The following is a 56,448-nucleotide window of genomic DNA, read 5'->3' as shown; positions in this document are numbered from 1 at the left end:
ACGCTACAAACATTCTCAAACCCTATAAGCATCTACTCAAGATTTGCTAATGATATGATGTTATTTACAATGGCAGAATTTGATTACTTTAGTCTAAGCAACTCATATACGACAGGGTCATCAATTATGCCTCAAAAACGTAATTATGATTTATTTGAAATCATGAGAGGCAATGCAAAACTGTATCAAGGTTACCTCCAACAACTCACGTCTATAATTGATAGTGTCCCTAGTGGTTATAATCGTGACTACCAACTAACAAAACTACCATTCTTTGAAGCTATAACTCTAATCGAAGATACCGCTTTATTATTTAACTCAACAATCAAGGATTTGAATGTTCATATAGATAAGCTAGAGCAAGCAATGACCCCTGACTTGTATGCTACCGAAGAAGTATATAAATTAGTAGAACAAGGCCTGTCTTTCCGTGATGCTTATGTAGCTATCAAACTTAAACTAAATAAATAATTCTAGTATTTTTGCAAAAAATAGGTATATTCTTCTGAAAAGCTTATAATTTCGATATCTCAATATCGTTAAAATAACGAAGGCTGAAATAAGACAGTGGTTAGTTTATATAAGGGAAATTTATGGATAAATCTGATATTTATAACGATCTAAGACAGCTCATTCTTAGCAAAGAATTTTCTTCTCAGAACGATATCTGTGATACTTTGGAGCGCCTAGGCTATAGTGCTAGCCAGTCAAAAGTTAATAGAATGCTCAAAAAAATCGGTGCCGTTAAAGTCAAAAATGAGAAAAGTACTCTAGTATATAAAATACCCAATGAGCCAGCTCCTCCAATAATGACTGATAATATTTCATCTTTAGTTATCAAGATTGATGCAAATGAAGCTATTGTTATAATCGATACTGCACCAGGTGCTGCACAATTAGTAGCAAGGACTTTAGACTATAATAAAAATAGCTTTGAAATAATTGGTATAGTAGCCGGTGATGACACAATTTTTGTTGCTCCATCATCAATCAAAAATATTAAAAAATTAAAAACGAACATAGAAAACTTTTTATTTTCAAAGATTTAGATTTTTTATTATACTCACAGCTTCTAAAATAGTTTCTTCGCCTATAGTCAATGGTGGTAGAAGTCGAATAGTATTATTTCTAGTTTTTACAGCAAGTATTCCTAGATTTAAAAGTTCTTGATAAAAACTCTCAAAATATTGCGGATATATTTGCAAAGCAATAAATAAACCTTTTGCTCTTATTTCTTGGATATATTTAGAATTTATTTTTTTTAACTGATCTACAAATAAGCTTCCTAAAGCTTCAGCTCTCTCAGCTAAAGATTCTTCATCCAAAATACTAAGAGCCTTATACGCTATAGCAGAAGCCAATGGATTTCCTCCAAAAGTACTACCATGATCACCAGGGTGTAACACTTCCATAAGATCTTCTTTGCCTAGAAACAGTGAAATAGGTAATACTCCTCCTCCCAAAGATTTCCCCAATGTCATCCCATCAGGATCTAAACCATAATGCTCTTTAGCAAAATTTTTGCCAGTACGTCCCATACCTGTTTGTATCTCATCTAGAATAAACAACACATTATTCTTTTTGCAAATTTCTTGGCACTTATACAAATACTCCTCATTTGGAATAATCACTCCCCCCTCACCTTGGATAGGCTCAATAATTATTGCTGCTGTATTTTTTGTAATAGCTTTTTCAAGAGCATCTAAATCATTATAAGGTATTGAGATAAAACCTTGAGGCATAGGACCAAACTTATCTTTATAAGCATGATTCGATGATGTACCTATTGCCGTTATTGTTCTACCATGAAAGCTATTATCAAAAGTTATTATCTCTACCAAACCATCTGGAATCTGCTTTTTTACATATCCCCACTTTCTTGCTACTTTTATTGCCGTTTCTATAGCTTCAGCACCACTATTCATAACTATAGCCTTATCCATATTTGTTAGCTCACAAGCTTTCTTTAATAAATTTGCCAAAGGCTCATTGTGAAAAAGTCTTGGCACAACTGAAATTTTATTCACTTGCTCAAACAGAGCTGACAAAATTTTAGGGTTATTATGTCCAAAATTTACAGATGAAATACCTGTTGCCATATCAATATATTTTTTACCCAAACCATCATATATGTAAGCATTTTCCCCTTTGACTATATTTATAGGCATGACTGCTACTATATTTGCACCATACTGCTTTGTAATATCAACAACTGTTTCCATAACTTTCTCCCTCACATCAAATGAATAAATAAACACAAACTAATCTTTATTTTAGATTTTTATTCTTTTTTGGTAAATAATTATTCACAGCAAGTTTTTAAAATGTTACAGTGTTCATCAAGTATTATGAGTTGTGAGCAAATAATGATTTCGAAAATATGCATAGCTGGAATAAATGGTTACACAGGCCAGCTTCTTAAAGAATTAATAAGTAAACACCCAAGTTTTGAATTAGCTGGGAGCTTAGGAATATCTAAGCAAGAAAATAAAGAATACACATATTCTTTGGATGAATTAAGTGCTGAAAACTTCGACGTGGATTTTTTATTATTAGCTACACCAGCAGAGATTTCTATAAAGATACTACAAAAACTCTATGAGAAGAATATAAAAACAAAGGTCTTAGACTTAAGTGGCGCTTTTAGACTAGATAAAGGTTTATTAGCATCTTGGTATGGATTATCTCACTCTATTGAAGGCATAGAACAAGGTGCCAAATATGGACTTTCTCCATATGTTAAATTTACTCAGCAAGATACGATAATAGCGAACCCTGGATGCTATGCCACATGCGCATTATTATCACTACTTCCCCTACTAAAGCATAATCTAATAAAATCCAACAATATAATTATAGATGCCAAATCAGGAGTCTCTGGAGCAGGAAAAAAACCAAGGCAAGATTTAATGTTCTCAGAGATGCTTAACAACTTTTTTCCATATAAGATTGGTAAACATCAACATATTCCTGAGATTCTAAAAGCTTTAGCAGAGTTTGATATTAAAGAAGATGAGCTTTATTTCAACACAAGTATGTTACCGGTTCATTCTGGAATTGCGATGACAATTTATGCTGATTTAAATTTAGAAACTACAACTTCAGAAGAGAATATTAGAGGTTTAGTTAGCGATGCTTATAACAAAGAATATGCTGACTATCCTTTATTTAAATTCATTGATATAGCAGCAGAGACAGATAGTACAGAAGTATCATCATTTCTGTCAATTAAAAGTATCGTTGGAACACCTAACACTCATTTAGGATTTTCGATTAAAAATAATAAAATCATAATTTTTTCTTTTATCGATAACTTACTAAAAGGCGCTGTTACTCAAGCGATTGAGAATTTAAACAGCTATTACGGGCTTCCTATAACCACAGGATTATAAAAAAGGAGATAGACATGGAGAGCTTATTTAGAACAAAATTACCAAAAGGATTTTTAGCAGGTGGTGTAAACTGTGGTGTTAGGCTCTATCGTCCAGATCTAGGAGTTATAATTTCAGAAGAAAACTGTAAAGCTGTAGGAGTTTTTACGAAAAACAAATACAAAGCTGCACCAGTTAAATATTGCATGAATTTATTACCTGCAGACAATATCAAAACAATTATTACAAATAGTGGTCAAGCTAATGCTGCTACAGGAGAAATAGACGATAAACACAACCAGCAGGTAGTTGATAGTTTAGCAACAGAATTAAACTGCTCATCAGAGCAAGTTTTGATCGCCTCTACGGGTGTTATTGGTCAGCAAATGTCTATTGATAAAATAACATCTGCGATACCAAAATTAGTAAATAGCGTATCAAATATTGCCGATAAATTTGCGATCTCAATACTAACTACAGATTTACTACCTAAATCAGTTTATAAAAAAATACAGCTATCCACAGGAGAAATAACAATTACTGGGATTTGCAAAGGTTCTGGAATGATAAATCCAAATATGGCGACAATGCTTGGATATTTTCTAACAGATGCTGATATAGATATTCATTTAGCTCAAGAAATCCTTAAAGAGTCAAGCAACAACAGTTTCAATATGATTTCCGTAGATGGTGATATGTCTACAAATGATTGTGTATTTATGCTGGCAAATGGTGCAAGTGATGTAAAAGTTTCTTCTGATGAAGACGTAAATATATTCAAAGAAGCATTACATGAAATAGCTGTGATTTTAGCTAAAAGCATTGCTCGTGATGGCGAAGGGGCAACCAAGCTTATCGAAGCAAAAGTTACTGGTCTAAATGATATAGCCCTTTCCAAAGAGTTAGCAAAGAAAATAATATCTAGCTCTTTAGTTAAAACAGCGATATATGGAGAATCTCCTAACTGGGGAAGAGTTTTAGCAAAAATTGGTGAAGTTGATATAGATGAGCAGACTCTAGAAAGTTGCCAAATATTTATGCAAGGACAAAAGATCTTCACTAATGGTTTACCTGTTTTAGATGATTTAACAAGTCTTAAAAATGCCATGAAAGAAGATACTGTAACTATTGATGTTACATTTTCTCAAGGAAACGAACAGGCAATAGCATGGGGCTGTGACCTAACTCAGCAATATGTAAATATAAATGCGGATTATTTATCATGAAAGAATTAGCAAATAAAAGAATCTTAATAAAACTAGGTGGCTCAGTACTTGAAGATGAAAAAGTGATGAAAAACCTATGTATTGATATAAAAAACCTAAAAGAAGCTGGGGCAGAAATAATCATTGTCCACGGTGGTGGTAAATTTATAACCAAGTGTCTAGAAAAGCACAATGTTCAAACAAAATTTCTAGATGGTTTAAGAGTTACTCCAAAAGAACATATGGAGATAATTCAAATGGCTCTATACAGAGTTAACAAAAAGCTCTCGCAAGTGTTTAGTAGTATCAATTTAGATGGTATTAGCATATCTGGTGAGGATAGTAACTTAATTACTTGTAGCCTAATCGATAAAGATAAATATGGTTATGTTGGTTTAGTCAAAGATGTTGATCCTACAGTTATTCTAAAATCTCTACCTCAAGGGGTAATACCTATAGTTGCAACGATTTGTCTTACTGATAAATTTGAGTCAGTAAATGTCAATGCAGATAATGTTGCATCAGAGCTTGCTATTATTTGTGATGTCGATGAGCTTATCTATATAACTGATCAAAATGGTGTACTTGATAATAATGGTAATTTAATCAAAAGTCTTTCAGTGAAAGATATTTCAAAACTAATTGAAAGTAAAACAGCTATTGGTGGAATGAGTATCAAGCTTGACTCAATAAAAAACTTTTTAAATTGCTCAAAAAAAACCATAAGCATACTAAATGGTAATCAAGAAAAAATTTTAACAAAAAAAATATTATTTAATGCAGAAGAACTAGGAACAACTTGTGTATTTGGAGGAGGAATATGAAAAACTTATCTTTTAATCATCTACTTTCTGGGGCAGAAATAACAACTAAGGATTTTGAAAATATAATGCAAATAGCCCAGGATATGAAAATTAATCCTCAAAAATATAACAATGCCTTAAAAGATAAGATAATTGCGCTGATTTTTGATAAACCATCTCTTAGAACTCGTTTTAGTTTTTCTGCTGCTATTATCGAAATGGGTGGTAATCTAATCGAGAGCGTCTCTGCCTCTAGAAAAAATGAACAACCCAAAGATTTTATTAGAGTGATACAAAACTATTGTTCTGCTGTTGTGATTAGAACTTTCGCAGATAGCGATGTTGAAGAAATGGTTTCTTACTCTAAAGTTCCAATTATAAATGCTTTGACAGATTTATATCATCCTTGTCAAACATTAGCAGACTTACTAACATTAAAAGAAGTTTTTGGTAGTTTAGACTCCCTAAAAATAGCTTATATAGGTGATTCTAACAATATCTTATACAGTTTGTTATTATTAGCTAATACTATCGGCTTAGAGGTAAATTATGCATGTCCAGAAGGTCATAAACCAAATCAAAAGATTTTAGATCAACTTCAAGATCTAAGTATCGTTAAAGGTTTTGATGACCCTAAAGAAGCTGTCAGAGGATGTGACGCTGTATATACTGATGTCTGGTGTAGCATGGGTTTTGAACCAACAGCAGAAGATTCTTTTGCAGGATTCCAGGTAAATAAAGAACTAATGTCATATGCAAATGATAATGCTATCTTTATGCACTGTATGCCTATGGAAAGAGGCAAAGAAGTTAGCGAAGATCTCCCGGATGACAAATGTTCGGTTATTTTCCAACAAAGTTTAAATAGAAAATTTGTGCAAAAAGCTCTTTTATACATTTTGATGGGAGATTTAAAAACAAATTAAAGAATATATTTCTAGATAAGATAATTAAGAAAAAAGAATAGAATAAAAAGAAAAACTATTTGATATATTTGTTCACAAGCTTAACAAAGGCCATTGGATCTTCTATCTTAGCACCTTCAACAAACATTGCCTGAAGAAGTAAAAGCTCTGATAAGTCTCCAAATACTTCAGTATCAGCTTCATCTTTTAATTTTTGTACTAAATTATGTTCTGCATTAAGCTCAAGAATAGGCTTCATACCCATACCAGGCATAAATCCTTGACCAGCTTCTTCCATCATCTTCTGCATGTGTAGACTCATACCATAGTCATTTACAACCACACAGCTTGGAGAATCTGTCAAACGCTTAGACAAGCGTACATCTTCAACTTTATCTTTTAGAACTTCTTTAATTTCTTTTAAAACACTTTCAAAGTCTTTCGCTTCTTTCTCAAATTTCTCTTTGTTCTCTGGAGTCTCAAACTTATCAAGATCGATATCACCCTTGATAATAGACTTCATATGCTTACCATCAAACTCAGTCAAAGTAGACATCATCCACTCATCGATTCTATCTGTCATCAAGATAACTTCGATACCTTTCTTCTTGAATGCTTCAAGTTGTGGGTTATTTGCAGCAGCCTTATAACTATCAGATGTAATATAGTAGATAGTATCTTGACCATCTTTCATACGTGAGATGTAGTCAGCTAAAGAAACTGTTTGCTTGGCATCACCACTTTCTGTAGTTGCGAATCTCATTAAACCAGCAATTTTCTCTTTATTTGAGTGATCATCAGAAACACCTTCTTTAAGAACTTGACCAAAGTTATCCCAGAATTTTTGATATTTCTCAGCATCTTTATTTGCAAGCTTTTTAAGCTCTCCTAATATCTTAGATGCAGTAGCTTTTCTGATTTTATCAATAACCTTGTTATGCTGTAAAATCTCACGCGATACATTAAGTGGTAAATCAGCAGAGTCAATAACACCTTTAACAAATCTTAAATATGGAGGTAATAGTTCTTTATTCTCCATAATAAATACTCTACGCACATATAAAGATAAACCATAATCTTTATCTCTATTCCAAAAATCAAAAGGCTTATTCTCTGGAATATATAGCAAGCTGTTGTACTCAAGATTACCCTCTACTTTATTATGAGACCACATCAAAGCATTAGCAAAATCATGAGATATATACTTATAAAACTCTTGGTACTCTTCATCACTTATTTCATCTTTTGATCTTAACCAAATAGCTTTAGTATTATTTACAGTCTCATACTCATCTTTGATTGTTTGCTCACCCTTATCATTAGTTTCAACTTTTTTCATTTGAATCGGTGTATTAATACAATCAGAATATTTATTAACTAAACCTTTTAATAAGTGATACTCGAGCAGATCTAATTGATCTTCTTTAATATGAAGAGTTATTTCTGTACCACGCTTGTCTTTAGTAATAGTCTCGACTGTAAAGCCATTTTTTGCATCAGAAATCCATTTAGTTGCCTGAGCTTTATCTTGGCCTGCTTTTCTTGTTCTAACTGTAACCTTATCAGCAACGATAAATGAAGAGTAGAAACCAACACCAAACTGACCAATTAACTCATTATCTTTACTCTTGTCGCCAGTTAAGCTTTCTAAGAATTTTTTAGTTCCAGACTTTGCAATTGTACCAAGATTTTCAATAACCTCTTCTTCAGTCATACCAATACCATTATCACTAACAGTAATTGTTTTTGCATCTTTATCAAAATCAATTCTAATAGCATAATCAGTATCATCCTCATTCAAAGCTGCATTAGAGATACTTTCATATCTTAGCTTCTCGATAGCATCAGAACTATTAGATACAAGCTCTCTTAAGAATATCTCACGGTTTGAATATAGTGAATGGATCACAAGATGAAGTAATTTATCAACTTCTGTTTCAAATGTATATTTTTTCTCTGACATTTATATAACCCTCTTTTGTTATACTTTTTTCAAATAACTTAATCACAAGTATCTATATGAGAGTCATTGCTATTTTTTCAAGATTTTTTAGTATATAAAAAATGTCTTTTTAGATAATTATTCTACTTTTTGTTTATTTTTGGCAGCCAGCTCTCTTTCTTGACGGATTTCGTCAATAAAAGCACCTCCAATCAAACCACTTGGAATAGCAAAAACACCAATTCCCAACATAGAAACTATAGCTGCTATTAATCTACCCAAGAGTGTAATTGGATACATATCTCCATAACCTACCGTTGTTAGAGTAATAACACCCCACCACAAAGTATTGGATATAGATGAAAAAACCTGAGGTTGGGCTTCATGCTCAGCATAAAACATCAAGATACAAGATATTATCAATATCACAAAAATTAAGCAGTATGATACTAACAGTTCGAGATAGATTTTTTTAAATACATTAATCAATCTATTCATTATCGCTGTATTTTGGAAAATTTTGAATACTCTTAGTAACCTCAAGGCTATTAATTCATGAGAGTTAATACCAAACAATGATAATATTAATGGTAAAAATATCGCTATAAAATCAATAACATTATAAAAACCAAAAACAAAAACAAACTTTCTCCGTGCTAAAAAAAATCTGATAATGTATTCTATAGAAAAAATAGCTGAAAAAGCTATATTTATATAATTCAAATAATTAATATCGCCATAATCGATCTGAGCAATTAAAGTAAATGAATTTATAATAACAAGAACAACTATTATACTCTGATAAATTTTTTGTAGCATATAATAAGATAATATTTTTCAAAACTCTATTATTAAGAGTTTAGCAAAATTTATAAGAGTAAGTTAAATTTAAAATAGATATATTTGTTTGAGATAAATATAGAATATAGAAAAAAGATTATTATTCTTCGTCAGCAGCTTCTTCTACCTGAGGTCTATCAACCAGTTCGATGAAAGCCATAGGAGCTTTATCACCAAATCTATAACCACACTTAAGAATTCTAGTATAACCACCAGCTCTTTCTGCGTAACGAGCACCAAACTCTTCAAAAAGCTTAGTAACAGCAGCTTTATTTCTTAAGAAATCAAAAGCTTGTCTTCTAAGAGCAACAGATTGTGCTTTAAACTCATTAGAGTTAACATCTAATTCATTTCTTAGCTTATGTTCTCTTTTAGCTAAAGTTACTAAAGGCTCAACTATAGTTCTTAACTCTTTTGCTTTAGGTAAAGTAGTTTTAATAAGCTCATGATTGATCAAAGATGCTGACATATTCTTAAACATAGCTTTTCTATGACTACTAGTTCTTCCGAACTTACTTCCTTTTTTACGATGTCTCATAGTAATTACTCCTTTATAGTTAATATTATATGATTACTATATATTTATTTTCCTTCAACTAGTTCTCTAAAGTTATCAATTTGAACACCTAAAGATAAACTATTGTCTATTAATATTTGCTTGATCTCATTTAGAGATTTTTTACCTAAATTAGGTATCTTCATAAGCTGCGACTCTGAATATTGTACTAAGTCACCTAAATACTTAATATTCTCTGCTCTTAAGCAGTTAGATGACCTAACGGTTAACTCTAGGTCATCAATTGGTTTAAGTAATATAGGATCAATATTAGAATCTAATAGTGCATCTCCAGTCTTACCATTACTTGGTACTCTAAGAGATACAAATACAGATATTTGTTCACAGAAATACTCTAGTGCTTTTGTAACAGCTGCTAGTGGTTCAATAGTACCATTTGTTTTCACAAACACTTCTAATGTCTCACTATTTCCATTATCAAAAATTTCAAAAGCAACTCTTTTTATAGGATTGAAATCCGCATCAACAGCGATGTCTCCAACATTTTCTAGCTCAGTTGGTAGTGCCGAAAGAATTCCGACATTTCTACCCACACTAACAGTAGCTGTCAGACTAAACTCTCTTTCGTTAGTTAGAGTAGCAATAGGCTGATCTTTGTTGATAATTTCTATGCCTTGAGTTGTTTTAAAATCTCCTGCAGTTACAACACCAGATTTAGTTACTGATAGTTCTAATTCTACTTTTGCTACACTTTTATCAAGCTTTATTGCAACTTTTTTTAGATTAGAAACAATCTCAACAACATCTTCTTTAACATCTTCTAAAGTCGAATATTCGTGTAATACACCATCTATATTGACTTTGATAATAGAAGCACCTGATAATGAAGATAACAAAAATCTTCTAATAGAGTTACCAAGGATATGAGCCATACCTTTTTCTACAGGAGAAACTTGAATTTTATATCCAAAAGCCCCTAACTCTTCTTTAAGCTGTATATTAGGTACAAATTCCTGATTTGAATTATTATTACTCACTAAAAAAATCTCCTTGAAATAAGGCTATATACGAGTCTTTAAAAAATAATAAAATTATTACTTAGAGTAAAGCTCGATGATTAATTGTTCATTTATATCTGCAGATAATTCTGATCTATCCGGTGAAGACTTCATAGTACCTTCTAGTGAATCAGTATTTACATCAATCCAAGAAAGATCTTTTCTGTGCTTAGCAAGCTCAACAGCATTTTGAATTCTTAACTGCTTTTTAGCTTTCTCTCTAACTGCAACTATATCACCAGATTTAACTTGCGCTGAAGGAACATTACAAGTATGTCCATTAAGCATAATACCTTTGTGTACAACAAGTTGTCTAGCTTCTGCACGCGTAGCAGCAAAACCCATTCTATAAACAACATTGTCTAGTCTTGACTCTAATATCTCTAATAAAGTAGCACCTGTGTTACCTTTTCTTCTATTAGCTTCAAGATAGTATTTTTTGAATTGACCTTCTAAAACACCATACATACGACGAACTTTTTGCTTTTCTCTTAACTGTAAACCATAGTCAGATAGGCGCGCTCTTCTTGCTCCATGTTGACCCGGTGCAGTATTCATTTTACATTTTTCGTCGTTAGCTTTTACACCACTTTTTAAAAATAAGTCAGTACCTTCTCTTCTAGAAAGCTTACATTTTGGTCCTAGATATCTAGCCATTATTAATTTCCCTTTAAAATATTAAACACGACGTTTCTTAGGAGGACGACAACCATTATGCGGTAATGGAGTCACATCTGTTATGCTTGTAACTTTTAAATTTTTAGCATTTAAAGCTCTAACAGCAGAGTCTCTACCTGAACCTGGTCCCTTTACTAAAACATCTACGTTTTTAACACCATATTCAAGAGCCATATCAGCGGCTCTTTCAGCAGCTACTTGAGCAGCAAAAGGTGTACTTTTTCTCGAACCTCTAAAGCCACTACCACCAGAAGTAGCCCAAGATAAAGCATTACCTTGTCTATCTGTGATAGTTACTATAGTGTTATTAAAAGATGAGTAAATATGAGCAACTGCATCAGTCACTACTCTTTTTACTTTTTTCTTTGATGATCTAACAGACTTAGCCATATAATCTACCCTTTAATCTTTATAGTTATAATTGTATTTTACGCCTTGATTGGCTTTCTTGGACCTTTACGAGTACGTGCATTAGTCTTCGTTCTTTGTCCTCTTACAGGAAGGCTACGACGATGTCTTCTACCTCTGAAACAACCTAAGTCCATAAGTCTTTTTATGTCCATAGAAACTTCACGGCGTAAATCACCTTCTACCGTAAATTTAGCAACTTCTGTTCTCAAAATTTCAATCTGTTCTTCAGATAAATCTTTAATTTTAACAGTTGGATCTACTTTGCAAGATTGGCAAATTTGTTGCGCTCTTGTTTTACCTATTCCATAAATTGAAGTTAATCCTATCACTGTATGTTTATGAACAGGAATATTAACACCAGCTATACGAGCCATCTAATTCACTCCTAATAATTATTCTTAATTTAGTTACTATCTATCGCATTTTGTAACTTGCTAGGATAGCTTTTTAAAAACAAATAATCAAGCTTTATTTAATTTGCTTGATTGTTTAACCTTGTCTTTGCTTATGTCTAGGGTCTGTACATATCACACGAACTACTCTATTACGTTTGATAACTTTACAGTTTCTACACATTTTCTTAACTGAAGCTCTAACTTTCATTTTAATTTCTCCAATAATATTTCTCTATTTTCTCTTACCACTAAGATTTGCTTTCTTTAGTAAAGAATCATATTGTGTTGACATCATATGAGATCTAACTTGAGCCATAAAGTCCATCATCACAACTACTACAATTAGCAAAGATGTACCACCAAATGTAAATGAAAGTCCTTGAGCGAAGAACTTAACCACAAAAATTGGTAATAAACATATAGCTGTAATATAAAGTGAACCTACTAAAGTTAGTCTAGTCATAACTGCATCAATATACTTAGCTGTCTGCTCACCAGGTCTTACACCAGAAATGTAAGCTCCAGATTTTTTCAGATTATCTGCTGTTTCTTTTGGATTAAACACCAATGAAGTATAGAAGAAACAAAAGAAAATAATTGTCGCAGCAAATACTACAGTATAGACAATACTTCCAGGTTGCAACATTTCTGCAACATCTGCAAACCAACCAAGTGAATTATAGTTAGATAACCAACCAAGCAAAACACCGGGCACCATAAGTATTGATGATGCAAAGATTGCTGGAATCACACCTGCCATATTTAACTTTAATGGTAGATGGCTAGTCTGGGCAGCAAACATTTTTCTACCCTGCTGCCTTTTAGCATAGTTTACTGTAATTTTTCTTTGAGCACTCTCCATGAATACCACAAAAGCAATAACAAGCAAAAGAAGTATCAATAGAACCCAAACAGATAAGTAAGATATTACATGTTGATTAGCTTGAGATAGCGTATTAGAAATTTCAAATGGTAGATTAGCAACGATACCAGAGAAGATTAGTAGTGATATACCGTTACCTACACCTCTTTCTGTAATTTGCTCACCCAACCACATTAAAAACATACTACCAGTAGTAACAGAAACAATTGTAGTTAAATAAAATAACCCCATATTGCTTGTAGTCACTAAGCCATCTTGATGCAATACAAATGCAACAATACCAAATGATTGTACCATAGCCAAAGCAAGTGTCAAATATCTTGTATATTGGGTTATCTTCTTTTGACCAGATTCACCTTCTTTTTTAAGCTCTATAAATTTAGGGTATACAGCTGAAAGCATCTGAAAAATAATAGATGCCGAGATATATGGCATCACACCCAATGCAAAGATACTCATTTGAGTAAGAGCGCCACCAGAGAACATATTAAACATACTCATCAAACCACCTGTTGATGAGTGCTGATTTGATATAATCTCGACCAATTTAGTAGGATCAATATTTGGAATAGGAATATACACCCCTAATCTAAATACTAATATAGCGATAACCACAAAAATTAATCTAGATTTTAATTCACCTGTTGTACCAGAAGCACTGTTATACTTTGACATATCTTAAATCTTACTCTACCTTACCACCAGCTTTTTCGATAGCTTCTTTAGCACCTTTTGTGCAAGCTATACCTTTAAGGCTAACAGCTTTTTGGATTTCTCCACTTGCTATTACTTTTACTGATTTAATATCTTTTCTTATAAGACCAGAGTCTTTTAAAGCATCAAGAGTTACTTCTTCTAGAGCTACATTATTTAATTCATGTAGTCTAATTTCAGCAACAAATCTTTTAGACGCAGAAGTAAAACCAAACTTTGGTAGTCTTCTTTGTATAGGCATCTGACCGCCTTCAAAACCTACTTTATGATAGCCACCTGAACGTGCTTTTTGACCTTTGTGACCTTTACCAGAAGTTTTACCTAATCCACTTCCAATACCACGCCCAAGTCTTTTCGGAGCACTCTTAGAGCCAGCAGCAGGAGCAATTGTATTTAATTTCATCTTATACTACCCCTCTATCTTAACCATATAATATATTTTGTTCGCCATACCACGATTTTCAGGAGTATCTAACACCTCAACAGTATGGTTTATTTTTCTAAGACCTAAACCTCTAGCTGATGCTATATGGTTTTCTTTACGGCCAATTAAGCTTTTTGTTAAAGTAACTTTAAATGTTTTAGCTTGAGTCATTTTTAATTACCCCTGAATCTCTTCAACAGACAAACCTCTTTTCTCAGCGATCTCTTCTGGTGATTTAATTTTTGCCAAACCAGCTATCGTTGCTCTTACAACGTTTGCAGGATTAGTTGAGCCATAAGTTTTTGCTAAAACGTTGTGTACACCAACAGCTTCAAAAACCGAACGCATAGCACCACCAGCAATAATACCAGTACCAGCAGATGCAGGTTGCATAAATACTTTTGAAGCACCATGATTAGACATAGTAGCATACCATAACGTATCGTTATTAAGATTAACTGATACCATGTTTTTCTTAGCGTTTTCCATAGCTTTTTGGATAGCAGCAGGTACTTCTCTAGATTTACCTCTACCCACTCCAATTCTACCTTTACCATCACCCACAACAGTTAAAGCGGCAAAGCTCATAATTCTTCCACCTTTTACTGTCTTAGAGTGTCTCTTAACACTAACTAACTTTTCAATCAGCTCTTCGTTTTTTTTCACTTCATTAGACATAATGAATAATCATCCATATTTTATTTATTAAAACTGAAGACCATGCTCTCTAGCAGCCTCTGCTAAAGCTTTAACACGTCCATGATACTTATATCCAGATCTATCAAAAGCAACCTGTGAAATACCCTTTTCCTTACATCTGTTAGCAATAACTTCACCAACAATTGCAGCAGAATTAACATTACCAGTATATTTACACTTTGCCTTCACGTCTTTTTCTACAGTAGACGCCGCAGCTATTACAGTAGAACCATCACCAGATATTACTTGAGCATATACATGCTTAGGTGTTCTATAAACACACAGTCTAGTATGACCAAGCTCTTTTAGTTTAATTCTAGTACGTTTACTACGACTTAAACGAGCAGTTTTTTTATTCATAATTATACTATCCCTTACCTAACTACTTCTTCTTAGCTTCTTTCTTCGCTACATACTCATCTTCGTAACGAACACCTTTACCTTTATATGGCTCAGGCTTTCTATAATCTCTGATTTCAGAAGCTACTTTACCTAAAAGCTCTTTATCAGCACCTTTAAGAACAATTTCTGTTGGAGCTGGAGTTTCAGCTGTTATACCCTGTGGCAACTTGTAAACCACAGGATGTGAAAAGCCTAAAGTAAGATTAAGTTCGCTACCCTGAGCTTTAGCACGATAACCAACCCCAATAATCTTTAATTTTCTTTCAAAACCTTTACTTACACCTTCAACCATATTGTTGAGTATAGCTCTTGCAGTACCAGACTGAGCAACAGCATTCTTACTGCTATTATTAGGTGATACAGTTGCAACGCCATCTTCAATATTAAAAGTTACTTCTGTAGAAAAAGTTTTGCTTAAAGTTGCTTTAGCTCCTTTAACTTCAACCTGATTACCAGCAGCAACATTTATCGTAACACCACTAGGGATAGCAACAGGTTTTTTACCTATTCTTGACATATCAAATCTCCTTGCTAACTTAAGCTACGTAGCCGATAATTTCGCCACCAACACCAAGATCTCTAGCCTTTCTATCACTTACCAAACCTTTAGATGTAGAGACAATAGCAACACCAAAACCACCATATACCTTAGGTAGCTCTTCATGAGACTTATAAATTCTCAAACTTGGTCTAGAAACTCTCTTTATCATCTCAATTACAGGCGTGCCTGCATGATACTTAAGTTCAATTTCAATTGAAGGATGACCTGCTGAAGTTGTGCCTTTTGAACAACCTTTAATATAACCTTCGTTAACTAAAAAGTTCGCGATTTCCATCTTCATTTTTGAAAATGGTACAGAAATAACTTCCTTCTCTGCAGAAAGACCATTTCTAATTCTTGTAAACATATCCGCGATAGGATCTTGCATACTCATAACTTAAATTCCTTATTACCAACTAGCTTTTTTCAAACCAGGAACATCACCTGCCATTGCATACTCTCTAAGCTTATTACGGCATAAACCAAACTTTCTGTATACAGCATGTGGTCTACCTGTAACTTTACATCTTCTTTGAACTCTAGAAGCTGAAGAGTTTACCGGTAACTTCTGCAGTTTAATTTGAGCTTCCCATTTTTGTTCTTCAGTAGAGTTTGTATCAAGAATAATAGCTTTTAGCTCAGCTCTTTTTTGAGCATATTTAGCTACTAATTTTTCTCTCTTCAACTCTCTCTGAATCATTGATTTTTTTGCCATTTAAAACCCCAATTTAAATTAAGACTTAAAAGGAAAACCAAATGCTTTAAGCAAAGCTCTTCCTTGATCATCATTTTTAGCTGTAGTAGTTATCGAAATATCTAAACCTCTGATAGAGTCAACTTTATCATAATCAATTTCAGGGAAAGAAATTTGCTCTCTCATACCTAAGCTATAATTACCTCTTCCATCAAAAGATTTAGCACTTAACCCCCTAAAATCTCTGATTCTAGGAATAGCAATTGTTATAAGTCTATCTAAAAATTCATACATACGCTCACCACGTAAAGTAACTTTAGCACCTATTGGCCATCCGTCACGAATTTTAAAACCAGCAATTGATTTTTTAGACTTAGTAACAACTGGTTTTTGACCAGCAATCGCTGTCAAATCATTTAACGCAAAAGTCATAATTTTCTTGTCTTTTGCAGCATCACCAACACCCATATTAAGAGTAATTTTCTCAATAGCAGGTACTTCCATTATATTATCAAGCCCTAGCTCAGACTTTAACTTAGCTACAAGCTCTTTTTGATAATAATCTTTTAATCTTGCCATAAAAACTTAGTCCTATAAGTCTACAAGCTCGCCATTAGATTTAAAGTAGCGAACCTTTTTCTCATCAACAAACTTGTAACCCACTCTATCTGCTTTTTCAGTAGCAGGGTTAAAGATAGCAACGTTAGAAGCATCAACAGGAAGTTCTTTCTCAACAACTCCACCTTCCACACCTCTATTAGGGTTAGGCTTAACATGTTTCTTAACAATATTAATACCTTCCACCAAAACTAAAGAACCGCCTTTAGCGAATGATTTAACAACGCCTCTACGACCCTTATCTTTACCAGCAATAACTATTACGTCATCACCTTTTTTTAATCTATTCATTATCTACACCTCAATAAATATAACTATAGTACTTCTGGTGCTAAAGATACGATCTTCATAAACTTCTCTGTACGTAGTTCTCTAGTAACAGGGCCAAAAATACGTGTCCCGATAGGTTGACCGTTAGCATTTAGAAGCACGGCAGCATTGCCATCAAAACGGACTTTAGAACCATCTTTTCTACGAACACCTTTAGCTGTTCTAACAACTACAGCATTATATACAGATCCTTTTTTAGCTTTACCTCTTGGAGCAGCTTCTTTCACAGTCACTTTTATAACATCTCCAATAGATGCATATCTGCGATGTGAACCACCCAAAACTTTAATACACTCTACTCTCTTAGCGCCACTGTTATCAGCAACTTGGAGTTCTGTTTGCATTTGAATCATACAAATAACCCTTAATTATTATTATATAAGACTGCTGAGTAATTTGCAGTCCGATAAATATACCAATAAACAAAAATAAAATCAAATTTATTATTTTTCTCTATGGATAATATCGACTAAACACCATTTCTTAGTTTTTGAATACGGTTTAGTTTCTTTGAACTTGATAACATCACCTTCTTTACATTCATTTTTCTCATCATGAACATAGTATTTTGTAGTTTTTTTAACAAACTTACCATATAAAGGGTGCTTAACATATCTTTCAGCTCTTACAACTACAGTTTTATCCATAGCTACGCTAGAAACTTTACCTTCTAACAATCTAATTTTATCGCTCATCTTCAAGGCACCTATTTATTCTTTTCTGATATTATTGTATTTATACGAGCAATATCTCTTTTTGCACTTTTAAACAAGTGATTCTTTTTTAATTGCCCTGTACCCTTCTGCATACGAAGAGAAAATAACTGTTGCAATAACTCTATTTTCGCTTCTTGCAATTGGTCAATACTTTTACCTCTATAATCTTTTAAAGTATCTTTTCTTTTCATTACATCACCTGCTTTTCAACAAAAGTTGTCTGCACTGGCATCTTAGCAGCTGCTCTAGCAAAAGCTTCACGCGCTAATTCTTCTTTTACACCAGTGATCTCATATAGTACACGACCCGGCTGAATTTGAGCAACCCAATATTCAACAGAACCTTTACCTTTACCCATACGAACTTCAAGAGGTTTTTGTGTAATTGGCTTATCTGGGAAGATTCTAATCCAAACTTTACCACCACGCTTAATATGACGAGTAATAGCTCTTCTTCCTGCTTCTATTTGTCTAGCAGTAACTCTACCTCTAGATGTCGCCTGTAGACCAAACTCACCAAAGCTTACTTTATTACCTCTGTGAGCCAAGCCTCTATTACGCATCTTCTGCTGTTTACGAAACTTTGTACGCTTAGGCTGTAGCATTATTTAGCTCCTTTTTTATTATTTTTCTGATTCAATTGACCAGGAAGAACTTCACCCTTATAGATCCAAACTTTAACGCCTATGATACCATAAGTCGTCAACGCTTGAGCTGTAGAATAATCCACATCTGCTCTAAAAGTTTGTAGAGGAACTCTACCATCTCTAGCCCACTCAGAACGAGCAATCTCAGCACCGCCTAAACGACCACTAACCATAATCTTGATACCTTTAGCACCTGATTTCATAGCAGCTTGCATAGCCTTTTTCATAGCTCTTCTGAACATTACTCTTTTTTCTAATTGCTGAGCTACACTATCAGCAACTAATTTAGCATCAATCTCTGGCTTACGCACTTCTTCAATATTAATCTGAACAGGTATACCCATTAACTTATTAACATCAGAACGTAATTTTTCAACATCTTCGCCCTTCTTACCAATCACGATACCAGGTCTTGCGGTATGTATTGTGATTTTAGCATTTTGAGCAGGTCTCTCAATTTGAATCTTACTAACTGCTGCTGATGCAAGTTTTTTATGCAAAAACTCTCTAACCTTAATATCTTCATTAAGCTTAGTAGCGTAGTCAGAAGAGTCAGCATACCACGTTGAATTATGCTCTTTTACTATGCCTAATCGAATTCCATTAGGATTTACTTTTTGACCCATTTTTACTACACCTCTTAATTTTTCTCAGCAACTTTCACAGTGATATGCGAAGTTCTTTTTAAAATACGATTTCCACGACCTTTTGCTCTAGCTTCAAAACGCTTCATAGTAGGACCCTCATCTACAAATACAGTTGAAACAAACAATGAGTCAACATCCATACCATCATTATGCTCTGCATTAGCGATAGCTGAATTTAAAACATCTTTAATTAGCACTGCTGCTTTCTTATTACTAAAAGTCAAAAGATTAATAGCTTGCTCTACAGGTAAGCCCCTGACTTGGTCTGCTACTAGTCTTGCCTTTTGAGCTGAGATTCTAGCATTTTTTAATTTAGCTTGTACTTCCATGTGTATAACCCCAACTATTTCTTCTTAGCTTTTTTATCAGCTGCATGACCACGGTAGTTACGAGTTACAGCAAACTCACCTAACTTATGACCTACCATTTCTTCAGTCATAAGAACTGGCACATGCTGTTGACCGTTATGTACAGCTATAGTTAAACCTATCATATCCGGCACAATCAATGATCTTCTCGACCATGTTTTGATTGGCTTTTTAGAATTACTTTCTTGCGCTTCAAAAACCTTCTTTAAAAGATGATGATCTACAAAAGGTCCTTTTTTTAATGAACGAGGCACAACCTTCTCCCTAATTACTTACGTTTTTGAACAATCAACTTATTAGAACGCTTATTTTTACGCGTCTTATAACCTTTAGTAGGCACACCCCATGGAGACACAGGATGTCTACCACCTGAAGTACGACCTTCACCACCACCATGCGGGTGATCTACTGGGTTCATCGCAACACCTCTTACAGTAGGTCTTACTCCTCTCCAGCGCTTCGCACCAGCCTTACCTAAAGATTTTAAGTTGTGCTCAGAATTTGATACCACACCAATAACAGCTCTACAATCAAGAAGCACTCTTCTCATCTCACCTGATCTTAAACGAATAATTGCATAAGCATTATCTTTACCAACCAACTGAGCGAAAGTACCAGCACTTCTGATCATTTGCGCACCTTTCATAGGCTTCATTTCGATATTATGAATAACTGTACCAAGAGGGATATTTCTCAATGGCATACAGTTACCTACAGCAACATCTACTTTTTCACCAGAAACTATAGACATATCTTTCTTTAATCCTTTAGGAGCAATGATATATCTTCTTTCACCATCAGCATAAAGTACTAAAGCAATATTTGCGCTACGGTTAGGATCGTACTCGATTCTCTCAACCTTAGCTACGATATTATCTTTGTTTCTTTTAAAGTCCACAACACGGTAATGCTGCTTATGTCCGCCACCTTGATGACGAACTGTAATTCTACCAGTATTGTTTCTACCAGCCTTACTCTTCTTAGCTTCTACCAAACCCTTAAACGGCTTACCTGTGTGTAATTCTGTATTCTTTACGCTCACTACGTGGCGGCGGCCAGGTGAAGTAGGTTTAGCTTTTTTTATTTCAATCATGATTACAAACCTTCTCTAAGTTACTCTGCACCAACAAAATTGATGTCATGTCCTTCAGCAAGCTTTACATAAGCCTTTTTCCAAGCCTTTGTTCTACCCTCAACACGACCAAATCTACGAGCTTTACCTTTAACATTAAGGATATTCACAGATTCAACTTTAACCTCAAAAAGCTTCTCTACAGCACTTTTCACATCCTGCTTAGTCGCAGTTCTTGCTACTTCGAACACTATAGTAGAGTTAGCATCTGAAAGACCATAAGTCTTATCAGAAACGTGAGGTCTAACAACTGTCTTTAATAATTTTTCTTGAGAACTCATACTAGTTTCTCCTCTACTTCTTTAATAGCTTGCTTAGTGAATACAACATTCTCGAAACAAACTAAAGAAACTGGATTAATTTCCACAGAATCACATACTGCAACATTCTTAAGGTTTCTAGAAGATAAGTATAAATTTTCATTAAACTCTTCTACACCAACAACAAAAAGAACATCTTTAACATCTAAAGAGTCAACAATTGTCTTGAATTCTTTTGTCTTAGGAGTATCTAACTTCAACTGCTCAACAACAGTCATTCTGTCAGATCTAACCAATTCAGATAGTATTGATTTAACAGCACCTGAATACATTTTACGATTTACTTTTTGCTTATAGCTCTTAGGCTTAGCTGCAAATGTAACACCACCCTTTCTGAAAATAGGTGAACGGATCGTACCCGCTCTCGCTCTACCTGTACCTTTCTGTCTCCAAGGCTTAGCTCCACCACCAGATACTTCTGATCTAGTCTTCTGAGCTTTAGTACCTTGACGAGCGCCTGCCATATAAGCAACAACAACCTGATGAATTAGGGCTTCATTATAGTCAGCTGCAAATATACCATCTGCAACACCCACTACACCAGCCTCTGCACCAGCTAAAGATTTTATATTTAAGTCCACAACAACTCTCCGGTATAATTAATATTTATCTACTAACTTTTAACAGCTGGAGTAACGATAATATCTCCACCAACTGAACCTGGAATACCACCTTTCAAAAGTAATAAACCATTTTCCGCGTCCACTCTCACAACTTCAAGTGACTGAATAGTAACGTTTTCGCTACCTAAGTGACCAGCCATCTTTTTGTTCTTGAATACTCTACCTGGAGTCTGGTTTTGACCAGTAGAACCATGAACTCTATGAGAAAGAGAGTTACCATGAGTAGCATCTTGAGTAGCAAAGTTGTGACGCTTAACACCACCTGCAAAACCCTTACCTTTAGATACACCTCTGACATCTACTTTCTGACCTGCTTCGAAAATAGTAGCATCAATAGATGCACCAACTTCGTACTCAGAAGCATTATCAATAGCAAACTCCCACAAACCTCTGCCCGGCTCAACACCAGCTTTCGCATAATGACCTGCAGCAGGCTTGTTTACATTAGAACGCTTTTTTAAACCAGTAGTTACTTGAATAGCATTATAACCATCCGTCTCAGCAGTTTTAACTTGAGTAACCTTGTTTGACTCAACTTGAACAACTGTAACAGGAATAGAAACACCATCTTCAGTAAATATACGAGTCATACCACATTTGCGACCAACTAATCCTAAAGACATTATTATATCCTCTATTATTATTATATTAACTCTGCAATTACGATTGACTGCAGAGACCTAATTAATACTATTTTCTGGAATTTCCAAAAAAGTATCGTATATATTAGCTTAAACTGATCTGAACATCAACACCTGATGCTAAATCAAGCTTCATTAGAGCATCTACAGTTTTATCCGTAGGTTCAACAATATCAATCAATCTCTTGTGAGTTCTGATCTCATATTGATCTCTTGCTTTTTTGTTTACGTGCGGAGAAATAAGAATTGTAAATTTCTCTTTACGAACTGGTAAAGGGATTGGTCCCTTTACTTGAGCCCCTGTTTTCTTAGCTGTATCAACAATTTCTTGAGTAGAAATATCGATAAGCTTATGATCAAAGGCTTTTAATCTAATTCTAATACGTTGATTATTTATAGCCATTTTAATTATATCCTTTTATTATGAGTTACGTGATTTGATTATTTCATCAGCAATATTATTTGGCACTTCAGAGTACTTCTTAAACTCCATAGAGAATGATGCTCTACCTTGGCTCATAGAACGCACATTCGTAGCATAACCAAACATTTCTGAAAGAGGAACTAGAGCATTAATAACTCTTCCGCTTGGGTTTTCGTCCATCCCTTCGATAATACCTCTTCTTCTGTTAAGGTCACCCATAACATCACCTAAATAATCTTCAGGAGTCACAACCTCAACCTTCATGATTGGCTCAAGTATACAAGCATTTGCTTTCTTAGCACCCTCTTTAAGAGCCATTGAAGCAGCAATCTTAAACGCCATCTCAGATGAGTCAACATCATGGTAAGAACCATCAAACAATGTAGCCTTAACACCAATCATAGGATAACCAGCTAATACACCATTTTGCATCTGCTCTTCGATACCTTTAGCAACTGAGCTAATATACTCTTTTGGTACCACACCACCAACAATCTCGTCAACAAACTCAAAAGTTTTCTCTTCACCAGCATCGTTAGTCTCAACAGCCAATGGTTCAAACTTAACAACAACATGACCGTATTGACCTCTACCACCAGACTGACGAACAAACTTACTATCTTGATCCACAGTTCCACGGATAGTTTCTCTGTAAGCAACCTGAGGGTTACCAACATTTGCCTCAACCTTGAATTCACGCTTCATACGATCAACAATAATATCTAAATGAAGCTCACCCATACCAGAGATAATTGTTTGACCAGACTCTTCATCTGTCTTAACTCTGAAAGATGGATCTTCCGCAGCTAGTTTACCTAACGCAATAGACATCTTCTCTTGGTCAGCCTTAGTCTTAGGCTCAACAGCAACAGAAATTACTGGCTCAGGGAATTCCATTCTTTCTAAAATTACTGGCTTATCAAGATCACAAAGAGTATCACCAGTAGTAACATCTTTAAGACCAATACAAGCAGCAATATCACCAGCTCGTACTTCCTTAATCTCTTCACGTTTATTTGAGTGCATCTGCACAATACGACCGACACGCTCTTTTTTACCTTTTACAGGGTTATATACAGCATCACCAGACTTAAGCACACCCGAATAAACACGTATAAATGTTAGGTTACCAACAAACGGGTCTGTAGCAAGCTTAAACGCAAGAGCTGCAAATGGCTCTTCATCAGATGAAGGACGAGAAGCTGGCTCACCATCCTCTGTCTCACATTTGATAGCAGCAACTTGGTTAGGAGCTGGCAAGTATTCAATAACACCATCAAGCACAGCTTGAACACCCTTGTTCTTAAACGCAGATCCACAGAATGCCAATACGATTTCGTTAGCCAGCACTCTAGTGCGAAGACCTTGTTTAATCTCACCTTCAGAAAGCTCGCCTTCTTCAAGGTATTTTTCCATAAGCTCTTCAGAAGCTTCTGCAGCAGCCTCAATCATCTCCATACGAAGTTCTTCAGCCCTATCTTGAAGCTCAGCCGGAATATCAACAAGATCATAAGTTAGACCCATGTCTTCTTCATTCCACATGATAGCCTTCATCTTCATAAGATCAACAACACCTTTGAAATCTTCTTCAGCACCAATATTTAACTGAACCGGAACAACATTTGCTTTTAAACGCGTTCTAATCTGACCACACACTCTTTCAAAGTCAGCACCAGATCTATCCATTTTATTTACAAATACGATTCTTGGCACACCATACTTATTAGCTTGACGCCATACAGTCTCTGACTGAGGCTCAACACCAGATGAACCACAGAAGACAACTACCGCACCATCTAGTACACGTAGTGAACGCTCAACCTCAATAGTAAAGTCAACGTGACCCGGAGTGTCAATAATATTTATACGATGCTCTGGAAACTGCTGATCCATACCAGACCAGAAAGTTGTAGTAGCAGCAGAAGTAATTGTAATACCTCTTTCTTGCTCTTGCTCCATCCAATCCATAGTGGCAGCACCATCATGCACTTCACCAATCTTATGAGAAAGACCAGTATAGAATAGAATACGCTCTGTAGTAGTTGTTTTACCTGCGTCAACGTGAGCGCAGATACCAATATTTCTATATTTTTCTAAAGCTGTTTTACGAGGCATTTTCTATTCTCCTATTACCATCTAAAGTGAGCAAATGCTTTGTTAGCTTCAGCCATCTTATGAGTATCTTCTCTCTTCTTGACAGCAGCACCTCTACCTTCTACAGCCTCTAGAATTTCCGCAGCAACTCTATCACCCATAGTATTTTCTTTTCTCTTACGCGCAGCATCAATTATCCATCTCATACCTAGAGTTTGACGACGCTCTGGTCTAACCTCTACAGGAACCTGATATGTAGCACCACCAACGCGACGAGACTTAACTTCCACCATCGGACTAACACTTTCTAAAGCATTCTCAAACACTTCCACCTCGTTAGCGGATGCATCTTTAGCTTTAATTTTATCAAATGCACCATACACAATCTTTTCTGCTACAGACTTCTTACCATCTAGCATAATATGGTTCACAAACTTAGCAACAACCTGACTCTTAAACTTAGGATCAGGTAGAATATCTCTTTTAGGAGCTCTATTTCTTCTAGACATTTTTACACCTTCTTCAAATGTTAAACTTTAAACACAAATTAAGACTTAGGACGCTTAGTACCATACTTTGAACGACCGTGCTTACGATTATTAACACCTGAAGTATCTAAAGCACCCCTAACAATGTGGTAACGCACACCTGGTAAATCTTTAACCCTACCACCTCTGATAAGCACAACACTATGCTCTTGTAGGTTATGACCTTCACCACCAATGTAGCTTGTTACCTCAAATCCGCTCGTTAATCTTACACGAGCTACTTTTCTAAGTGCTGAGTTAGGCTTCTTAGGAGTTGTAGTATACACCCTAGTACACACACCTCTTCTTTGTGGACACGCCTTTAACGCAGGAACCTTAGACTTAACAACCGATCTCTTGCGAGGGTTGTTCACCAACTGATTAATAGTTGCCATTAGTTATTATTCTCCGTTTTTTATCAGTTTTGTTTTAAATTGATTCAAATGCCTCACAAGGATATGATCCCTGCAAAAATAGCATTAGACAGACATAATAACAAAAAAGCAAAAGAAAGAAAAGAAAAATAAAACTTACTTACCTAAAAGCATTGACATAGACATATAAGGAATGCTACAACCTCCATGTCCACTAGAATGCTTCAAACTAGCCCTATTCGCCACATCCTCAATAAAACTCAGCTCAGCATCCGCAGGTAGCTTAACATATAGTTGCAACCACCCCCTCACATAATTGATAAAATCATCTTTTGTAGTATAAATAGCCTCACTACCTTCAATATTTTCCTTGATTACAACAAAACCTAAATCTAATGCCAATCTCCTATACTCATCAGAACTTAGCCAATAATTATGCATCGCAGAATTAGCATATACTCGCCACCTAGGAGTCATTAAAACTTCCTTAAAAACATCAAAATATTGCTGCTCTTTGGGGAAAGTATGAAATAAAAAACACCCTCGATCATTTAAACTATTATAAATACTTACAAAAGACTTCTCAATGTCCCTCACCCAGTGTAAACAATTAAAAGCTGTCACTAAATCATACTTATCAGGAGTACACTCTTCAGCAGCCCCTAATCTAAAATCCAAATTCTTATAGAAATTCTTACCAAAACTTTTCGCAGCCAAACCAATCATGGACCTTGAAGGATCAATACCGACAACTTGTGCTGAAGTTTTATGGGACAGATAAGCTGTTAACCTACCATCACCACATCCGACATCCAAAATAGACTCATCACCTGCAAAAGAATACAAAGTTATAGCCCTATGAGCCAAATCAAGCTGTATTTTAGAATTATTCCTGTAATGCTCGGCATCTAGATTTCTCTGAGTCACAATAGCTTTCAATCCCAATTAATCAGCTTTTTTTGCTGCAAATACAGACTTGAATGCTACATACAGATAACTACACATAGAATAAATAGTCAACACCACTGCTGTATATAACATAACAAAACCCAAAAGAATTAACCAAGTAGTAAAACTTGTATAATCTAGCGCATACCTAAAATCTATCGCAGGCTTAATCAAAAATATAAATAGAGCCGCCATCTGAGCTGTTGTTTTGATCTTACCCCAAACACCCACCTTAACGACACTACGCTGACCAAGCTCAGCCATCCACTCACGCAATGCTGATACCAAAATCTCTCGACATATCATAATAATTGCTGGAATTGTTGCCCACCAATAAGGATACATTTCAATAAAAAGACATAATGCAGTAGCCACTATCAACTTATCAGCAACAGGATCCAAAAAAGCACCTAATTTACTTGTTTGCTCCCACTTACGCGCTAAATAGCCATCCAACCAGTCAGTAGCTGCCCCAAGCAAAAATAAAGTAGCTGTAATACCATGATGATGAGGAAAGTCAAAATAATAACAAATTACAATAAAAGGTATCAGAAACAAACGTCCAAAAGTTAGAATATTTGGAATATTAAAAAACATAAATCAAACTCCAGTGTGACCAAACCCACCAGCCGCCCTGACTGTCTGTTGGGAAAAGTCTTCTACAACATCAAACTTTGCTTGAACCACGGGAACAATAACAAGCTGAGCAAATCTCATCAGAGGCTCTATCTCTATAACTTCTTGAGAACGGTTAAAACAAGAAACCATCAATTCACCTTGATAATCAGAATCAATAAGGCCTGTACCGTTACCCAATACCAAACCTTTCTTGTGCCCCAAACCTGACCTAGGTAAGATCATAGCTGCATAGCCTGAATTTGCGATATTAATTGCAATACCAGTACCAACAAGTTTACACTCGCCAGGATTCAAAAACTCTTTTTGAGATATGCAAGCTCTAAGGTCAACTGCGGCCGAACCCTCTGTGCCATATTCAGGCACCTCTTTGACAATGTCTTTATTTAAAATTTTTAGCTCTATATTCAAAACAGCTCTCCTACACAACAAATACACCTGCCAGGTAACCCAATGTAACAAAAATAGGCAGGGCAGGCATATAGCCATCCAACCTATCAAGCACACCACCATGACCAGGCAAAATATTACCACTATCCTTTACACCAGCGATTCGCTTCATCATACTCTCAAAAACATCTCCAACCACTGACAAAGCAGCAACCACAGCCGAAATAACAACCATAGATACATATTCAAAAATGCTCAAATCCATAAATAAAAGAAATATAACCGCAATAACTACCGCACAAGCCATACCACCCAAAAGACCTTCAATAGTTTTATTTGGGCTCAAGCGAGGAAGCATTTTACGCTTACCCATTGCTTTACCTGTAAAATAGGCTCCACTATCAGCCCCAGCCACAACCAAAATAAACATAAATATCCAAGCAATTGAATTGGTGTGCAACACATATAATGAAGCAGCAAATGGCGAAATCGCAAAAACACCAAGTATCAACATTTCATTGGTAGACAATGCATCAAACTTCTGGCGCTCATAACCACTAAGCCTATAAATCGCATACAGCCAAAATATTGGAAAAACATACTGAATATAAACAAAAAACTCAGAAACAACAAACAAGATTATCATAAATATCACAAGATAATTAACTGTCTCTTGCTGACTAATCTTTGTGAACTTTAGCCACTCATATGCCGAAAGCATTGCAACTAAAAAGACACCAACACCAAAAAGATAGTCACTTGCATACACAAACCCCGCAAAAACAAAAATTACTAACAATACTCCTGTTATTATCCTTTCTTTCATACATCCCTCTTATCAAGTTGTTCACCACTCTTACCAAATCTTCTCTGGCGTGAGTTAAAATATTCTTCTGCCTTCTGAAATTCAAACTTAGTAAACTCAGGCCACATAACATCAGTAAAATACATTTCAGCATACGACAGCTGCCACAACATAAAATCACTCAACCTAACCTCGCCACTAGTACGAATAAGCAAATCAACCGGCATCTCGCCAGCGATCGTATAACTAGCAAAATTTTCTTCTGTCACATCACTCAAACGCATCTTACCATTACTTACATCTTCAAAGATAGATTTCATAGCAGTAACAATATCCCATCTTCCAGCATAATCAACTGCCAACCTAAGCTGCAACCCAGTATTGTCTTTTGTAACAGACTCACCATACTCTATCATACGCACAAGCTTGTCTGGCAACCTAGATCGATCACCAATAACTTTAAGAACAATATTATTTTTATGTAGTTTTGGAGTCTTATCCTTGAGAGTCTTATAGAAAAGATCCATCAAATCAGAAACTTCTTTAGCAGGCCTAAGCCAATTATCTCGACCAAAAGCAAAGAGAGTCAACATCTGAATATTACGCTCAGCACAATACTCTATAGAAGCATCTACACTAGATATAGAATTTCTATGACCAAATATTCTCGGCTTTAGCTTACTTTTAGCCCAACGCCCATTACCATCCATAATTATAGCAACATGCTTAAGAGCACTTTCCTTAGCCAAGGTCATGACAAATACTTATATAAATATTTAAACTACGTAAATAATAAGAAAGAATAGAGTGAAATACAAGTTTTATTAAGAAATCTAATAATTAGACAGCCATTAAATCTTGCTCTTTTTTAACCGCTAACGCATCAGCTTGAGCAATCATTTTATCTGTAATTTTTTGAATATTATCTTCTGCTCTCTTAGCTTCATCTTCAGTTATTTCTTTTTCTTTAAGAAGCTCTTTAATGTCACTATTAGCATCACGACGAATATTTCTAATAGAAACTCTACCACTTTCTGTTTCAGACTTAACAAGCTTAACCATTTCTTTTCTACGCTCTTCATTGAGAGCAGGCATTGGAACTCTCAAACTATCACCAAGGTTAGTTGGGTTAAGACCAAGATCAGAAGTCATAATAGCCTTCTCAATTTGCCCAGAAAGGCCTTTCTCCCATGGAGTAATACCCAACGTTCTTGCGTCAAGCACTGTAACATTTGCCACCTGAGTAATCGGTGTGGCAGAGCCATAATAGTCTATAGTTACATGAGCCAAAATATCAGGATGAGCACGACCCGTTCTGATTTTAGCCAAATCATCTGCTAAAACCTCTAAAGACTTAGTCATTCTGCTTTCAGCATCTTTTAGAATTTCGTTTATCATAAAAACAATCCTTTTTAAAAATCAATTAGTCTAAAGTAACCCACGTACCATGTTTTGAATCAGCAACAGCATCAATCAAAGCATTTGGCTGAGTCAGATCAAAAACATATATTGGAATACCAAAATCCCTGCATTGAGTAAATGCACCCAAATCCATAACATTCAACTCTTTACTAACGACCTCTGAGAAAGTTACTTTTTCAAAGCGCTTAGCATCTGAATGCTTATTAGGATCCTTATCATACACACCATCAACAGTTGTGGCTTTCAACAAAGCATCTGCACCAACCTCGACCGCTCTCAAACTAGCCGTAGTATCTGTAGTCACAAATGGGTTACCAGTACCACCAGCAAATATCAAAACCTTACCCTTCGCAAGCTCCTGATTGAATTCATGTGCACTAGCCACCTTTAACAAACCATCGACACCTTTTGCTGAAAAAGCTTCGGCATCGACACCTTCGCTAATAAGCATATCACGCAAAGCTAAAGCGTTGATCATGGTAGCAATCATACCCATAGAATCAGCGGTAGCTCTTCTGATTTTATTACCAAAATTAGCTCTGCCACCACGCAGGATATTACCACCACCAACAACTATTGCTAGCTCAATACCCGCGTTAACAAGAGTTTTGATTTGATTTATGATAGGGGCAGCAGATTCAACATTTATACCAAAACTTTGATCTGCCGATAAAGATTCTCCACTTAACTTAAGAAGGACCCTCTTAAGCTTTGGAGCATTTTGAGAACATTCTAACGAATCATTAGACATATATTAACCTTTGATTTGGCTCATCACCTCTGCCGCGAAGTCTTCTTCTTTCTTCTCGATACCTTCACCAACATCTAGACGAATAAAGCTAACTACTTTAGCTCCCTTGTCTTTAACAAGCTTTTCAACTTTGATGCTAGGATCTTTCACGAAATCTTGACCAGTTAAGCTAACTTCACCAGTGAACTTCTTCATACGACCCACAACCATCTTTTCAGCGATTTCTTTAGGTTTACCAGACTGCATAGCAATCTCTACTTGAATAGCTTGCTCTTTCTCTACAACATCTGCAGGAACATCGCTTGGATTAACATACTGAGGATTGGCAGCTGCAACATGCATAGCGATATCTTTAGCAAGCTCATCGTCACCACCCTCTAAAGCAGCAACAACACCGATTCTACCACCATGAATATAAGCACCTAAATTACCAGCTTCGATAGTTTTAACTCTACGAACCTGAATATTCTCACCAATCTTAGCAATTAAAGATTTACGAGCTTCTTCAACAGTTTCACCAGACTCAGTTTTAGCAGCTAAAACCTCTTCGATAGTTGTAGCTTTTGCAGCATGAGCAGCTTTCACAGCGTTTTGAGCAAATGCTTTGAAAGTATCATCTCTAGCAACAAAATCTGTCTCTGAGTTGATTTCAAGTAGAACAGCTCTACCATCAGCAGCATAAACTTCGATAACACCTTCAGCTGCCACACGAGAAGCCTTCTTATCAGCTTTCGCCTGTCCAGAAATTCTCATTTCTTCAGCAGCTTTTTCAATATCACCAGCAGCAGCAACTAGAGCTTTTTTACACTCCATCATACCAGCACCAGTTCTTTCTCTAAGTTCTTTCACTAATTTAGCAGAAATATTTGACATTGTTTTATCCTTGTTTGTTTCTTATGCTTCTGTAGTTTCTTCAGCTTTTGCTTCTACTGCTCTATCTAAACCTTGTGCATCGATAACAGCATCTGCAAATTTTGCCATATAGAAAGATATTGATTTAACAGCATCATCATTACCAGGGATGATGTAATCAATACCTTCAGGGTTTGAGTTAGTATCTACGATAGACACAACTTTGATACCTAATTTTTGAGCTTCTTGAATAGCGATATGCTCTTTGTTACTATCAATAACAACGATAGCATCAGGTAAGCCACCCATCTCTTTGATCCCACCAAGAACTTTTTCTAGCTTCTCGATAGTTCTGATATTTTGAAGCATTTCTTTCTTAGTTAATGAATCTAAAGTACCATCTTCTTTCATCTTTTCTAACTGAGCAAGCCTTTTGATAGATTGTCTAACAGTCTTATAGTTAGTCAACATACCACCTAGCCATCTATGACTCACAAATGGCATACCACATCTTTTAGCTTCTGCTTCTATGATATCTTGTGCTTGTCTTTTTGTACCAACAAAAAGAACCTTACCGCCATTAGCTACAGTTTTACCAACAAAGTTAACTGCATCTTGGAAAAGAGGAACTGTTTTCTCAAGGTTAATAATATGTACACCATGGTTAATACCGAAGATGTATTCTTTCATTTGAGGGTTCCAGAAAGCTTTTTTGTGTCCAAAGTGAACACCAGCAGATAACATTTCTTTCATTAAAGACATTTTGATTTTCCTTATTTGGGTTATATCTAGTATCTTAGTCACGCCAAATATCGAAACCGACACCCTTTGACATAACTTTTGGTTAAAAGATACATGATTTATTAATTAAACATTCTGCTTATAATATACAAGCCGTAAAATTTTATCACACTTAATTTATAAATTACAAAAGGTATTTTATATTTATTTAAAATGCTAAAATATTGCAAAATAATTGTAAAAACCTAACATCAAAATGATTTCACTAATAGTGGCTTATGATAAAAACCTCGGGATAGGCAAAGAGAATACATTAGCTTGGAAACTTTCTGAAGATCTTAAAAACTTTAAAAAGATAACTGAGGATAATTATATAGTAATGGGAAGAAAAACCTTTGAATCAATTGGTCGCCCACTCCCTAACCGTAAAAATATCATACTAACTAGAGATAAAGACTACAAGCAGGACAAATGTTTAATAATTAACAGTGTTCAAGAAATCCTAAACTTCGCGCAATCAAAACCTCATTATGAGATTTTTGTAATTGGTGGTGCTCAGATTTATGAGGAATTTTTGCAATATGCCGATAGACTATATATAACTGAAGTCGACACAGAAATGAGTGATCTTGATGCTTTCTTCCCTAAGTGGGATAAATCTAAATACAAACGCATAGGCCATAAACAATTCAAAAAAGATGACAAAAACGAGTTTGACTTCTCATTTGCCGTGTATGAAAAAACCTCTATCTAATCTTCGACAAATAAAGCTGTCGATAGGTATCTCTCGGCACTAGACGCAAAGATAACTACTATCAATTTATTCTCATTCTCTATACGTTGTGCTATTTCAATTGCCGCTTTCAATGCTGCACCTGATGAGATACCAGCAGGCACACCCTCTTCACGCGCCACTAAACGAGCATACTCTAAAGCATCCACATCACTAACTGTAACAATATCATCGATCACAGATGTATTTAGAATCTCTGGAACAAAGCCAGCACCTATACCTTGAATTTTATGCGGACCAGATTTACCACCGGATAAAACAGGACTAGATGTAGGTTCCACAGCCACTGCCTTAAAGCTAGATTTCTTATGCTTGAGAACTTCGGCAACACCTGTAATGGTACCACCCGTACCTACACCTGCAACTAAAATATCAATCTCACCATCAGTATCTTGCCAGATTTCCAAGGCTGTTGAAGCCCTGTGTGCTTCTGGGTTAGCTGGATTAGTAAACTGACCCAATATAACACTATCTTTTAATTCTTTTAACAAGTCATTGGCTTTGGCAATTGCTCCAGTCATACCCTCTGCCGCAGGAGTTAAGATAAGCTTGGCTCCAAAGTGTTGTATTAATTTTCGTCTTTCAACCGATACAGCCTCTGGCATAGTAATAATTAGATCATAACCTTTTGCAGCAGCAATAAATGCCAGTCCAATCCCGGTATTGCCTGACGTTGACTCTATCAAAGTTGTAGCACCAGGCTTTATATCGCCAACCTTTTCAGCATTTTCGATAAGATTCAGAGCTACCCTATCCTTTACAGATGAGAGCGGATTAAAAAACTCTAACTTAGCAATCAACTTGGCTTTTAAGTCAAACAACCTCTCAATTTTATGTAACCTAAGCAATGGAGTTTTACCAATAGTTTCACTGAAATTGTCAGATATATTCATAGCACAACCTTTTGATACTCTATACAAATAACAATTAATATTCTACCCTATTTAGATGGCTAAAACATCGATTTTATAATAGTATAATAAAACCACAACAACGCTTAGAGACACCATGATTAAACTAATACAATACTATCGAGATCAAGACCCTGCTGCTCCAAGCATTCTTGAGACAATATTTGCTTATCCTGGGTTACATGCAATATTGCTTCATAGACCCGCAAATCTACTATGGCGTTGTAAATTAAAATTTTTGGGCAGACTCCTGTCTCATATATCTAGATTTCTAACAGGAATCGAAATACATCCTGGGGCAACTATCGGCTCATACTGTTTCATTGATCATGGCATGGGTATTGTAATTGGTGAAACAGCAATAGTTGGAAATCATGTATCACTATATCATGGCGTAACTCTTGGTTCATCTGGAAATCCAAAGCTGAGATACACAAAACGTCACCCAACAGTTGAAGATGAAGTAATAATTGGAGCTGGTGCTAAAATCTTAGGTGATATAACTATTGGCAAACACTGCAGAGTATCGCCAAACAGTGTAATAACTGAAAGTATGGAGCCATATACTACGGCATTACCAGCACAATCAAAAATAACTCCCTCAAATAAATATCATCTCTAATTTAAAACACTCAACCCAAGTGTATTATTTTCACAGAATCAGTCAATATCGAAGACATCGAACATCCTCCACTTACGAGTGCTCTTATCCTCTGTATATTTATCAGCAGCTGCAGTCCAAAAACCAACCCCCACAAACTGATCATCTTTTATTGCTTGAAGCTCTGGCTTTAATTTGCTAGGGTGTTTATATCCAACAGCCGAATGTTCCATCGCTGGATTACCAGGCTTTAATATTACAATTTTAACATCGTTCGGTAACTCTTCTTTTATATATTTAAAATTATCCAACTCTGTTTTTTCACCTAAATCGTCATTATTATAAGCTTGAGGCATAACCACATCAAACAAAGAATGTCCTTGATTATCTTTCAAAACAACAACATCCATAAATGGAGCTGTTGCACCCGCCCATCCAATAGGTTTTTTTAAATGTGGTGCTGCTGTCACAAAAAAACCATAAGGAAATTCACTAGATCTCTGTTGTGCCAAATCTTTCATTTTTGATATTACTGGCTGCAACAATTCAGCACTAGAATTAGCATCTTTCTCTAAATCGAAATCTATACCATCAAGATGGTGCTCTGCTAAAAAATTCACAATATTATTTGCAACTAAATCAACCTGAGAAACATCAGGCTTCCACTGATTCTCCCATCCACCAGTAGAAACTAAAACTTTAGCTCCATCTCTGGAGTTATGAAAATCATCAACGGCACTTATAAAAGCTTGCTTATCAGTATATGGAGCATATCCACCATAGTTCCACTGATTGTCAAAAAAACCTACATTAGTCCCCTCAACCGTTAAAAAAGAAACAACTACAACATTATAATTATTTTCTGCCATTTCTCGGTATGATGGAGTTGTCTTATAATTTTCAGAAACATAGTTTAAGTTTTCAACATAACCAAGCTTTGTCTTTTGAGGCCAATCAACATTAGAACCAAATGCAAAAGCTGCTCCACAAAACAATAAAGACCCTATTATTTTTTTCATCATTATTTACCACACATTCCTATTAGTCTAAGTTAAAGTAGAATTAACTATTATATTAAGTTAACTTAAAAAAATCAAACTTTTATATACAAATAATTTAATATATTATAAATTATTGTTCTGATGTTCATATCAAAGATAACGCTAATAAACAGGATAAATATACAACCTACCCCCTCTTTCATAAATAGATCCAACTATATAATTTACTTATAAAGCCCTCTCCTCTTACTATATTTTATTTCTTTAATCTTCATAAACCATATCTATTGCATAGAGATAGTTGTACCACCTATACAAGCAATATTCATAGTAAGTTGTTACCGGACTGCAATATATAAACACATAATGAATAGCCCTAGAAAAATATAAGAGTCCTAAAAACTATAGTAATTAAGGAACACATTAGAAAAAGTTTTAAAAAAATCTCAAACCTTTTCTAATAGACATAAAAAAAGCCACTCAAGGTGGCTTTTTAAATTTGGCATCCCGTAGGGGATTCGAACCCCTGTTGCCGCCGTGAAAGGGCGGTGTCCTAGGCCTCTAGACGAACGGGACTTAAGACTTTTAATCACTGTCTTCAGCGATATGATGTGTATTATAATGACTTTCATAACTTAGTCAAGTCATTTTGTTAATATTTTTGCTTTTTTATGAATTACAAAGCTCTTTGATTGCTTTTTGCAGTCTGGACAACACTTTTTCTTTACTCAAAAGCTTCAGAGTAATACCAATATCAGGTGATTGTCCCGATCCTGTAATAGCAATACGTAATGGCATACCAACTTTACCCATACCAACTTCACACTGCTCTGCTGTTGATGCAACTACGTTATGCAAAGTATCTGGATCTTGCCATTGCTGAGTTTCCAAAGATTCGAAGTTTTCTAAAAGCTTAACAAATATATCACCTGTTGTCGCTTTAATATGCTTTTTAACAGCTTTTTCATCATAGGTAATATCATCACTATAAAAGTAGCTTGATTTTTCTGTAAGCTCTACTAGAGTGTCAACTTTTTCTGCCATAACAGCTACTAGATCTTGAAGCTCAGGGCCGTTAGCGATATCCAAACCAGCTTTGACAAAATGGTATTCAACTTCATCTCTGATATCTTCAAAGTTAGACTCTTTAATATAGTGTTTGTTTAACCATTTAAGTTTCTCAAAATCAAAACGTGATGGCGATGCACTGATGTGCTCCAAATTAAAGGATTCTATCATTTCATCTATAGAAAAAACCTCTTGATCCCCATGCGACCACCCAAGTCTAACTAAATAATTAAGTATAGCCTGAGGTAAATAACCATCTTCACGATACTGCATAACATTAACCGCGCCATGTCGCTTAGACAACTTTGCTCCATCTGGGCCAAGAATCATTGGCACATGTGCAAATACTGGGACATTAACATTTAAGGCTTTGTATATGTTGATTTGTTTAGGAGTATTATTAACATGATCATCTCCACGAATAATATGTGTAATACCCATATCCATATCATCAACAACCACACAAAAATTATAAGTAGGTGAACCATCTGCTCTTTGGATAATCATGTCATCAAGCTCTTGATTAGCAATTGAAATCCTACCCTTTACAGCATCATCCCAACTTACAACTCCATCAGTAGGATTTTTGAATCTAACTACAAAACTATCGCCCTCTTTTGGCACATAGCCTGTATCACGACATTTACCATCATAACCAGTTTTAAGATTATTTGCTTGCTGGTACTCTCTTAGCTCATCCAGCCTTTCTTTAGAACAATTACAATAATATGCCCTACCTTCTATTATCAATTGCTTAATAACTTCATGATATCTATCAAAACGCTTTGTCTGATAGTAAATTTCGCCATCATTTTCTAACCCAAGCCAGCTCATACCATCCAAAATCGCATCCACTGCTTCCTGAGTAGACCTTTCTAAATCAGTATCTTCGATTCTTAAGATAAAATTACCTTTTTTATTCTTAGCATAAAGCCAACTGAAAAGCGCTGTACGCACCCCCCCAACATGTAAAAAACCTGTTGGACTTGGTGCAAATCTTGTTGTGATCATATAATAAGTACCTTGAATATAAAATTGCTTAAAGATTAAACTAGAAATAGGTTTCTTGCAAGAGTTAGCAGATCGAATTAGGATACTGTTTTTGGAAAGAGTTATCCATTATATAATACCACCTTTTGTCATTTTGTATGGATCAACGGCTCGACTAAACTCCTCTTCAGACAAAAAACCAAGAGCTTTATTTGCCTCAGCTAACGATAAGTTGTTACTATCTGCATAATGCGCCATTTTAGAAGCTTTATCATAGCCTATCACTGGACTAAGAGCTGTAACAAGCATCAATGAGTTTTTGAGATAAGAATCTATTTTGTCATGATTTGGCATCATTCCTTCTAAAAGATATTTTGTAAAGTTCACACAACTATCTGAAATAATCTTAATCGATTGAATAATATTAAAAATAATCAAGGGCTTATAGACATTCATTTCAAGATATCCTGCAGAACCGCCGATACCAACAGCAACATCATAACCCATTACTTGAGCAGCAACCATTGCCATAGCTTCACATTGTGTAGGATTAACCTTTCCTGGCATAATTGATGATCCAGGCTCATTCTCAGGAATTAACAACTCATGAAACCCTGCTCTAGGGCCACAGCTTAATAGGCGAATGTCATTAGCAATCTTAAATAGTGAATTTGCTAAAGTTTTGAGCTGACCCATAATCGCAACTAAAGCGTCATGTGAACCTTGCACCTCGAATTTATTTGTGGCTGTAACAAATGGTAACCCAGTAATAGAAGCAATATGTTTTGCTACAATTTCAGCAAAACCATTAGGTGCATTTAAGCCAGTACCAACTGCTGTTCCACCGAGAGCTATCTCATATACACCTTTTAAAGATTCTTTGATTCTTTGAATATTTTTCTCAAGTAGCGCTGCATAGCCTGAAAATTCTTGTCCGAGAGTTAGCGGCACAGCATCTTGCATATGAGTTCTGCCAATCTTAGCGATAGCTCGCCAGTCATTGCTCTTTCTTTTTAGATCCTCATACATGTATTCGAGAGCTGGCAATAATTGCTTATTTATCTCAAAAGCCGTAGCGATATACATTGCACTTGGAAAGGCATCATTCGATGATTGTGACATATTGACATCATCATTTGGATGAATAGGATATTTACTACCCTTTTTGCCACCTAGTAGCTCAATCGCCCTGTTTGAAATAACCTCATTGACATTCATATTTGACTGCGTACCACTACCGGTCATCCAAACATGTAATGGAAAATGATTATCAAACTGGCCAGAAATTATCTCATCAGAAACTGTAACAATGATATCTTGCTTATTTGTAGGCAAAACACCTAGCTCATTATTGGTAATTGCCGCTGCTTTTTTGATAATGGCTAAAGCCTTGATAACTTCTATAGGCATCAAATCCTTACCTATAGAGAAATGCTCTATAGATCGCTGAGTTTGAGCACCCCAATAATATCTGTCATCAACTTTGACTTCCCCCATACTATCAGTTTCTATTCTATACAAAGCCATCACCCACAGTGAACATCTTGATAAATCTAAGATAACATCAATAACACTAAAAACAAACTTAACAAATAGCATAATAGATCACTATTGAATTTAGTAACTAAAGAATATTAAATATTGCTTATAAGCTAATTATGGATATCAGTTACCATGGAATTATTTGAATTTTTGATTGATCCTAACTACAAGTTACTATTAGTTATCCCTGTAGCAATACTCTATTATGCACTTAATTTTTTATTTGGTGAAACTGAGAAAGTAAATGTCTTTAGTCATCATAAGATAAAAGATATGGCTGAAATAATAGAGAAAATAAACTCTACTACAGACCCTATCGCTAGAGCAGCTTTGTATTTGCAATTTAAGATAGATCATAAAAACTTTCTCAAGCGTGAATTTGCAATAGCTCCACCGAGATTTAGAGATATTTACTTACTAAATAAACTTACTGAGTATCTTTCTTTTCAAGAAATAAAAAAATTAAACAAACTAAAAGCCGTTATTTTTGATAATAAAAACAATACTTTTTATATTACTCCAAGTTTAAAAATCCTAAGGAAAGTAATAACTAGTTTCATTACGTTTATACTTTTAACACTATTAGCATTTTTAGTGTTAATAGTCTTTGATAAAATCATCTATCTAAACTTTGAAATAAAAGGCAGTATAAAAATAATGAGATATTTCTATGAAACTATGATCTCAATATTTATGTTACTAATGTATATAAAAACTTTAAGATCAATTTCACTAATAATATTTCTAAAAAAAGATTTCCCAAAAATAATAACTAAGCTACCAGAAAACTTTAACTGGAAATGTCCTGTAAGGGTTAATTGCTAAATAACTTTAAGATGAGTCTATAACTCAAAAAACATTGTTGTATATTTTTGAATCAAATATACTGAGTTAATCTTTTGATAAAATTTTACTTTTTAATTATGAATATCGTCGAATATGCCAAAACTCGCTACACTACAAAAGCTTATGATCCAACAAAAAAGTTAAACTCTGAACAAATCCAACAAATAAAAGACTTGCTAAGATTCACACCGTCAAGTGTAAACTCACAGCCATGGCATTTTATCCTAGCAACATCTGATAAGGCAAAAGCCAAAATTTCAAAAGCTGCTGAAAATATACACCCAAAAAATGTAACAAATATTAAAGACTGTGCTTTGGCTATAGTGTTTTGCCTAAAAACTGATATCGATGATAAATATCTACAGCTACTTCTTGATCAAGAGCGTAAAGATGGTAGATTTCCTACTTCAGATTTTGAAAATATGCAAAGAGATGTACGCAAAAAATTTGCTCTAGCATACAAAGACAAACTACAAGAATTACAGATTTGGACAGAAAAGCAGCTTTATATTGCCCTTGGTAATATTCTATTAGGATTATCCGCACTGAAAATAGATGCTACGCCAATGGAAGGTATCGAAGCTAATATAATAGACGAAGAATTTAATCTAAGAGAAAAAGGTTATAAAACATCCGTGGTTGTAACTGTTGGTTATGCTTCAGAAGAAGATTTTAATGCTAAATTACCAAAATCTAGACTACCTGAAGATAAAATATTTACAGAAATTTAGCTTATTACATTAACACTACGGTTTTGATAAAAATATCATTATAGTTGAGAAAGCTTTTATGAAAAAAAATCTACTAAAAATCACATCTCTTGATGATATGCGTAAAATTTATCATCGTAGAGTCCCTAAAATGTTTGTTGATTACTGTGAATCAGGCTCATGGCAACAAAAAACTCTAGAGCATAATCAAAAAGATTTTGATAAATACTTTTTTAGGCAAAAAGTACTAACTGATATCCAACATCGATCATTAAAAACCAAAATTCTTGGACAAGAATACAGTATGCCTTTAGCATTTGCTCCAGTTGGTCTACTTGGAATGCAACATGCAGATGGCGAGATTCATGCTGCCAAAGCAGCTGAAGAATTTGGTATTCCTTTTACATTATCGACAATGTCTATCTGCTCTACAGAAGAAGTAGCTAAGCATACAACCAAACCTTTTTGGTTTCAGTTGTATATGATGAAAGATAGAAAGTTTATGGCAAATCTTATAGCAAGTGCAAAGCATGCTGGTTGTAGTGCCCTAGTACTAACTGCTGACCTACAAATGCTAGGTAACCGCCATGCCGATATAAAAAATGGCTTAACAGTACCTCCAAAACCTACTCTTAAAAATCTAATTAACCTAAGTACTAAAACATACTGGTGCTTGAATATGTTAAAAACCAAAAATAGAACCTTTGGTAATATTGCAAATCACGCTGAAAATAAAGGTGGTTTTGCATCTCTTGGTAAATGGACAAATGAACAATTTGATTTAAGCCTAAATTGGCAAGATGTCGAGTGGGTACAAAAACAATGGAATGGTCCAATGATTATCAAGGGGATTATGGGTACACAAGATGCTGTTATGGCGCAAAATACTGGTGCTGATGCAATAGTAGTCTCAAATCATGGCGGTCGCCAATTAGATGGAGCGCCTTCTAGCATATCTATGCTTGAAGAGATAGTTGATGCAGTAGATCCAAAGCTTGAAGTTCTAATTGATAGTGGTATTCGTAGCGGTCAAGATTTACTCAAAGCAAAAGCTCTCGGAGCTAAAGCTGGATTAATTGGTAGACCAATGGTTTACGGTCTTGGTGCTTATGGCGAACAAGGTGCTTACAGAGTACTTGAAATTTTCCATCAAGAAATGGATAAAACTATGGCATTTTGTGGTTTCACAGATATCAATAATGTAGATAAATCTATACTAGTAAAATAAGACTATCCCCTAACCTGCCCATTTCCTCTAATAATATATTTTAGAGTTGTAAGTTCATTGATACCCATTGGTCCTCTAGCATGAAGCTTCTGCGTACTAATACCAATCTCGCCGCCAAAACCAAATTCAGAACCATCTGTAAATCTAGTTGAAGCATTGGCATATACAGCTGCGGCATCTACTTCATTTAAGAAAATCTCTGTATTTGTATAATTTTCAGTAACTATACACTCTGAATGCATACTACCATGGGTATTAATATGCTCTATAGCTTCATTAATATTTGCCACTGTTTTGATAGAAAGTACTAAATCTAAATATTCAGTATCCCAATCTTCTGTAGTCGCTAGTGTAGCATTTTCTAGATATTTTAAACTCTCATTATTGGCTCTTAGTTCAACGTTGTATTTAGCAAGCTCTATTTCTAACTTAGGTAAGAATTTCTCCGCTATATTTTGATGAACTAAAAGAGTTTCTAAGGCATTGCAAACTCCAGGGCGCTGGGTTTTTGCGTTTATAACTATCTTTATAGCTTTATCTAAATCTGCAAACTCATCAATATAAGTGTGACAAATCCCCGCCCCTGTTTCTATCATTGGAACAGTAGCCTGCTGTTGGATAGCCTTTTTAAGACTTTTGCCACCTCTTGGAATTATCACATCAATATATTTATCTAGTGTTACTAACTCTGTTACACGCTCTCTAGCAACATCCTCGACTAGCTGTACTATATTTTTTGATAACCCATGCATTTCACATACCTCTTGGAAAATATTTTTCAAAGCAATATTTGTATGCAAAGCATCAGAACCACCTCTAAGGATAATAGCATTACCTGATTTTAATGCTAATGCTCCAGCATCTATAGTTACATTTGGGCGTGATTCAAAAATCATCGCAATTACACCTAATGGCACTCTAGCTTGAGAGATTGTCATTCCTTTAGGGTGCTTAAAGCCTTTCTCAACCTTGCCTATAGGATCTGCAAAGTCAGCAATTTGTCTAACCCCTTGAGCCATAGATTCTATTCGTGCCGGAGTTAGTGTTAATCTATCAACAAATGCTTTTGATAAATTATTTTTTTTAGCATTATCTAGATCTTTTTGATTCTGTTGCAAAATATACTCAGCATTGTCTAACAATGATTTTTCTAACTGATGTAACACATTATTCTTAAACTCTGTATTTGCTTGAGCTAACTCTTTTGCAGCTTGCTTAGCATTTTTACCCATTTCTACGATAGATAAGCTCATCTAACACTCCTTTAAAAACATATTATCAACATGGACAACTTCATTATAATCACAATGCCCTAAAATATTAGCAATATCATAACTTTTATGTCCTTTGATTTTTGCTAAATCCTGTGATGAATAATTAACCAATCCAGTGGCTATTTCTTGAATATCTTCACTACAAACAATGACCGTAGCGCCCTTTTGAAAATCTCCATTAATTGAAATAATTCCACATGGTAAAAGGCTCTTGTTTTGTTTTAGCGCCGTAACAGCTCCTTTATCGATTATAATTTCTCCACGTTTGTGACTACTGTATGTTATCCAATGCTTTTTAGCTGTAATTTCTTTTTTGTTATTTTTTGTAAATAATGTCCCGATATCATGACCTAATATTATCTCCAAAAGAATTTTAGGATCTTCTCCGCTGGCAATAACCATATTAACACCACCAGCCACAGCAATCTCAGCCGCCTTAATCTTAGTAGCCATGCCTCCTGTACCAAATTTAGAACCCACGTCACCAGCCATAGCTCGAATATCATCTGAAATTTCTGGGATAATATTTAAAAGTTTTGCTGAGCTATCTATACGTGGATTTGCTGTATACAGACCATCAATATCCGAGAGAATAATCAATAAATCAGCATCTATTAAATTCGCAACTAATGCCGATAAAGTATCATTATCACCAACCTTAATCTCATCAACTACTACCGCATCATTTTCATTAACGATTGGGGTAACTCCCTTTGCCAATAAAGCTGAAAAAGCATTTCGTGCATTTAGGTATCTTTCTCTATTAGCAACATCATCTTTTGTCAGAAGCAACTGAGCAATATTCTTACCATATTCAGAGAAAAGCTTTTGATATAAATGAGTCAAAGCCACTTGCCCTACTGCTGCTACAGCTTGCTTCTCAGGTAGAGTTTTTGGCTTTTGTTGCAGCCCTAACTTACCCATACCCGCACCAACAGCTCCTGATGTTACAAGTATTACTTCATAGCCTTGATTATGAAGGTCTGATAACTGTCTAATTAGCTTTTCTATTCGATAAATATTTAGTAAGCCTGTTTGATGAGTTAGAGTACTAGTCCCAACTTTTACAACTATTCTCTTAACTGCATTTAATAGCTCTTTTCTTTGCATATTTTTTGATAATTCATTAGCAATTTGAAACAAGTTTATACTAGCTTATGAGTTTATTTAATCATTTAAATACGTATTTGAAAAAATTATGATTTAAAGTCTAAAAGAATACCTAAAATATCTATATCTGCCATTCACCACTTTTGTATTTCGTAATAACCTCTAATACAGCTGGTGCAACGAACTCAGTATCATCAAAGTCAAACCATTTGATTGCAGAAATTTCAGCACACGGCTTAATTTCTTGATTAATATCGGCTGTAAAACACTCTAAAGATACCGTTGTGGTTCTATCATGATTATCCGTAGTTATGTTCCCCAAATAACGCATATCATCTGCTGTAAGCTCCAGACTTAACTCTTCTTTCAGCTCTCTTACAATAGTTTGGATGGGTGTTTCATTTTGCTCAATTTTGCCACCTGCTTGATACCAAATAGTATTATCTCTAGTTCTAGTCAAAAGAATTTTATTATCTTTGATAGCGACAAAAGCTGCTACATGGATCATTAATTTACTTCCCTAGCCATTTAAATGATTTTTTAAGAAAGTCTACAGCATTTGTTTCAATATTTTTACCATGAACAACAATTATTCTCTTAGGTTGCCAAGCCAAGATTCTCTCAAAACACTCTCTAGCCTGTTTTTTACCAAAAAAGAATGACATTCACCAATCTATAGGAGTTTTACCGTTTGGAGCAACTATACCTGATAACTTAGCTATCATGCCTTTAAATCCTGTAAAGTAGTTCTCATCAAAATTCTCTATAAGATCTGTAAGTATCAAAGTTTTAGATGGCTTGTGAAAGAACACAACCTCTTGCATTACCCTACTACCTTTAAATATTAGCTGGTCAATTTCATCTTGCCACTCAGGTTCTGGAGAATCTTTTAAATCGGCTTTAAAGTTAATATCTTTTCTTTTTTCTCTAAGATCTGGTGAAGCATATACCTCGGCATTAGGATAAAGCTCTAACCAATCTTGTAAAAATAGATGATGAATTTTATTTGGGGAGATTAGATACTTAATATTACCAAGCTTTGATACTTCTTGCATTAACTCATTATTTGGCTTAATTGGGAGTGAATAAATAAATCATTATTCTCAAGCCTTATAATCGTCATTCTTGTCGTATACGGAAGACCAAAAAAAGGAACGGCTCCACCATCTACAACCCAGATATTTTCAGCAAGTTGATTCAACATAATCTTATGCTAGACAGTGAAATATGAAATGAGTCAAAAAATATTGAATAAAATATAAAACAGCGACGGTAACTATCATCGGTATTATCAAAAACTTTTTATTTTCATCAAATACAGCAAAAATAATAGCAAAAATAATACTAAGCACTCCCGAAATCTTAATAGCCCCATATATTGACATCCAAACAAAACCATAAGATTTTAGAACACTATAAACATGCTCTGATGCTGCAAAGCTTACTGCTAAATAACCAACAAAAAGACCAGCAACAAACCAAAATATTGCTGTAAACAAGTTTTTCAAAACATAGTCAAGCAATACAAAAGATTTTTTCATATCTACAAATTCCCAATTTAAAATATCATGCAAATAAAATTGTTTTAAGATTAAACTAGAAATTTGATGGTTTCAAGACAGTTATTTAATAAGCTCTTATTCATTAGTACAAAACTAAAGTAATAATTATAGAAAATTATCAAAATAAGCATATAAATATATACTCTGCATACCAAATAGTTTTAAATGTTTATTTATATGTTTTTATAAATTTGAGGAGTTGCCAATGTCATTTTATTCGATCCAAAATGAACTAGTAGAAAACTATAGGTCTGAAGTTGAGCTTAAGTATAAGATGCTAAACGGTCTTTTTTTGAGTACTCCTCTTGATAAAGAACACAATGCGAATGCAATGTTAGCTACATTTGCTAATATCTGTAAAGATCTCATTGAAAATGCTAAAGACCCAATAGAGACTATTGAAAATCTATATCCTGAAATGTCAGAAGAGCAAAAGCTTCAAATCTTTGTCAAATTCATACGCTATATTGAACGACAAACAGTCTTGATAGATGCTCTTGAAGAAGCTGCTTATGCCAAAACACATGATTTAAATGGTGAGTATAGTATCACAAGGCTAGCTAGAAGAGTCGAACGACACGATAAACAAAACGCTCTAAGTAGAGCCTTACAAGAGTATAAAACAAGACTTGTACTCACAGCTCATCCTACGCAATTTTATGCAAAATTAGTATTACCGATTATCCATGATCTAAAAAAGGCGATTATCGACAATGATATAAATAAAATTCAGGATATTTTCCTACAAATGGGAAAAACTAAATTCAGCAATAAAACTAAACCAACACCTGAAGATGAGGCTGTTTCGATAATATGGTATTTAAATAATATTTTTTATAATGTGATTCCAAAAATCCAACATAAACTAACTAATGATAATACTAATATTGAAATTGGATTTTGGCCAGGTGGAGACCGTGATGGTAACCCTTTTGTGACAGCAAGTGTTACCAAAAAAGTTTCTAAACACTTAAGAACAAATGTATTAAATAGCTACAATAAAGACCTAAAGAGATTAATCAAAAAACTTACTTTTGAAAATGTCCATGAAGAGCTTACAAAAATACGCAAAAGACTAAAAACTAATAAATATACTAACGCACAAACATTCTTGGATAATTTAGTCAAAGTAAAAAATGTCGTAGATAGTGAATATGACTCTTTGTTTGTCGATAAACTAGATAATCTTATCCTAAAGGTCAAAATTTTTGGCTTTCATTTTGCTAAATTGGATATTCGTCAAAATGCCAAAATACATAATCAGTTTTTTAATAAACTTTTTAGTGAGAACTATAACCTTGACTATCAAGCACTCAGTGACTCCGAGAAAGTCAAACACCTTGTCGAACTTGCTAAACAAAAATCTTTTAAAGAACTAGAAGTCAACAGCGATCTAGCTAAAGAACTTCTAGAGACTATTGAAGTGATACAGTATATTCAGCAACAAAATGGTTACGATGCTATTCAAAGATATATCATAAGTAATGCTGACTCTACTGTAAGTATCTTAGAGGTTTTGACAATATTTAAACTTTTTAACAAAGATATAGATACTAATAGTAAAATAAAAATTGAAGTAGTACCTTTATTTGAGACTATGGAGGATCTCAAAAATTCGACAAAGATCCTTGATGAACTACTCAAAATACAGCTCTATACAGACAATCTCAAAGCATGGCAAAATACTCAAACTATTATGCTCGGGTTCTCTGATGGTACCAAAGATGGTGGTTATTTCATGGCTAACTGGTCTATCCTCGAGGCAAAAAGAGCCCTGAGCAAATACCTTAGCTCAAAAGGTATCAAACCAATATTTTTTGATGGTCGTGGTGGCCCTCCTTCACGTGGAGGTGGAGATATGTTCCTATTCTACAAAGGACTATCTAATGTTGTCTCAAACCACGATGTACAGATAACTATCCAAGGACAAAGTATCTCTTCAAAATTTGGTAATACCAATAGCGCTCAATATAATCTTGAGCAAATTTTGACATCTGGCTTATATGGCAAACTAAACTTACACAATGCACATAGACTTAACCCTACAGAAACTTCTCTTATAAATGAGCTAGGAAAACTATCTTTCGATACCTATATAAATCTAAAAAATCATCCGCAATTTATTGACTATATTACCAAAATCACTCCTTTGAAATATATTAGTGAAATGAATGTCGGATCTCGCCCCGCTAAAAGAAACTCTAGCGATAAATTTAAACTAGATGATCTTCGAGCTATACCTTATGGTGCTGCTTGGACGCAAATGAGACAGAGTATCTTGGCATTTTATGGCTTAGGGACAGCTATAAGTACCGTAGTAACAAAAGATAACGACAATCTAACCGCACTACAAAAAATATATAAACGCTCACTTATAATCAAAGGAATATTTGATAATGCCCTACAAAGTATCGCTCAAACAAATTTCAATATTACAAAGCATATAAGTAAAGATCCTAAGTACAGTGCCTTTTGGCAACAATTGTTCGATGAGCATCAATTAGCTAAAAAATATCTGTTAGCTGTAACTGAAAAAGATGAGAACTTCTTGCATGCAAATCCTGTCAAAGAGAGATCTATCAAAATGAGAGATGATATAACTCTACCTCTGGTTATATTACAGCAATATGCGTTAGACTGTCTAAGAAAGAACCCTAATCATAGGCATAAAAAGCTTCTAAAAACTATAATCAAAAAATCTCTAGCAGCTAATATAAATGCTAATCAGAATTCTATATAAAAGTAATGATTTAATTAAAGATCTTCCATTTTAAATTCACTTCTTTCAATAAACATAAGTTTATACTTCTATCATAAATAAAAATTAATTTGATCAAGAGTAAGAATTAACTGTAATGATCTAGTCATATTAAAATCTTCCTCACTGGCATATCCATGCAATACTGAATGTCGTGATAAATCAACATCCCCAGTCTCTAAATTAAAATTCTTAAATACAACCTTATTTAAATAATCATAAAACTCTCTCGGATACGCTAAAGAATTAGGACATGAATATTTAATATCAGCTTTTTCCTGAATATATTCGACCAACTCTTTAAATTTTGGTTTTCTTCCATTTTGATTAAAATAGTCGATACCGACAATACCTTCAATTATTGGATACAGAGTACTTAAACAACTAATATAATTCCCCTCTAAAAAGCAATTTATCCCAGCTTCTATAAACTTTTTCTTTGCGGAAAATTGTTCTTTTTGCCACCAATTATTTGTAAGCGATAATATTTTGTTACTATCAAATTTCTTGGCAACTAATTCCTGTAAAAAGTAGTTCCGTTTAGAAGCTTCTTTTTCACTTTGATATAACTTTATAATCTCATTAAATTCAGAATTTATTAGTTTGATAAAAGGAAACCATCCATCTTCAATAATGATATTAAAATTCTCATCCTTATTTAAGAAGGATATTTGCTCATGAAAATAAAGTTCTTTATAACAACTTCCAATTTCTTTACCTAAAGAACTCTTATTAATTCTTTTAGTCAGATTATAAAATATCCCAAATCTAAAGCCCTCTCTAAATATAAAAATAATTTTATCTGTTTCTTCAGGGGTTAAGTCTGTTATCGAGTCTTTAAAAAAGACTTCAGAAATATCAAAAATATCGTTACTAAAAACTGCTGTTCCTTTTTCTGTAGTCGTCTTTAAATTGACTGCTTGAGTAATAGGAGGATTGAGATATAAATCGGCACTATTATCTTCATGTATGATCACTAAGCATTTATTAAGTGATGCACTACTTAAACTAAGCAAACTACAAAATCGATTTGCAATAGTATCAAACCCATCCTCATACGAAGTTATAAATGCTCTCTGAGAAAGCTTGACTCTTTCTCCTTTTATTGCTGAACTTATAGTAATTCCATCAATTTCAACTTTATCAAGTCTTCTATAATTATATATCTTTTTTAATTCTTCATTCACTTACCCCAAAGCCTCTTTCTTCTCAAGCGTTTTGGCATAAAGCTCTTGATACTTAGCCAACTTTTCTTGCTCTGCAGCAACTACAGCCTCTGGAGCATTTGAGACAAATCTTTCATTAGAAAGTTTCTTCTCAACCCTTGCAACTTCGCCTTTTAGCTTGTCTAGTTCTTTATCTAATCTTGCTTTTTCAGCTTCAATATCAACCAAACCTGCTAATGGAATATTTAGCTCAAGCCCTTCAACGATTTGCGATAAAGATGTTGGAGGATTATCATTAAACTCAATATTATTTATTCTAGCTAACGCTTTTATAAAGCCTTCTGTTTGAGCTAAGTATTCTCTGTCCTTATCGGCAACATCTTTGACTATTAGAGAAATCTCTAAAGATGGCTTAATACCTACTTCGCTACGCATATTTCTTAGAGTTGTCACAACATTTTGTAACCATACGATAGCTTTTTCAGCTTCTGGAGCTTCTAAATCTTGAGTAGCTACAGGATAAGATACATCCATAATAGCATCTTTAGCATCATTTAAGTGTGCTTTTAACTGCTGATAAATACTCTCAGTGATAAATGGTATAAGCGGATGCGCTAAAGCTAAGATATTTTCCAAAACTTTAGTAAGTGTATATTTAACACCATTTTTTTGCTTCTCAGATAATGAATTATCTTTTAAAGCAACTTTTGCAAACTCAACATACCAGTCACAATAGTTATTCCATACAAGATCATAAATAGTATTTGCTACCAAATCAAAACGATAATTTGCAAGATGCCTATGTACATCCGCAGTAGCAGTGTTTAACACACTCCAAATCCACTTATCGGCCACACCTAACTCATAGTTATCACAAACTTTATAATCATCAAGATTCATCATTACAAATCTTGAAGCATTCCAAAGCTTGTTACAGAAATTACGATACCCTTCAACTCTCGCCGTATCAAAGCTGATATCACGTGATGTAGAAGCTAGTGCTGCATAAGTAAATCTCACCGCATCTGAGCCATAAGCACTTATACCTTCAGGGAATTCTTTTTTAGTGGCTTTCTCAATTTTAGCTTTCATTTGTGGCTGCATTAGACCAGTAGTTCTCTTTTTCAGAAGCTCATCTAATGAAATACCATCTATCAAATCTACAGGATCCAATACATTACCTTTAGACTTTGACATTTTCTGTCCTTCGCTATCACGAATAAGTCCTGTGATATAAATATCTCTAAATGGCACATCATTCATAAAATACATGCCAAACATCATCATTCTAGCAACCCAGAAGAAGATAATATCAAAACCAGTTACAAGTACGCTTGTTGGATAGTATTTTGCTAACTCAGGAGTTTTCTCAGGCCAACCTAATGTACTAAATGGCCATAATGCAGAAGAGAACCAAGTATCAAATACATCCTCATCCTGCTTGATAGTGACATCTTCAGCCAAATTATATTTAGCTCTAACATCTGCCTCATCTTCGCCGACATAAGCATTACCTGCTTCATCATACCAAGCTGGAATTCTATGACCCCACCATAATTGGCGTGATACACACCAGTCTTGAATATCTCTCATCCACGCAAAATAGGTATTTTTCCAGTTATCTGGAACAAATCTTACATCACCCTTTTCAACTGCTTCTATAGCTGGTTTTGCTAGCACATCAGCTTTAACAAACCATTGCTTAGTCAAATATGGCTCAAGAATTTCTCCTGTTCTATCTCCAGTTGGCACTTTTAGCGCATGTGGTTCTATCTTATCTAAAAGACCTAAAGCTTTCATATCAGCAACTATTTGCTTACGTGCTTCAAATCTGTCTAAACCTTGATATTTTGATGGCACATTTGTATTTAATGTCGCATCATCAGTTAAAATATTTAGCATTGGCAAATCATGTCTTTTACCCATTTCATAGTCATTAAAATCATGAGCAGGAGTAATCTTGACACAACCTGTTCCAAAGTCTTTTTCGACATAATCATCAGCGATAATTGGAATCTGTCTATCTGTAAGTGGTAGATTTATCATCTTACCAACTAAGTGAGTGTATCTTTCATCTTCTGGATGAACTGCAACAGCCATATCACCAAGCATTGTCTCAGGACGAGTCGTTGCTATTATAATCTTCTCATCACTATCAGCTACAGGATATACGAAATGCCAAAGAGAACCCTGCTTATCTACTTGAGCCACCTCAAGATCTGAAACAGCTGTCTTTAATTTAGGGTCCCAATTTACTAATCTCTCGCCACGGTATGCTAAGCCATCTTCGTATAATTTGATAAAGCACTTCTTAACCGCATCAGATAAACCATCATCCATTGTAAATCTCTCACGATCCCAATCTGGAGAAGCTCCTATTCTACGCATCTGTGATGTAATAGTGCCACCTGATAGCTCTTTCCATTCCCAAATTTTGCTTACAAAATTTTCACGTCCTAAATCATGTCTTGAGATACCTTGAGCATTTAACTGTCTCTCTACAACCATTTGCGTAGCAATACCCGCATGATCGGTACCAGGTTGCCAAAGTGTATCTTTGCCAGACATACGATTATAACGGATTAAAATATCCATTAACGACATCTGGAAACCATGCCCCATATGCAAAGTACCTGTTACATTTGGTGGAGGTAGCATGATTGTATAAGTATCTTTTGAGTCAGTATTACCACACGCAAATTTGCCTGAAGCTTCCCAATTTTGATAATTAGACTGTTCTATTTCTTTTGGATTATAGTTTTTATTCATTTCTTGAGTCATTTATAATGCCTAAATATATAAGTTTATAGAAAAAATTAATGCTGATAATTTTAACAAAGTTCTTTAGAAAGTACTATTAGTCACTAGTTAAATAATACTAAGGTTTATCATCAATAAGCTAGCTATGTCCAATAGCATCACTAACTATCTTTGGTAGTAGTTATTTCTAAATTTGAGTTCTTATAGTAAACATACTTCTTACGCGAAGCCTGCAAAGCTCTATCTTCCTGATAAACAAACTCTTTTAACTCTTTGATTTTTACTCGTTGAGGATCAACTGCTACTTCCATAATATTAATCAAAACATCATAACCTGAAGTGATAAATAAATTATCTGTAATAAGAATCGGAACATTTTTATATTGATTATATTCTCTAGCAGTTATAGCACAATGATGCGGTATAAAAGAATCTTGACCATCTTGCCACAAATCATCATCAAGTTGTTTTGCAATACCTGTAGGAGCAAGAACTGCTATTGTTTTGCGTTCGTTATACTCTTTGATAACTGTAGTAATCAACACTTCTAGCATTTGGTTAATATCTGGCGTTTGTAAAACTCTAAACTCTACTTTCATCACAAATATTACCACTCCAAAAATTACAATTTAGCTATCTACCAAAATACACAACCATAATAATACAAATAGAATCTATAGACAAATGGCTAGATACTATTTATCTACTGAGTCTGATTTTATAAAGACCCCTGAAGTATAGCTATTACTCCTAAAATCATCATAACTAGTATACGAAGAAAGCTCCACTTTATCAGCTGATTCTAGTCTTAATACATAATATCCTTTCGACCAATCAATATCATAATTAGCAATAGCAGATACCGCTTTTTTAGATGCTACACTATCTCCATATAGCACTAGTTTATATGGTCCAATATCACAAAATGTTGGTGAACAATTTCCCTTTAGACTAATCAAAGAATTGCCTTTAGCATCGGTAGTTATTTCAAACTTAACTATAGATTGAGTATTTTTATCCACAGTAGTCCAAGTCCCGAGGAAATTAGAATAATCTAACTTTTTATCTTTTGCATAAAGACTAAAAGGTAGTAGCATCACGGTCAAACAAAAGATTAATTTAGCTTTATGAAACATACCTTCTTATACTCTCTATTTGAGTTATGCTTAATTACTGTACCTAAAGACTGATTTTAACCTATTGATAAAGTCACCACCTAAGACAAAAAAACTAGCCACAAAAATAATATCTCCACTAAACAAGACAAGCATCATATTTAGCTGTCCAACTTGGTTAATCTTGTCAAAAATTAGTATCATCTCAAGCAATAATGTTGGGTATACCAAACTAGCAAAGAACATTACTAAACCAATGCTATGCCTTGTACGACTAATCGGCTTGTGTGTTGTAAAAGCTGATTTAAAAATTGTCTTAATCGCTGACTTTATCGTATCAATTATTACTTTACCTAGTAGCATAACTGATATTAGAAAAATTCCCTCCGCACTAACAAGCAAAATTGATGAAATCGCCAAATAGCTAGATGTAGATAACCCCAAAAAAGGCATTATGCAAAAAACTACAACATAAGGCACAAATGATAAGATAAATAACAACAATCCTAAATAATATTTCCAATCTTTTGTCATGTTTCCTACCTATTCATACAAACCTTTAATTAGTGTATCAGATTTAGATTTAGTATTTTTTGTTGTACTTTTAATCAAACTTAACAGTTCTTGGTAATTACTAAAACTTTTTCCGGCATATATGCTCGCATTTAACGACTTTAATTGCTCTTTTAATTGTGGGAATATCTCAGCAACCTCTAATAATGAAAAGAGTTGCTTATCACTTTTTGTATTAGCCCAACCAATAATTGCTTTTTGAAGCTGTATATTATCTTTATTAGCACATGCTTTTTTAATATCTTTTATGCTTGCAGGATTTTTATCATCTGTAACAAACTTTTCTTCAGTTATATTTTTAGCTTTTCGAGTTAGTTTACACTTTATGAGTAGCATAAATGTAATCAGCCATAATACAAAAATCCCTATAGCCACATTTCGCCAAAAAGTATCTTCAATAACCTTTTTAATAACTTGTGGTGCAGTTTGACTACCTACATTAAAACTTGTACTAGGTATAGTGCCTTTTTTGACATCAAATGTTTTTGCAGCTATTGTCGCAAGTTGTGACTTGCTATTATCAATATCAAACCATTTCAATGTAACAGCAGGAACTGTTGTTTTACCTTGCTTAATAGGCATATAGCCAATCTTATAAGTCGCTGTACTTATTAGCTGACCACCTTGCTCGACATCCTCGAGTACTGGTTTCTCAGGGTAAACATTAAAAGCATCAGAAGATTTAAATTCTAATTTTGGAATATCTTCGCTTAAAACGCCTTTTGCCTTAATAGTTACAGTCCTAGTTAGTAGTTCTCCCTCTTTTATGGTATCCCCTGCTGACCAGTTATCACTAATCTTAACATCTGAAGCAGGGAACCAGTCCTTAATCGCTATTTTTTGAGGAATTGGTTTAATTCTTAAAAACTTGGCATCCGTAGAAAAGCTCTTAACCCTAGTTCCTAGTTGCCCAAATCTATTCGGAATAGTTGCTTGCATTGCGATAGGTGGAATAGCAATAGTTCCGGTTCTATGTGGGATTATCAAAAAACTTTCTTCAACAACATCATACATTTTGCCATTAATACGCTTTTGATAAGTTCTTCTATGATTGGTTTGTTTTATTTCAGAGTTTTTTATATCAAAATTTCTAGGATCCAGACTCAAAATAGGTGTCGAATAATACAACTTCAAAGTATACAACACAGGCACATTAACATAAGTTTCGTTTGTGGCTAATGTGCCTATGGCAAATATATCTTGATAGTTACTTGCCTCTTCACTTGAAAGTTTTTTATCTACTTTTATAGAGATTGGCTTAGTGGACTCGTTACCAACTTTAATTGATGGTATTGTCAAATTACCTGATCTATTTGGCATAAGAGTAACAATCATCTCAAATTGTGAGCTTGATTTACCATTTATAACAGTAGTCTTACTGCTGGTACTAGTGTTATAAACTGTAAAATCTTTATCTAAAACATCTAGGTCAGGCTGAGTGTCAAAATCATCTAGATGGAGTATTAGCTCAAAAGTTTCTCCATACTCAAGATGAGTATTATCGACACTAGCTGTGACATTAGCATAACTAATATTCAATCCAGCGATTAACAGCAAAAGTATACTTACTAATTTCAATAATTTAGTTCTCACGCTTATCTCCTATCATCCTCTGGTAGTCACGTGCAAATTTATTTTTAAGAAGTCCTCCAGGATTACTGTCTATCGCAGCTAATAGCTTACTAGCCTCTTTATCATTTAGTTCTTGTTGGCGCTGATCTTCTGCGGCTGACTGCTCAGGATTATCTTTATTATCTTTATTATCTTTATTATCTTTATTATCTTTATTATCTTTATTATCTTTATTATCTTTATTATCTTTATTATCTTTATTGTCTTTATTGTCTTTATTGTCTTTATTGTCTTTATTGTCTTTATTGTCTTTATTGTCTTTATTGTCTTTATTGTCTTTATTGTCTTTATTGTCTTTATTGTCTTTATTGTCTTTATTGT

The 56,448-nt window shown here is 34.5% G+C and carries 72 protein-coding genes, 1 tRNA gene and 1 pseudogene (1 of these 74 only partly in view); 12 read left to right on the top strand and 62 right to left on the bottom strand.

The genetic code is table 11. From position 1 onward, the window contains the following. Together argH and F3D59_RS01645 are read left to right on the top strand one after the other, a co-directional pair. Window positions 1-471: the end of an argininosuccinate lyase gene (gene argH, locus F3D59_RS01650; protein WP_150463543.1), read on the top strand. It extends 723 nt beyond the left edge of the window; 471 of the gene's 1,194 nt are visible here — the last part of the coding sequence; its start codon lies off the left edge, out of view; it ends in the stop codon at window positions 469-471. 122 nt (window positions 472-593) lie between these two features. Next, complete coding sequence (locus tag F3D59_RS01645) at window positions 594-1,049, top strand: arginine repressor ArgR (protein ID WP_013922047.1); 456 nt, start codon at window positions 594-596, stop codon at window positions 1,047-1,049. On the opposite strand, the gene rocD is transcribed toward F3D59_RS01645, so the two are convergent. Continuing rightward, window positions 1,038-2,222 (bottom strand): ornithine--oxo-acid transaminase, encoded by a 1,185-nt coding sequence (rocD, locus tag F3D59_RS01640; protein WP_150463542.1) that lies wholly within the window; start codon window positions 2,220-2,222, stop codon window positions 1,038-1,040. The genes F3D59_RS01645 and rocD overlap by 12 nt on opposite strands. Before the next feature lie 144 nt (window positions 2,223-2,366). Between rocD and argC the strand changes: the two genes are divergently transcribed. Genes argC through argF form a run of 4 tightly spaced genes read left to right on the top strand, consistent with a single transcriptional unit; the run spans window position 2,367 to window position 6,305 of the window. Further along, complete coding sequence (gene argC / locus F3D59_RS01635) at window positions 2,367-3,392, top strand: N-acetyl-gamma-glutamyl-phosphate reductase (protein ID WP_150463541.1); 1,026 nt, start codon at window positions 2,367-2,369, stop codon at window positions 3,390-3,392. A gap of 14 nt (window positions 3,393-3,406) precedes the next feature. Continuing rightward, window positions 3,407-4,597 (top strand): bifunctional glutamate N-acetyltransferase/amino-acid acetyltransferase ArgJ, encoded by a 1,191-nt coding sequence (gene argJ, locus F3D59_RS01630; RefSeq protein WP_150463540.1) that lies wholly within the window; start codon window positions 3,407-3,409, stop codon window positions 4,595-4,597. Continuing rightward, window positions 4,594-5,400: an acetylglutamate kinase gene (gene argB, locus F3D59_RS01625; protein ID WP_150463539.1), complete on the top strand. Its 807-nt coding sequence runs from the start codon at window positions 4,594-4,596 to the stop codon at window positions 5,398-5,400. Before argJ ends, argB begins: the two co-directional genes overlap by 4 nt. Further along, window positions 5,397-6,305, top strand: a complete 909-nt coding sequence (gene argF, locus F3D59_RS01620) for an ornithine carbamoyltransferase (protein WP_150463538.1) — start codon at window positions 5,397-5,399, stop codon at window positions 6,303-6,305. Before argB ends, argF begins: the two co-directional genes overlap by 4 nt. A gap of 55 nt (window positions 6,306-6,360) precedes the next feature. Here argF and htpG read toward each other — a convergent pair whose 3' ends face one another. From htpG to rpsB, 42 genes are all read right to left on the bottom strand, one after another. Then, window positions 6,361-8,247: a molecular chaperone HtpG gene (gene htpG / locus F3D59_RS01615; protein WP_150463537.1), complete on the bottom strand. Its 1,887-nt coding sequence runs from the start codon at window positions 8,245-8,247 to the stop codon at window positions 6,361-6,363. 117 nt (window positions 8,248-8,364) lie between these two features. Beyond that, window positions 8,365-9,045, bottom strand: a complete 681-nt coding sequence (locus F3D59_RS01610) for an ion transporter (protein WP_150463536.1) — start codon at window positions 9,043-9,045, stop codon at window positions 8,365-8,367. Window positions 9,046-9,166: 121 nt separating this feature from the next. Then, window positions 9,167-9,604, bottom strand: coding sequence for a 50S ribosomal protein L17 (rplQ, locus tag F3D59_RS01605; RefSeq protein ID WP_013922039.1), 438 nt, complete (start codon window positions 9,602-9,604; stop codon window positions 9,167-9,169). A 44-nt stretch (window positions 9,605-9,648) separates the two neighbouring features. Next, entirely contained in the window at window positions 9,649-10,620 is a 972-nt protein-coding gene (locus F3D59_RS01600) for a DNA-directed RNA polymerase subunit alpha (protein WP_146421730.1), read from the bottom strand. Between the two features lie 57 nt (window positions 10,621-10,677). Next, the gene (rpsD, locus tag F3D59_RS01595) at window positions 10,678-11,298 is read right to left on the bottom strand and encodes a 30S ribosomal protein S4 (RefSeq protein WP_150463535.1); all 621 of its coding nucleotides are present in this window, start codon (window positions 11,296-11,298) and stop codon (window positions 10,678-10,680) included. Window positions 11,299-11,319: 21 nt separating this feature from the next. After that, window positions 11,320-11,709 (bottom strand): 30S ribosomal protein S11, encoded by a 390-nt coding sequence (gene rpsK, locus F3D59_RS01590; RefSeq protein ID WP_003021583.1) that lies wholly within the window; start codon window positions 11,707-11,709, stop codon window positions 11,320-11,322. 38 nt (window positions 11,710-11,747) lie between these two features. Continuing rightward, on the bottom strand, window positions 11,748-12,104 hold the full coding sequence (gene rpsM / locus F3D59_RS01585; RefSeq protein ID WP_013922036.1) for a 30S ribosomal protein S13: 357 nt from the start codon (window positions 12,102-12,104) through the stop codon (window positions 11,748-11,750). Between the two features lie 115 nt (window positions 12,105-12,219). Next, on the bottom strand, window positions 12,220-12,333 hold the full coding sequence (rpmJ, locus tag F3D59_RS01580; protein WP_003017816.1) for a 50S ribosomal protein L36: 114 nt from the start codon (window positions 12,331-12,333) through the stop codon (window positions 12,220-12,222). Window positions 12,334-12,357: 24 nt separating this feature from the next. Beyond that, complete coding sequence (secY, locus tag F3D59_RS01575) at window positions 12,358-13,683, bottom strand: preprotein translocase subunit SecY (RefSeq protein WP_150463534.1); 1,326 nt, start codon at window positions 13,681-13,683, stop codon at window positions 12,358-12,360. A 10-nt stretch (window positions 13,684-13,693) separates the two neighbouring features. Next, window positions 13,694-14,125, bottom strand: coding sequence for a 50S ribosomal protein L15 (gene rplO, locus F3D59_RS01570; RefSeq protein ID WP_146421727.1), 432 nt, complete (start codon window positions 14,123-14,125; stop codon window positions 13,694-13,696). Window positions 14,126-14,131: 6 nt separating this feature from the next. After that, complete coding sequence (gene rpmD, locus F3D59_RS01565) at window positions 14,132-14,317, bottom strand: 50S ribosomal protein L30 (protein ID WP_004286599.1); 186 nt, start codon at window positions 14,315-14,317, stop codon at window positions 14,132-14,134. 6 nt (window positions 14,318-14,323) lie between these two features. Then, window positions 14,324-14,824 (bottom strand): 30S ribosomal protein S5, encoded by a 501-nt coding sequence (rpsE, locus tag F3D59_RS01560; RefSeq protein WP_013922033.1) that lies wholly within the window; start codon window positions 14,822-14,824, stop codon window positions 14,324-14,326. 27 nt (window positions 14,825-14,851) lie between these two features. Then, the gene (gene rplR, locus F3D59_RS01555) at window positions 14,852-15,205 is read right to left on the bottom strand and encodes a 50S ribosomal protein L18 (protein ID WP_013922032.1); all 354 of its coding nucleotides are present in this window, start codon (window positions 15,203-15,205) and stop codon (window positions 14,852-14,854) included. A gap of 22 nt (window positions 15,206-15,227) precedes the next feature. Continuing rightward, on the bottom strand, window positions 15,228-15,764 hold the full coding sequence (gene rplF, locus F3D59_RS01550) for a 50S ribosomal protein L6 (RefSeq protein WP_150463533.1): 537 nt from the start codon (window positions 15,762-15,764) through the stop codon (window positions 15,228-15,230). A gap of 19 nt (window positions 15,765-15,783) precedes the next feature. Further along, window positions 15,784-16,182 carry a 30S ribosomal protein S8 gene (rpsH, locus tag F3D59_RS01545; RefSeq protein ID WP_013922030.1) on the bottom strand — a complete coding sequence of 133 codons (399 nt, stop codon included), beginning with the start codon at window positions 16,180-16,182 and terminating at the stop codon, window positions 15,784-15,786. Window positions 16,183-16,197: 15 nt separating this feature from the next. After that, window positions 16,198-16,503 (bottom strand): 30S ribosomal protein S14, encoded by a 306-nt coding sequence (rpsN, locus tag F3D59_RS01540; RefSeq protein WP_013922029.1) that lies wholly within the window; start codon window positions 16,501-16,503, stop codon window positions 16,198-16,200. Between the two features lie 18 nt (window positions 16,504-16,521). Next, the gene (gene rplE, locus F3D59_RS01535; protein ID WP_013922028.1) at window positions 16,522-17,061 is read right to left on the bottom strand and encodes a 50S ribosomal protein L5; all 540 of its coding nucleotides are present in this window, start codon (window positions 17,059-17,061) and stop codon (window positions 16,522-16,524) included. 12 nt (window positions 17,062-17,073) lie between these two features. Continuing rightward, on the bottom strand, window positions 17,074-17,391 hold the full coding sequence (gene rplX, locus F3D59_RS01530; RefSeq protein ID WP_004286606.1) for a 50S ribosomal protein L24: 318 nt from the start codon (window positions 17,389-17,391) through the stop codon (window positions 17,074-17,076). A gap of 23 nt (window positions 17,392-17,414) precedes the next feature. Then, window positions 17,415-17,783, bottom strand: a complete 369-nt coding sequence (gene rplN / locus F3D59_RS01525) for a 50S ribosomal protein L14 (protein WP_013922026.1) — start codon at window positions 17,781-17,783, stop codon at window positions 17,415-17,417. A 90-nt stretch (window positions 17,784-17,873) separates the two neighbouring features. Beyond that, a complete protein-coding gene (gene rpsQ, locus F3D59_RS01520) occupies window positions 17,874-18,125 on the bottom strand; it encodes a 30S ribosomal protein S17 (RefSeq protein ID WP_013922025.1) in 252 nt (83 codons plus the stop codon). Between the two features lie 11 nt (window positions 18,126-18,136). Continuing rightward, window positions 18,137-18,337 carry a 50S ribosomal protein L29 gene (rpmC, locus tag F3D59_RS01515; protein ID WP_003017801.1) on the bottom strand — a complete coding sequence of 67 codons (201 nt, stop codon included), beginning with the start codon at window positions 18,335-18,337 and terminating at the stop codon, window positions 18,137-18,139. Beyond that, the gene (gene rplP / locus F3D59_RS01510; RefSeq protein ID WP_013922024.1) at window positions 18,337-18,750 is read right to left on the bottom strand and encodes a 50S ribosomal protein L16; all 414 of its coding nucleotides are present in this window, start codon (window positions 18,748-18,750) and stop codon (window positions 18,337-18,339) included. Before rplP ends, rpmC begins: the two co-directional genes overlap by 1 nt. Continuing rightward, window positions 18,750-19,418 carry a 30S ribosomal protein S3 gene (gene rpsC, locus F3D59_RS01505; RefSeq protein WP_013922023.1) on the bottom strand — a complete coding sequence of 223 codons (669 nt, stop codon included), beginning with the start codon at window positions 19,416-19,418 and terminating at the stop codon, window positions 18,750-18,752. The genes rplP and rpsC overlap by 1 nt, the downstream gene beginning before the upstream one ends. A 14-nt stretch (window positions 19,419-19,432) precedes the next feature. Then, window positions 19,433-19,768: a 50S ribosomal protein L22 gene (rplV, locus tag F3D59_RS01500; protein ID WP_013922022.1), complete on the bottom strand. Its 336-nt coding sequence runs from the start codon at window positions 19,766-19,768 to the stop codon at window positions 19,433-19,435. A gap of 14 nt (window positions 19,769-19,782) precedes the next feature. Next, entirely contained in the window at window positions 19,783-20,061 is a 279-nt protein-coding gene (rpsS, locus tag F3D59_RS01495) for a 30S ribosomal protein S19 (protein ID WP_004286613.1), read from the bottom strand. 14 nt (window positions 20,062-20,075) lie between these two features. Then, window positions 20,076-20,900, bottom strand: coding sequence for a 50S ribosomal protein L2 (gene rplB, locus F3D59_RS01490; protein ID WP_013922021.1), 825 nt, complete (start codon window positions 20,898-20,900; stop codon window positions 20,076-20,078). Window positions 20,901-20,920: 20 nt separating this feature from the next. After that, window positions 20,921-21,220 (bottom strand): 50S ribosomal protein L23, encoded by a 300-nt coding sequence (rplW, locus tag F3D59_RS01485; protein ID WP_013922020.1) that lies wholly within the window; start codon window positions 21,218-21,220, stop codon window positions 20,921-20,923. Further along, entirely contained in the window at window positions 21,217-21,840 is a 624-nt protein-coding gene (rplD, locus tag F3D59_RS01480; protein ID WP_150463532.1) for a 50S ribosomal protein L4, read from the bottom strand. The genes rplW and rplD overlap by 4 nt, the downstream gene beginning before the upstream one ends. A 32-nt stretch (window positions 21,841-21,872) precedes the next feature. Further along, window positions 21,873-22,505 (bottom strand): 50S ribosomal protein L3, encoded by a 633-nt coding sequence (gene rplC, locus F3D59_RS01475; protein WP_150463531.1) that lies wholly within the window; start codon window positions 22,503-22,505, stop codon window positions 21,873-21,875. Window positions 22,506-22,608: 103 nt separating this feature from the next. After that, window positions 22,609-22,920: a 30S ribosomal protein S10 gene (rpsJ, locus tag F3D59_RS01470; protein WP_024533505.1), complete on the bottom strand. Its 312-nt coding sequence runs from the start codon at window positions 22,918-22,920 to the stop codon at window positions 22,609-22,611. Window positions 22,921-22,944: 24 nt separating this feature from the next. Further along, window positions 22,945-25,062 carry an elongation factor G gene (gene fusA / locus F3D59_RS01465; RefSeq protein WP_150463530.1) on the bottom strand — a complete coding sequence of 706 codons (2,118 nt, stop codon included), beginning with the start codon at window positions 25,060-25,062 and terminating at the stop codon, window positions 22,945-22,947. A 14-nt stretch (window positions 25,063-25,076) separates the two neighbouring features. Further along, window positions 25,077-25,550, bottom strand: coding sequence for a 30S ribosomal protein S7 (gene rpsG / locus F3D59_RS01460; protein WP_013922016.1), 474 nt, complete (start codon window positions 25,548-25,550; stop codon window positions 25,077-25,079). 38 nt (window positions 25,551-25,588) lie between these two features. Next, on the bottom strand, window positions 25,589-25,963 hold the full coding sequence (gene rpsL / locus F3D59_RS01455) for a 30S ribosomal protein S12 (RefSeq protein ID WP_003035357.1): 375 nt from the start codon (window positions 25,961-25,963) through the stop codon (window positions 25,589-25,591). Window positions 25,964-26,098: 135 nt separating this feature from the next. Then, complete coding sequence (locus F3D59_RS01450) at window positions 26,099-26,869, bottom strand: class I SAM-dependent methyltransferase (protein WP_191092413.1); 771 nt, start codon at window positions 26,867-26,869, stop codon at window positions 26,099-26,101. A gap of 18 nt (window positions 26,870-26,887) precedes the next feature. Continuing rightward, window positions 26,888-27,487, bottom strand: coding sequence for a CDP-diacylglycerol--glycerol-3-phosphate 3-phosphatidyltransferase (gene pgsA / locus F3D59_RS01445; protein ID WP_150463528.1), 600 nt, complete (start codon window positions 27,485-27,487; stop codon window positions 26,888-26,890). A 3-nt stretch (window positions 27,488-27,490) separates the two neighbouring features. Next, window positions 27,491-27,937 carry a dUTP diphosphatase gene (dut, locus tag F3D59_RS01440; protein WP_146421723.1) on the bottom strand — a complete coding sequence of 149 codons (447 nt, stop codon included), beginning with the start codon at window positions 27,935-27,937 and terminating at the stop codon, window positions 27,491-27,493. Window positions 27,938-27,947: 10 nt separating this feature from the next. Beyond that, window positions 27,948-28,742, bottom strand: coding sequence for a phosphatidate cytidylyltransferase (locus tag F3D59_RS01435; protein ID WP_150463527.1), 795 nt, complete (start codon window positions 28,740-28,742; stop codon window positions 27,948-27,950). Next, complete coding sequence (uppS, locus tag F3D59_RS01430; protein ID WP_150463526.1) at window positions 28,739-29,476, bottom strand: polyprenyl diphosphate synthase; 738 nt, start codon at window positions 29,474-29,476, stop codon at window positions 28,739-28,741. The genes F3D59_RS01435 and uppS overlap by 4 nt, the downstream gene beginning before the upstream one ends. Before the next feature lie 85 nt (window positions 29,477-29,561). After that, a complete protein-coding gene (gene frr / locus F3D59_RS01425) occupies window positions 29,562-30,119 on the bottom strand; it encodes a ribosome recycling factor (protein ID WP_013922011.1) in 558 nt (185 codons plus the stop codon). Between the two features lie 25 nt (window positions 30,120-30,144). Next, window positions 30,145-30,894, bottom strand: a complete 750-nt coding sequence (pyrH, locus tag F3D59_RS01420) for a UMP kinase (RefSeq protein WP_146421721.1) — start codon at window positions 30,892-30,894, stop codon at window positions 30,145-30,147. A 3-nt stretch (window positions 30,895-30,897) separates the two neighbouring features. Beyond that, entirely contained in the window at window positions 30,898-31,767 is an 870-nt protein-coding gene (tsf, locus tag F3D59_RS01415; RefSeq protein WP_013922009.1) for a translation elongation factor Ts, read from the bottom strand. 21 nt (window positions 31,768-31,788) lie between these two features. After that, window positions 31,789-32,508, bottom strand: coding sequence for a 30S ribosomal protein S2 (gene rpsB, locus F3D59_RS01410; protein ID WP_013922008.1), 720 nt, complete (start codon window positions 32,506-32,508; stop codon window positions 31,789-31,791). A gap of 235 nt (window positions 32,509-32,743) precedes the next feature. Between rpsB and F3D59_RS01405 the strand changes: the two genes are divergently transcribed. Next, window positions 32,744-33,241 carry a dihydrofolate reductase gene (locus F3D59_RS01405; protein WP_150463525.1) on the top strand — a complete coding sequence of 166 codons (498 nt, stop codon included), beginning with the start codon at window positions 32,744-32,746 and terminating at the stop codon, window positions 33,239-33,241. Here the strand turns inward: F3D59_RS01405 and cysK are convergent. Then, window positions 33,238-34,173: a cysteine synthase A gene (gene cysK / locus F3D59_RS01400; protein ID WP_150463524.1), complete on the bottom strand. Its 936-nt coding sequence runs from the start codon at window positions 34,171-34,173 to the stop codon at window positions 33,238-33,240. The genes F3D59_RS01405 and cysK overlap by 4 nt on opposite strands. A 115-nt stretch (window positions 34,174-34,288) precedes the next feature. Between cysK and epsC the strand changes: the two genes are divergently transcribed. After that, complete coding sequence (gene epsC, locus F3D59_RS01395) at window positions 34,289-34,813, top strand: serine O-acetyltransferase EpsC (RefSeq protein WP_150463523.1); 525 nt, start codon at window positions 34,289-34,291, stop codon at window positions 34,811-34,813. 38 nt (window positions 34,814-34,851) lie between these two features. Here the strand turns inward: epsC and F3D59_RS01390 are convergent, their stop codons facing one another. The 4 genes from F3D59_RS01390 to fumC all read right to left on the bottom strand — a co-directional run bounded on the left by F3D59_RS01390 (window position 34,852) and on the right by fumC (window position 39,372). After that, window positions 34,852-35,811, bottom strand: coding sequence for a glycosyl hydrolase family 18 protein (locus tag F3D59_RS01390; RefSeq protein ID WP_191092412.1), 960 nt, complete (start codon window positions 35,809-35,811; stop codon window positions 34,852-34,854). Between the two features lie 482 nt (window positions 35,812-36,293). Further along, window positions 36,294-36,369, bottom strand: a tRNA-Glu gene (locus F3D59_RS01385). 93 nt (window positions 36,370-36,462) lie between these two features. Further along, window positions 36,463-37,872: a glutamate--tRNA ligase gene (gene gltX, locus F3D59_RS01380; RefSeq protein WP_150463521.1), complete on the bottom strand. Its 1,410-nt coding sequence runs from the start codon at window positions 37,870-37,872 to the stop codon at window positions 36,463-36,465. A gap of 108 nt (window positions 37,873-37,980) precedes the next feature. Beyond that, window positions 37,981-39,372: a class II fumarate hydratase gene (gene fumC, locus F3D59_RS01375; RefSeq protein WP_150463679.1), complete on the bottom strand. Its 1,392-nt coding sequence runs from the start codon at window positions 39,370-39,372 to the stop codon at window positions 37,981-37,983. 153 nt (window positions 39,373-39,525) lie between these two features. On the opposite strand from fumC, the gene F3D59_RS01370 reads away from it, so the two are divergent. From F3D59_RS01370 to F3D59_RS01360, 3 genes are all read left to right on the top strand, one after another. Next, window positions 39,526-40,218, top strand: coding sequence for a hypothetical protein (locus tag F3D59_RS01370; RefSeq protein ID WP_146421713.1), 693 nt, complete (start codon window positions 39,526-39,528; stop codon window positions 40,216-40,218). Window positions 40,219-40,316: 98 nt separating this feature from the next. Further along, window positions 40,317-40,970, top strand: coding sequence for an oxygen-insensitive NAD(P)H nitroreductase (gene nfsB, locus F3D59_RS01365; RefSeq protein WP_150463520.1), 654 nt, complete (start codon window positions 40,317-40,319; stop codon window positions 40,968-40,970). A 58-nt stretch (window positions 40,971-41,028) separates the two neighbouring features. Beyond that, entirely contained in the window at window positions 41,029-42,177 is a 1,149-nt protein-coding gene (locus tag F3D59_RS01360; protein ID WP_150463519.1) for an alpha-hydroxy acid oxidase, read from the top strand. Window positions 42,178-42,179: 2 nt separating this feature from the next. On the opposite strand, the gene F3D59_RS01355 is transcribed toward F3D59_RS01360, so the two are convergent. The 7 genes from F3D59_RS01355 to F3D59_RS01335 all read right to left on the bottom strand — a co-directional run bounded on the left by F3D59_RS01355 (window position 42,180) and on the right by F3D59_RS01335 (window position 46,102). Then, window positions 42,180-43,430 carry a glutamate-5-semialdehyde dehydrogenase gene (locus tag F3D59_RS01355; protein ID WP_150463518.1) on the bottom strand — a complete coding sequence of 417 codons (1,251 nt, stop codon included), beginning with the start codon at window positions 43,428-43,430 and terminating at the stop codon, window positions 42,180-42,182. Further along, complete coding sequence (proB, locus tag F3D59_RS01350) at window positions 43,431-44,561, bottom strand: glutamate 5-kinase (protein WP_150463517.1); 1,131 nt, start codon at window positions 44,559-44,561, stop codon at window positions 43,431-43,433. 121 nt (window positions 44,562-44,682) lie between these two features. Then, the gene (locus tag F3D59_RS01345; protein WP_150463516.1) at window positions 44,683-45,069 is read right to left on the bottom strand and encodes an NUDIX hydrolase; all 387 of its coding nucleotides are present in this window, start codon (window positions 45,067-45,069) and stop codon (window positions 44,683-44,685) included. A 4-nt stretch (window positions 45,070-45,073) separates the two neighbouring features. Further along, entirely contained in the window at window positions 45,074-45,226 is a 153-nt protein-coding gene (locus F3D59_RS10050; protein ID WP_224721124.1) for a hypothetical protein, read from the bottom strand. Next, window positions 45,227-45,616: a DUF4336 domain-containing protein gene (locus F3D59_RS10045; RefSeq protein ID WP_263477948.1), complete on the bottom strand. Its 390-nt coding sequence runs from the start codon at window positions 45,614-45,616 to the stop codon at window positions 45,227-45,229. Continuing rightward, complete coding sequence (locus F3D59_RS10040; protein WP_224721123.1) at window positions 45,616-45,765, bottom strand: hypothetical protein; 150 nt, start codon at window positions 45,763-45,765, stop codon at window positions 45,616-45,618. Before F3D59_RS10040 ends, F3D59_RS10045 begins: the two co-directional genes overlap by 1 nt. Window positions 45,766-45,769: 4 nt before the next feature. Further along, on the bottom strand, window positions 45,770-46,102 hold the full coding sequence (locus tag F3D59_RS01335) for a hypothetical protein (protein WP_150463515.1): 333 nt from the start codon (window positions 46,100-46,102) through the stop codon (window positions 45,770-45,772). A 226-nt stretch (window positions 46,103-46,328) separates the two neighbouring features. Between F3D59_RS01335 and F3D59_RS01330 the strand changes: the two genes are divergently transcribed. Continuing rightward, window positions 46,329-48,863, top strand: coding sequence for a phosphoenolpyruvate carboxylase (locus F3D59_RS01330; protein ID WP_150463514.1), 2,535 nt, complete (start codon window positions 46,329-46,331; stop codon window positions 48,861-48,863). A gap of 71 nt (window positions 48,864-48,934) precedes the next feature. Here the strand turns inward: F3D59_RS01330 and F3D59_RS01325 are convergent, their stop codons facing one another. From F3D59_RS01325 to F3D59_RS10035, 7 genes and pseudogenes are all read right to left on the bottom strand, one after another. Next, complete coding sequence (locus F3D59_RS01325) at window positions 48,935-50,068, bottom strand: hypothetical protein (protein ID WP_150463513.1); 1,134 nt, start codon at window positions 50,066-50,068, stop codon at window positions 48,935-48,937. After that, entirely contained in the window at window positions 50,069-52,828 is a 2,760-nt protein-coding gene (locus F3D59_RS01320) for a valine--tRNA ligase (protein ID WP_150463512.1), read from the bottom strand. It lies immediately after the preceding gene. Between the two features lie 140 nt (window positions 52,829-52,968). Beyond that, window positions 52,969-53,406: a DNA polymerase III subunit chi gene (locus F3D59_RS01315; RefSeq protein WP_146421705.1), complete on the bottom strand. Its 438-nt coding sequence runs from the start codon at window positions 53,404-53,406 to the stop codon at window positions 52,969-52,971. A gap of 96 nt (window positions 53,407-53,502) precedes the next feature. Beyond that, complete coding sequence (locus F3D59_RS01310) at window positions 53,503-53,943, bottom strand: hypothetical protein (RefSeq protein ID WP_150463511.1); 441 nt, start codon at window positions 53,941-53,943, stop codon at window positions 53,503-53,505. A gap of 30 nt (window positions 53,944-53,973) precedes the next feature. Then, window positions 53,974-54,456 carry a transporter suffix domain-containing protein gene (locus tag F3D59_RS01305; protein WP_150463510.1) on the bottom strand — a complete coding sequence of 161 codons (483 nt, stop codon included), beginning with the start codon at window positions 54,454-54,456 and terminating at the stop codon, window positions 53,974-53,976. 9 nt (window positions 54,457-54,465) lie between these two features. Further along, window positions 54,466-56,088, bottom strand: coding sequence for a BatD family protein (locus F3D59_RS01300; RefSeq protein ID WP_150463509.1), 1,623 nt, complete (start codon window positions 56,086-56,088; stop codon window positions 54,466-54,468). Further along, window positions 56,078-56,448, bottom strand: a pseudogene (locus tag F3D59_RS10035) (hypothetical protein); the annotation flags it as partial. The gene F3D59_RS01300 and the pseudogene F3D59_RS10035, both read right to left, overlap by 11 nt.

Origin of the sequence: Francisella sp. XLW-1, assembly GCF_008711455.1 — a bacterium.
Lineage (GTDB): Bacteria > Pseudomonadota > Gammaproteobacteria > Francisellales > Francisellaceae > Francisella > Francisella salimarina.
Note: the sequence above shows the minus strand (reverse complement) of the source record. Positions and strands in the feature narration are given on the sequence as shown.

Excerpts from the sequence above, each read along its gene's own strand:
- F3D59_RS01645 (WP_013922047.1), top strand. The coding sequence starts at position 594 with ATGGATAAATCTGATATTTATAACGATCTAAGACAGCTCATTCTTAGC.
- rocD (WP_150463542.1), bottom strand. The coding sequence starts at position 2,222 with ATGGAAACAGTTGTTGATATTACAAAGCAGTATGGTGCAAATATAGTA.
- argC (WP_150463541.1), top strand. The coding sequence starts at position 2,367 with ATGATTTCGAAAATATGCATAGCTGGAATAAATGGTTACACAGGCCAG.
- argJ (WP_150463540.1), top strand. The coding sequence starts at position 3,407 with ATGGAGAGCTTATTTAGAACAAAATTACCAAAAGGATTTTTAGCAGGT.
- argB (WP_150463539.1), top strand. The coding sequence starts at position 4,594 with ATGAAAGAATTAGCAAATAAAAGAATCTTAATAAAACTAGGTGGCTCA.
- argF (WP_150463538.1), top strand. The coding sequence starts at position 5,397 with ATGAAAAACTTATCTTTTAATCATCTACTTTCTGGGGCAGAAATAACA.
- htpG (WP_150463537.1), bottom strand. The coding sequence starts at position 8,247 with ATGTCAGAGAAAAAATATACATTTGAAACAGAAGTTGATAAATTACTT.
- F3D59_RS01610 (WP_150463536.1), bottom strand. The coding sequence starts at position 9,045 with ATGCTACAAAAAATTTATCAGAGTATAATAGTTGTTCTTGTTATTATA.
- rplQ (WP_013922039.1), bottom strand. The coding sequence starts at position 9,604 with ATGAGACATCGTAAAAAAGGAAGTAAGTTCGGAAGAACTAGTAGTCAT.
- rpsD (WP_150463535.1), bottom strand. The coding sequence starts at position 11,298 with ATGGCTAGATATCTAGGACCAAAATGTAAGCTTTCTAGAAGAGAAGGT.
- rpsK (WP_003021583.1), bottom strand. The coding sequence starts at position 11,709 with ATGGCTAAGTCTGTTAGATCATCAAAGAAAAAAGTAAAAAGAGTAGTG.
- rpsM (WP_013922036.1), bottom strand. The coding sequence starts at position 12,104 with ATGGCTCGTATAGCTGGTGTTAATATTCCTGTTCATAAACATACAGTG.
- rpmJ (WP_003017816.1), bottom strand. The coding sequence starts at position 12,333 with ATGAAAGTTAGAGCTTCAGTTAAGAAAATGTGTAGAAACTGTAAAGTT.
- secY (WP_150463534.1), bottom strand. The coding sequence starts at position 13,683 with ATGTCAAAGTATAACAGTGCTTCTGGTACAACAGGTGAATTAAAATCT.
- rplO (WP_146421727.1), bottom strand. The coding sequence starts at position 14,125 with ATGAAATTAAATACAATTGCTCCTGCTGCTGGCTCTAAGAGTGCTCCG.
- rpmD (WP_004286599.1), bottom strand. The coding sequence starts at position 14,317 with ATGACTCAAGCTAAAACATTTAAAGTTACTTTAACAAAAAGCTTAATT.
- rpsE (WP_013922033.1), bottom strand. The coding sequence starts at position 14,824 with ATGTCTAATGAAGTGAAAAAAAACGAAGAGCTGATTGAAAAGTTAGTT.
- rplR (WP_013922032.1), bottom strand. The coding sequence starts at position 15,205 with ATGAATAAAAAAACTGCTCGTTTAAGTCGTAGTAAACGTACTAGAATT.
- rplF (WP_150463533.1), bottom strand. The coding sequence starts at position 15,764 with ATGTCAAGAATAGGTAAAAAACCTGTTGCTATCCCTAGTGGTGTTACG.
- rpsH (WP_013922030.1), bottom strand. The coding sequence starts at position 16,182 with ATGAGTATGCAAGATCCTATCGCGGATATGTTTACAAGAATTAGAAAT.
- rpsN (WP_013922029.1), bottom strand. The coding sequence starts at position 16,503 with ATGGCAAAAAAATCAATGATTCAGAGAGAGTTGAAGAGAGAAAAATTA.
- rplE (WP_013922028.1), bottom strand. The coding sequence starts at position 17,061 with ATGGCAAGATTAAAAGATTATTATCAAAAAGAGCTTGTAGCTAAGTTA.
- rplX (WP_004286606.1), bottom strand. The coding sequence starts at position 17,391 with ATGAATAGATTAAAAAAAGGTGATGACGTAATAGTTATTGCTGGTAAA.
- rplN (WP_013922026.1), bottom strand. The coding sequence starts at position 17,783 with ATGATTCAAATGCAAACAGAACTCCAAGTTGCTGATAACAGTGGCGCT.
- rpsQ (WP_013922025.1), bottom strand. The coding sequence starts at position 18,125 with ATGAGCGATAAAATTAGATTGTTAGAAGGTAAAGTTTCTAGCGTAGCT.
- rpmC (WP_003017801.1), bottom strand. The coding sequence starts at position 18,337 with ATGAAAAGAAAAGATACTTTAAAAGATTATAGAGGTAAAAGTATTGAC.
- rplP (WP_013922024.1), bottom strand. The coding sequence starts at position 18,750 with ATGCTACAGCCTAAGCGTACAAAGTTTCGTAAACAGCAGAAGATGCGT.
- rpsC (WP_013922023.1), bottom strand. The coding sequence starts at position 19,418 with ATGGGTCAAAAAGTAAATCCTAATGGAATTCGATTAGGCATAGTAAAA.
- rplV (WP_013922022.1), bottom strand. The coding sequence starts at position 19,768 with ATGGAAGTACAAGCTAAATTAAAAAATGCTAGAATCTCAGCTCAAAAG.
- rplB (WP_013922021.1), bottom strand. The coding sequence starts at position 20,900 with ATGATTGAAATAAAAAAAGCTAAACCTACTTCACCTGGCCGCCGCCAC.
- rplW (WP_013922020.1), bottom strand. The coding sequence starts at position 21,220 with ATGAGTTCTCAAGAAAAATTATTAAAGACAGTTGTTAGACCTCACGTT.
- rplC (WP_150463531.1), bottom strand. The coding sequence starts at position 22,505 with ATGTCTTTAGGATTAGTTGGTCGCAAATGTGGTATGACTCGTATATTT.
- fusA (WP_150463530.1), bottom strand. The coding sequence starts at position 25,062 with ATGCCTCGTAAAACAGCTTTAGAAAAATATAGAAATATTGGTATCTGC.
- rpsG (WP_013922016.1), bottom strand. The coding sequence starts at position 25,550 with ATGTCTAGAAGAAATAGAGCTCCTAAAAGAGATATTCTACCTGATCCT.
- rpsL (WP_003035357.1), bottom strand. The coding sequence starts at position 25,963 with ATGGCAACTATTAATCAGTTGGTGAACAACCCTCGCAAGAGATCGGTT.
- pgsA (WP_150463528.1), bottom strand. The coding sequence starts at position 27,487 with ATGTTTTTTAATATTCCAAATATTCTAACTTTTGGACGTTTGTTTCTG.
- F3D59_RS01435 (WP_150463527.1), bottom strand. The coding sequence starts at position 28,742 with ATGAAAGAAAGGATAATAACAGGAGTATTGTTAGTAATTTTTGTTTTT.
- uppS (WP_150463526.1), bottom strand. The coding sequence starts at position 29,476 with ATGACCTTGGCTAAGGAAAGTGCTCTTAAGCATGTTGCTATAATTATG.
- frr (WP_013922011.1), bottom strand. The coding sequence starts at position 30,119 with ATGATAAACGAAATTCTAAAAGATGCTGAAAGCAGAATGACTAAGTCT.
- pyrH (WP_146421721.1), bottom strand. The coding sequence starts at position 30,894 with ATGTCTAATGATTCGTTAGAATGTTCTCAAAATGCTCCAAAGCTTAAG.
- tsf (WP_013922009.1), bottom strand. The coding sequence starts at position 31,767 with ATGTCAAATATTTCTGCTAAATTAGTGAAAGAACTTAGAGAAAGAACT.
- rpsB (WP_013922008.1), bottom strand. The coding sequence starts at position 32,508 with ATGTCTTTAATGAAAGAAATGTTATCTGCTGGTGTTCACTTTGGACAC.
- F3D59_RS01405 (WP_150463525.1), top strand. The coding sequence starts at position 32,744 with ATGATTTCACTAATAGTGGCTTATGATAAAAACCTCGGGATAGGCAAA.
- cysK (WP_150463524.1), bottom strand. The coding sequence starts at position 34,173 with ATGAATATATCTGACAATTTCAGTGAAACTATTGGTAAAACTCCATTG.
- epsC (WP_150463523.1), top strand. The coding sequence starts at position 34,289 with ATGATTAAACTAATACAATACTATCGAGATCAAGACCCTGCTGCTCCA.
- F3D59_RS01390 (WP_191092412.1), bottom strand. The coding sequence starts at position 35,811 with ATGAAAAAAATAATAGGGTCTTTATTGTTTTGTGGAGCAGCTTTTGCA.
- gltX (WP_150463521.1), bottom strand. The coding sequence starts at position 37,872 with ATGATCACAACAAGATTTGCACCAAGTCCAACAGGTTTTTTACATGTT.
- F3D59_RS01370 (WP_146421713.1), top strand. The coding sequence starts at position 39,526 with ATGGAATTATTTGAATTTTTGATTGATCCTAACTACAAGTTACTATTA.
- nfsB (WP_150463520.1), top strand. The coding sequence starts at position 40,317 with ATGAATATCGTCGAATATGCCAAAACTCGCTACACTACAAAAGCTTAT.
- F3D59_RS01360 (WP_150463519.1), top strand. The coding sequence starts at position 41,029 with ATGAAAAAAAATCTACTAAAAATCACATCTCTTGATGATATGCGTAAA.
- F3D59_RS01355 (WP_150463518.1), bottom strand. The coding sequence starts at position 43,430 with ATGAGCTTATCTATCGTAGAAATGGGTAAAAATGCTAAGCAAGCTGCA.
- proB (WP_150463517.1), bottom strand. The coding sequence starts at position 44,561 with ATGCAAAGAAAAGAGCTATTAAATGCAGTTAAGAGAATAGTTGTAAAA.
- F3D59_RS01345 (WP_150463516.1), bottom strand. The coding sequence starts at position 45,069 with ATGATCCATGTAGCAGCTTTTGTCGCTATCAAAGATAATAAAATTCTT.
- F3D59_RS10050 (WP_224721124.1), bottom strand. The coding sequence starts at position 45,226 with ATGTCATTCTTTTTTGGTAAAAAACAGGCTAGAGAGTGTTTTGAGAGA.
- F3D59_RS10045 (WP_263477948.1), bottom strand. The coding sequence starts at position 45,616 with ATGCAAGAAGTATCAAAGCTTGGTAATATTAAGTATCTAATCTCCCCA.
- F3D59_RS10040 (WP_224721123.1), bottom strand. The coding sequence starts at position 45,765 with ATGTTGAATCAACTTGCTGAAAATATCTGGGTTGTAGATGGTGGAGCC.
- F3D59_RS01335 (WP_150463515.1), bottom strand. The coding sequence starts at position 46,102 with ATGAAAAAATCTTTTGTATTGCTTGACTATGTTTTGAAAAACTTGTTT.
- F3D59_RS01330 (WP_150463514.1), top strand. The coding sequence starts at position 46,329 with ATGTCATTTTATTCGATCCAAAATGAACTAGTAGAAAACTATAGGTCT.
- F3D59_RS01320 (WP_150463512.1), bottom strand. The coding sequence starts at position 52,828 with ATGACTCAAGAAATGAATAAAAACTATAATCCAAAAGAAATAGAACAG.
- F3D59_RS01315 (WP_146421705.1), bottom strand. The coding sequence starts at position 53,406 with ATGAAAGTAGAGTTTAGAGTTTTACAAACGCCAGATATTAACCAAATG.
- F3D59_RS01310 (WP_150463511.1), bottom strand. The coding sequence starts at position 53,943 with ATGTTTCATAAAGCTAAATTAATCTTTTGTTTGACCGTGATGCTACTA.
- F3D59_RS01305 (WP_150463510.1), bottom strand. The coding sequence starts at position 54,456 with ATGACAAAAGATTGGAAATATTATTTAGGATTGTTGTTATTTATCTTA.